Annotated in this window: 47 protein-coding genes (2 of these 47 cut by a window edge); 9 read left to right on the forward strand and 38 right to left on the reverse strand. The window is 63.6% G+C overall.

What is annotated here, in order from left to right; genetic code table 11:
• The 15 genes from ACFY9W_RS11210 to ACFY9W_RS11280 all read right to left on the reverse strand — a co-directional run.
• Positions 1–229: the 5' end (the start) of a LuxR C-terminal-related transcriptional regulator gene (locus ACFY9W_RS11210; RefSeq protein WP_391129755.1), read on the reverse strand. It extends 605 nt beyond the left edge of the window; the window shows 229 of its 834 coding nt (coding positions 1–229); the start codon lies at positions 227–229; its stop codon lies beyond the left edge, outside the window.
• A 53-nt stretch (positions 230–282) separates the two neighbouring features.
• Entirely contained in the window at positions 283–1,695 is a 1,413-nt protein-coding gene (locus ACFY9W_RS11215; protein WP_391129758.1) for an aminotransferase, read from the reverse strand.
• Between the two features lie 34 nt (positions 1,696–1,729).
• Positions 1,730–2,833 carry an extracellular solute-binding protein gene (locus tag ACFY9W_RS11220; RefSeq protein WP_391129761.1) on the reverse strand — a complete coding sequence of 368 codons (1,104 nt, stop codon included), beginning with the start codon at positions 2,831–2,833 and terminating at the stop codon, positions 1,730–1,732.
• A gap of 344 nt (positions 2,834–3,177) precedes the next feature.
• Positions 3,178–3,879 (reverse strand): NAD(P)H-dependent oxidoreductase, encoded by a 702-nt coding sequence (locus tag ACFY9W_RS11225; RefSeq protein ID WP_391129764.1) that lies wholly within the window; start codon positions 3,877–3,879, stop codon positions 3,178–3,180.
• Between the two features lie 43 nt (positions 3,880–3,922).
• The gene (locus ACFY9W_RS11230) at positions 3,923–5,101 is read right to left on the reverse strand and encodes an aminotransferase class I/II-fold pyridoxal phosphate-dependent enzyme (RefSeq protein WP_391129767.1); all 1,179 of its coding nucleotides are present in this window, start codon (positions 5,099–5,101) and stop codon (positions 3,923–3,925) included.
• Between the two features lie 24 nt (positions 5,102–5,125).
• The gene (alr, locus tag ACFY9W_RS11235; protein WP_391129770.1) at positions 5,126–6,355 is read right to left on the reverse strand and encodes an alanine racemase; all 1,230 of its coding nucleotides are present in this window, start codon (positions 6,353–6,355) and stop codon (positions 5,126–5,128) included.
• Positions 6,356–6,389: 34 nt separating this feature from the next.
• A complete protein-coding gene (locus tag ACFY9W_RS11240; RefSeq protein ID WP_391129773.1) occupies positions 6,390–7,997 on the reverse strand; it encodes a 5-guanidino-2-oxopentanoate decarboxylase in 1,608 nt (535 codons plus the stop codon).
• A complete protein-coding gene (locus ACFY9W_RS11245; protein WP_391129776.1) occupies positions 7,990–10,107 on the reverse strand; it encodes an acetate--CoA ligase family protein in 2,118 nt (705 codons plus the stop codon). Before ACFY9W_RS11245 ends, ACFY9W_RS11240 begins: the two co-directional genes overlap by 8 nt.
• Positions 10,108–10,124: 17 nt before the next feature.
• Positions 10,125–11,285 (reverse strand): acyl-CoA dehydrogenase family protein, encoded by a 1,161-nt coding sequence (locus tag ACFY9W_RS11250; RefSeq protein ID WP_391129779.1) that lies wholly within the window; start codon positions 11,283–11,285, stop codon positions 10,125–10,127.
• Between the two features lie 32 nt (positions 11,286–11,317).
• Positions 11,318–12,112, reverse strand: coding sequence for an enoyl-CoA hydratase-related protein (locus tag ACFY9W_RS11255; RefSeq protein ID WP_391129782.1), 795 nt, complete (start codon positions 12,110–12,112; stop codon positions 11,318–11,320).
• 342 nt (positions 12,113–12,454) lie between these two features.
• The gene (locus tag ACFY9W_RS11260; RefSeq protein ID WP_391129785.1) at positions 12,455–13,861 is read right to left on the reverse strand and encodes an amino acid permease; all 1,407 of its coding nucleotides are present in this window, start codon (positions 13,859–13,861) and stop codon (positions 12,455–12,457) included.
• Between the two features lie 196 nt (positions 13,862–14,057).
• Positions 14,058–16,310: an ATP-binding protein gene (locus ACFY9W_RS11265; RefSeq protein WP_391129788.1), complete on the reverse strand. Its 2,253-nt coding sequence runs from the start codon at positions 16,308–16,310 to the stop codon at positions 14,058–14,060.
• Complete coding sequence (locus tag ACFY9W_RS11270; protein ID WP_391129791.1) at positions 16,307–17,083, reverse strand: transporter substrate-binding domain-containing protein; 777 nt, start codon at positions 17,081–17,083, stop codon at positions 16,307–16,309. The genes ACFY9W_RS11265 and ACFY9W_RS11270 overlap by 4 nt, the downstream gene beginning before the upstream one ends.
• Complete coding sequence (locus ACFY9W_RS11275; RefSeq protein WP_391129794.1) at positions 17,080–17,796, reverse strand: response regulator; 717 nt, start codon at positions 17,794–17,796, stop codon at positions 17,080–17,082. Before ACFY9W_RS11275 ends, ACFY9W_RS11270 begins: the two co-directional genes overlap by 4 nt.
• Positions 17,797–17,869: 73 nt before the next feature.
• Complete coding sequence (locus tag ACFY9W_RS11280; RefSeq protein WP_391129797.1) at positions 17,870–18,514, reverse strand: TetR family transcriptional regulator C-terminal domain-containing protein; 645 nt, start codon at positions 18,512–18,514, stop codon at positions 17,870–17,872.
• Positions 18,515–18,611: 97 nt separating this feature from the next.
• Between ACFY9W_RS11280 and ACFY9W_RS11285 the strand changes: the two genes are divergently transcribed.
• Positions 18,612–19,358 (forward strand): enoyl-CoA hydratase-related protein, encoded by a 747-nt coding sequence (locus ACFY9W_RS11285; protein ID WP_391129800.1) that lies wholly within the window; start codon positions 18,612–18,614, stop codon positions 19,356–19,358.
• 452 nt (positions 19,359–19,810) lie between these two features.
• On the opposite strand, the gene ACFY9W_RS11290 is transcribed toward ACFY9W_RS11285, so the two are convergent.
• The 4 genes from ACFY9W_RS11290 to ACFY9W_RS11305 form a co-directional block, all read right to left on the reverse strand.
• Complete coding sequence (locus tag ACFY9W_RS11290) at positions 19,811–20,866, reverse strand: lipocalin-like domain-containing protein (RefSeq protein ID WP_391129803.1); 1,056 nt, start codon at positions 20,864–20,866, stop codon at positions 19,811–19,813.
• A complete protein-coding gene (locus ACFY9W_RS11295; protein WP_391129806.1) occupies positions 20,856–23,300 on the reverse strand; it encodes an FtsX-like permease family protein in 2,445 nt (814 codons plus the stop codon). The genes ACFY9W_RS11290 and ACFY9W_RS11295 overlap by 11 nt, the downstream gene beginning before the upstream one ends.
• On the reverse strand, positions 23,300–23,965 hold the full coding sequence (locus ACFY9W_RS11300; protein ID WP_391129809.1) for an ATP-binding cassette domain-containing protein: 666 nt from the start codon (positions 23,963–23,965) through the stop codon (positions 23,300–23,302). The genes ACFY9W_RS11295 and ACFY9W_RS11300 overlap by 1 nt, the downstream gene beginning before the upstream one ends.
• Positions 23,966–24,091: 126 nt before the next feature.
• Positions 24,092–24,940 (reverse strand): EamA family transporter, encoded by an 849-nt coding sequence (locus ACFY9W_RS11305; RefSeq protein ID WP_391129812.1) that lies wholly within the window; start codon positions 24,938–24,940, stop codon positions 24,092–24,094.
• A 490-nt stretch (positions 24,941–25,430) separates the two neighbouring features.
• Here ACFY9W_RS11305 and ACFY9W_RS11310 point away from each other — a divergent pair, with 490 nt between their 5' ends.
• Complete coding sequence (locus tag ACFY9W_RS11310) at positions 25,431–26,498, forward strand: Rieske 2Fe-2S domain-containing protein (protein WP_391129815.1); 1,068 nt, start codon at positions 25,431–25,433, stop codon at positions 26,496–26,498.
• A 12-nt stretch (positions 26,499–26,510) separates the two neighbouring features.
• A complete protein-coding gene (locus tag ACFY9W_RS11315; RefSeq protein WP_391129818.1) occupies positions 26,511–27,461 on the forward strand; it encodes a 2Fe-2S iron-sulfur cluster-binding protein in 951 nt (316 codons plus the stop codon).
• A gap of 6 nt (positions 27,462–27,467) precedes the next feature.
• On the opposite strand, the gene ACFY9W_RS11320 is transcribed toward ACFY9W_RS11315, so the two are convergent.
• The 3 genes from ACFY9W_RS11320 to ACFY9W_RS11330 all read right to left on the reverse strand — a co-directional run bounded on the left by ACFY9W_RS11320 (position 27,468) and on the right by ACFY9W_RS11330 (position 31,069).
• Entirely contained in the window at positions 27,468–28,181 is a 714-nt protein-coding gene (locus tag ACFY9W_RS11320) for an FCD domain-containing protein (RefSeq protein WP_391130059.1), read from the reverse strand.
• Between the two features lie 190 nt (positions 28,182–28,371).
• Complete coding sequence (locus ACFY9W_RS11325) at positions 28,372–29,625, reverse strand: OprD family outer membrane porin (protein ID WP_391129821.1); 1,254 nt, start codon at positions 29,623–29,625, stop codon at positions 28,372–28,374.
• Between the two features lie 103 nt (positions 29,626–29,728).
• Positions 29,729–31,069 (reverse strand): MFS transporter, encoded by a 1,341-nt coding sequence (locus tag ACFY9W_RS11330; RefSeq protein WP_391129824.1) that lies wholly within the window; start codon positions 31,067–31,069, stop codon positions 29,729–29,731.
• 570 nt (positions 31,070–31,639) lie between these two features.
• On the opposite strand from ACFY9W_RS11330, the gene mrdA reads away from it, so the two are divergent.
• Positions 31,640–33,535 carry a penicillin-binding protein 2 gene (mrdA, locus tag ACFY9W_RS11335; RefSeq protein WP_391129827.1) on the forward strand — a complete coding sequence of 632 codons (1,896 nt, stop codon included), beginning with the start codon at positions 31,640–31,642 and terminating at the stop codon, positions 33,533–33,535.
• 183 nt (positions 33,536–33,718) lie between these two features.
• On the opposite strand, the gene ACFY9W_RS11340 is transcribed toward mrdA, so the two are convergent.
• The 7 genes from ACFY9W_RS11340 to ACFY9W_RS11370 form a co-directional block, all read right to left on the reverse strand.
• On the reverse strand, positions 33,719–35,110 hold the full coding sequence (locus ACFY9W_RS11340) for an amino acid permease (RefSeq protein WP_391129830.1): 1,392 nt from the start codon (positions 35,108–35,110) through the stop codon (positions 33,719–33,721).
• A 122-nt stretch (positions 35,111–35,232) separates the two neighbouring features.
• The gene (locus ACFY9W_RS11345) at positions 35,233–35,580 is read right to left on the reverse strand and encodes a RidA family protein (protein ID WP_300022126.1); all 348 of its coding nucleotides are present in this window, start codon (positions 35,578–35,580) and stop codon (positions 35,233–35,235) included.
• A 51-nt stretch (positions 35,581–35,631) separates the two neighbouring features.
• Complete coding sequence (locus tag ACFY9W_RS11350; RefSeq protein ID WP_391129834.1) at positions 35,632–36,348, reverse strand: ATP-binding cassette domain-containing protein; 717 nt, start codon at positions 36,346–36,348, stop codon at positions 35,632–35,634.
• Positions 36,345–37,118, reverse strand: a complete 774-nt coding sequence (locus ACFY9W_RS11355; RefSeq protein WP_391129837.1) for an ATP-binding cassette domain-containing protein — start codon at positions 37,116–37,118, stop codon at positions 36,345–36,347. The genes ACFY9W_RS11350 and ACFY9W_RS11355 overlap by 4 nt, the downstream gene beginning before the upstream one ends.
• On the reverse strand, positions 37,115–38,362 hold the full coding sequence (locus ACFY9W_RS11360; protein WP_391129840.1) for an ABC transporter ATP-binding protein: 1,248 nt from the start codon (positions 38,360–38,362) through the stop codon (positions 37,115–37,117). The genes ACFY9W_RS11355 and ACFY9W_RS11360 overlap by 4 nt, the downstream gene beginning before the upstream one ends.
• 10 nt (positions 38,363–38,372) lie before the next feature.
• The gene (locus tag ACFY9W_RS11365) at positions 38,373–39,311 is read right to left on the reverse strand and encodes a branched-chain amino acid ABC transporter permease (protein WP_201205212.1); all 939 of its coding nucleotides are present in this window, start codon (positions 39,309–39,311) and stop codon (positions 38,373–38,375) included.
• A 130-nt stretch (positions 39,312–39,441) separates the two neighbouring features.
• Complete coding sequence (locus ACFY9W_RS11370) at positions 39,442–40,590, reverse strand: ABC transporter substrate-binding protein (protein WP_391129844.1); 1,149 nt, start codon at positions 40,588–40,590, stop codon at positions 39,442–39,444.
• A 324-nt stretch (positions 40,591–40,914) separates the two neighbouring features.
• Here ACFY9W_RS11370 and ACFY9W_RS11375 point away from each other — a divergent pair, with 324 nt between their 5' ends.
• Entirely contained in the window at positions 40,915–41,640 is a 726-nt protein-coding gene (locus ACFY9W_RS11375) for an FCD domain-containing protein (protein ID WP_391129847.1), read from the forward strand.
• 124 nt (positions 41,641–41,764) lie between these two features.
• Here ACFY9W_RS11375 and ACFY9W_RS11380 read toward each other — a convergent pair whose 3' ends face one another.
• The 9 genes from ACFY9W_RS11380 to ACFY9W_RS11420 form a co-directional block, all read right to left on the reverse strand.
• On the reverse strand, positions 41,765–43,213 hold the full coding sequence (locus ACFY9W_RS11380; protein ID WP_391129850.1) for a succinate-semialdehyde dehydrogenase: 1,449 nt from the start codon (positions 43,211–43,213) through the stop codon (positions 41,765–41,767).
• 65 nt (positions 43,214–43,278) lie between these two features.
• The gene (locus ACFY9W_RS11385; RefSeq protein WP_391129852.1) at positions 43,279–44,964 is read right to left on the reverse strand and encodes a thiamine pyrophosphate-dependent enzyme; all 1,686 of its coding nucleotides are present in this window, start codon (positions 44,962–44,964) and stop codon (positions 43,279–43,281) included.
• A 24-nt stretch (positions 44,965–44,988) separates the two neighbouring features.
• Positions 44,989–46,185: an FAD-dependent oxidoreductase gene (locus ACFY9W_RS11390; RefSeq protein ID WP_391129855.1), complete on the reverse strand. Its 1,197-nt coding sequence runs from the start codon at positions 46,183–46,185 to the stop codon at positions 44,989–44,991.
• A gap of 158 nt (positions 46,186–46,343) precedes the next feature.
• On the reverse strand, positions 46,344–47,156 hold the full coding sequence (locus ACFY9W_RS11395) for an NAD-dependent epimerase/dehydratase family protein (protein WP_391129858.1): 813 nt from the start codon (positions 47,154–47,156) through the stop codon (positions 46,344–46,346).
• 26 nt (positions 47,157–47,182) lie between these two features.
• Entirely contained in the window at positions 47,183–48,385 is a 1,203-nt protein-coding gene (locus ACFY9W_RS11400) for an aminotransferase class I/II-fold pyridoxal phosphate-dependent enzyme (protein ID WP_391129860.1), read from the reverse strand.
• A 3-nt stretch (positions 48,386–48,388) separates the two neighbouring features.
• Positions 48,389–50,053 (reverse strand): hydantoinase B/oxoprolinase family protein, encoded by a 1,665-nt coding sequence (locus ACFY9W_RS11405; protein WP_391129863.1) that lies wholly within the window; start codon positions 50,051–50,053, stop codon positions 48,389–48,391.
• Positions 50,054–50,077: 24 nt separating this feature from the next.
• Complete coding sequence (locus ACFY9W_RS11410; protein WP_391129866.1) at positions 50,078–52,153, reverse strand: hydantoinase/oxoprolinase family protein; 2,076 nt, start codon at positions 52,151–52,153, stop codon at positions 50,078–50,080.
• A gap of 230 nt (positions 52,154–52,383) precedes the next feature.
• The gene (locus ACFY9W_RS11415; RefSeq protein ID WP_391129869.1) at positions 52,384–53,139 is read right to left on the reverse strand and encodes an SDR family NAD(P)-dependent oxidoreductase; all 756 of its coding nucleotides are present in this window, start codon (positions 53,137–53,139) and stop codon (positions 52,384–52,386) included.
• Entirely contained in the window at positions 53,132–53,881 is a 750-nt protein-coding gene (locus ACFY9W_RS11420; protein ID WP_391129872.1) for an SDR family oxidoreductase, read from the reverse strand. The genes ACFY9W_RS11415 and ACFY9W_RS11420 overlap by 8 nt, the downstream gene beginning before the upstream one ends.
• Before the next feature lie 84 nt (positions 53,882–53,965).
• Here ACFY9W_RS11420 and ACFY9W_RS11425 point away from each other — a divergent pair, with 84 nt between their 5' ends.
• The 4 genes from ACFY9W_RS11425 to sfnR all read left to right on the forward strand — a co-directional run.
• Positions 53,966–54,556 carry a TetR family transcriptional regulator gene (locus ACFY9W_RS11425; RefSeq protein ID WP_391129875.1) on the forward strand — a complete coding sequence of 197 codons (591 nt, stop codon included), beginning with the start codon at positions 53,966–53,968 and terminating at the stop codon, positions 54,554–54,556.
• 252 nt (positions 54,557–54,808) lie between these two features.
• A complete protein-coding gene (gene msuE / locus ACFY9W_RS11430) occupies positions 54,809–55,369 on the forward strand; it encodes an FMN reductase (RefSeq protein ID WP_016711107.1) in 561 nt (186 codons plus the stop codon).
• Positions 55,370–55,378: 9 nt separating this feature from the next.
• Positions 55,379–56,566 (forward strand): acyl-CoA dehydrogenase family protein, encoded by a 1,188-nt coding sequence (locus ACFY9W_RS11435; RefSeq protein ID WP_086975140.1) that lies wholly within the window; start codon positions 55,379–55,381, stop codon positions 56,564–56,566.
• Between the two features lie 9 nt (positions 56,567–56,575).
• A protein-coding gene (gene sfnR / locus ACFY9W_RS11440) for a sigma54-dependent transcriptional activator SfnR (RefSeq protein ID WP_391129879.1) crosses the window boundary here: on the forward strand, positions 56,576–57,671 show its 5' portion. Its footprint extends 5 nt past the window's final position; 1,096 of the gene's 1,101 nt are visible here — the first part of the coding sequence; the start codon lies at positions 56,576–56,578; its stop codon lies beyond the right edge, outside the window.

The following is a 57,671-nucleotide window of genomic DNA, read 5'->3' on the forward strand; positions in this document are numbered from 1 at the left end:
GGTGCAGTTCGGGAATGCCTTGCTGGTACAACAGCTGCGGCGCCCGCCCCTGGCACTCCAGGCTGATCATCATCGATTCCACCTGCACCAGCTGGCCGATGGCAGCGGCAACATACGCCAGCGCGTCGGGGGTTTCGCTATTGGCCAATGCACGCTGCAACGCAGCATGCCATTGCTGCAGCGCGCCCATGGTGAGGGTAAGCGGAGTTTCGGGAGTGGCCTGGGTCATGCCCGGCAGTCTAGCCTGCCGGGCACGCCCTCGCACAGCCCTTTGCGCCAGGTTCATCGGCCCTGGTACAGGCCAAGCGCGGTCAGTTCCCGCGCGGTTTCGATGATGCACTGGCGCAGGGTCTCGACGATCTCGTCCACCTGCGCATGGGTAACGATCAACGGCGGCGACATCACGTTCAGGTGCATGATCGGGCGCACCAGCAGCCCTTTTGCCTGGGCCTTGCTGTGGATGCGTTCGCCAATGTTCACCTCGTCCGGGAACAGCGCCTTGCTGGCCTTGTCGGCCACAAACTCGACACAGGCCATCAGCTTCATACAGCGCACATTACCCACCAGCGGCAACTCGCGCAGGCTTTGCAGGCGTTGCTCCAGGTAGCCGCCAACGTCCTTCACATGGTCCAGCAAGCGCTCGCGCTCGATGATCTCGATGTTCTTCAGCGCCGCCGTGCAGCACACCGGGTGACCGCTGTAGGTAAAACCATGGGTGAAGCAGCGGCCCTTGCCCGGCTCGGCAATGACCTTCCAGATACGTTCGGAGAAGATGCACGCGCCCAGCGGCAGGTAGGCCGAGGTCAGGCCCTTGGCGGTGGTGATGATGTCGGGGGTAACGCCAAACAGCTCCTCGCTGGCGAAGAACGTGCCAAGGCGCCCGAACGAGGTCACCACTTCATCGGCGACGAACAGGATGTCGTAGGTCTGGCACAGCTGCCACATGCGCTGGAAGTAACCCTTGGGCGGAATGATCACCCCGCCCGACCCCATGATCGGCTCGGCGAAGAATGCCGCCACGTTGTCGGCGCCTAGCGAAAGGATCTTGTCCTCGAACTCGGCCACCAGAAAGTCGAGGAACTCGGCCTCGTCCATGTCATGTGGGGCGCGGTACGGGTTGGGGTTGGAGACGTGGTGGATCAGGTCGTGGTGGTAGTCGAACTCCGGTACCCGGTCGGCGGCCTTGTTGCCAATCGACATGGTCAGCGTGGTGGAGCCGTGATAGGCGTTGTAGCGGGCGATGATGTGTTTCTTGTGCGGCTTGCCGCGGCAGTTCTGGTAGTACTGGATCAGCCGGTAGGCGGTGTCGACAGCGGTCGAGCCACCGGTGGTGAGGAACACATGGTCCAGATCGCCCGGTGCCAGCTGCGCAAGCTTCTGGCACAGCTCGATGGCCACGTCGTTGGCCATGTCGGAAAACGGGTTGGAATACGCCAGCTGCCGGACCTGGTCGGCGATGGCCAGGGCCATCTCCTCGCGGCCCAGGCCGATGTTGGTGCACCACATGCCGCCGACGGCATCGAGAAAGCGGTTGCCGTGGGTGTCACGGATATAAGCGCCTTCACCGGCGACAATGTTCAGCGCACCTTGCTCGCGGTGTTCGTCGAACACGTGGTAACCGTGCATGTAGTGGGCCTTGTCGGCTTCCACCAGTGGGTCGTGGGCAATGGCGAATGCTTTGCTTGGGGTGGCCATGGGCAGCTCCTTGGCGGGAATCGTTGGGCAGTGTTCAGAACCCGGTCTTGACCGTGCTCCAGACCCGGGTAATGGCGCGCGTGTCTTTCGGGCTCTGGGTTTTCTGCGCGAACAGGCGCTCACGGGTTTGTGCGTCGGGGTAGATGGCCGGGTCCTGGCGGATGTCGTCACTCACCAGTGCGGTGGCGGCGGCGTTGCTGTTGGCGTAGTGGATGTAGTCGGTGACCTTGGCCATGGTCGGCGGCTGCAGCAGGAACTCGATGAAGCGGTGAGCGTTGGCCGCGTGCGGGGCATCCTTGGGGATGTACAGGTTGTCGAACCAGATCAGCGAACCTTCCTGGGGGATGAAGAACGACAGCTTGATGTCCTTCTTCGCCTCCACCGCACGGGCCTGGGCGGTGGCGTAGTCGCCGGACCAGGTCAGGGCCAGGCAGACATCGCCGTTGGGCAGGCTGGTGAGGTAGTTGACCGAGTCGAACTTGCGAATGTAAGGGCGGATGCTTAGCAGCAGTTTTTCGGCGGCCTTGAGGTCGGCTGCGGATGCGCTGCGCGGGTCTTTGCCCAGGTATTGCAGGGCCAGCGGGATCACCTCGGTGGGTGCGTCCATCAGGGTTACGCCGCAATCGGCAAAGCGCGAGACGATCTTGGGGTCGAACAGCATGGCCAACGAACCGATGGGGGCGTCGGGCATGCGTGCGGTGATCTTGTCGACGTTGTAGGTGACCCCCGAGCTACCCCAGGTGTAGGGCGCCGAATACTTCAGGCCTGGGTCGTAGCCTTGCAGGTTGTTGACGACTTGCTGGTCGAGGTTGTGCCAGCTGGGCAGTTGCTGCTTGTCCAGCGCCTGGAACACCCCGGCGCTGATCAGCGGCGGCACCAGGGAGGCGTTGAGCATGACCAGGTCGTAGCCGGAACGGCCGGTGAGCAGTTTGGTCTGCACCGTTTCGTAGCCATCGAAGGTGTCGTAGATGACCTTGATGCCGGTGGCCTTCTCGAAGTCGGCCAAGGTGGTTTCGCCGATGTAGTCGGTCCAGTTGTACAACCGCAACGTGTTACCGCTGTCCACCTCTGCCGCCTGGGCCAGGCTGACGCCCGACGCCAGCAGCAGGCCACCCATCACCTTCAGTACCTTGCGCATGGCAACTCCATCGTGTGAATGCTCCGGTTCGAGCCGATGGGTTCACTATCGGGGGATTTGCCGAAGGGGGACATACCCCGAATGTGTGGGTGGTCGTTTTCAGACACCGTCTGCATGTTTTCAAGGCCCACGCGGTCCCATAGAACTGCGCATAACTTACTGATTTAGCGAGGACCCTGTGGGAGCGGGCATGCCCGCGAACACCGGCGCAGCCGGTGCCATGCATCGCGTTGGATTCTTCGCGGGCACGCCCGCTCCCACAGGGTACGCGGAGCGCCCAGCATCAGTTCTCTGCGCGACAGCGCAGCCCAATGGGCTGGGCTCCCACAGGAACTGCGTTCGGCTCAGGGGAGTGGGTACAGCGCCTCATCGAACTGCGCCAGCTTTGGAAACACCAGCGGCTGGTCATCGCTGAGCTGCTCCAGCCGCTGCCGGTACTGCTGCAGGAAGCCCTGCCGCGCCTCATCGCTGATATACGGCACATGCCAGGCCACGAACGGCGCCAGTACGTCAAAGCCGACATAGGCCAGGGTGCCACGCAAGATCGGCCGTAACATATCCTCCAGCGGGCCATGGATCGCCCCCTCGCCAAACATGTGCTCGCGCCCGCCCAGGGTCACGGTCACCAGCGCCCGCTTGCCCGCCAACCCGCCCTGGTCGTAGAAGCGCTTGCCGCCATAGCACACCCCCGACACCAGCACCCGGTCGATCCAGCCCTTGAGCATGGCCGGTGCCGAGAACCAGAAGATCGGGAAGTTCAGCACCAGCAGGTCAGCCCACAGCAGCTTGTCCAGCTCCTGCTGGATGTCCTCGGCAATGGCACCGCGCTTTACCCCCTGGCGTTGCTCCAGCGCATACACCAGGTACTGCGGGTTCTCACGCTGGGTAAAGTCTTCAGCACTGGCCACCGGGTTCCAGCCCATGGCGTAAAGGTCGCTCACCTGCACCTGGTGGCCCTGGGCGCGGAAGGTTTCCACGGCCTGGTCGCGCAATGCGGCGGTAAACGATTGTGGCTCGGGGTGAGCGTGGACGATCAGTACATTCACTCGTGTTCTCCTTGCACAAAACAGGTTGTTTTGCCGCTGTGGCCTAGCCTTGCATCAATTCGCCGGCACAGCAGGCGATGCGCTGGCAGGCATCGACCAGCGCCTCATTACCGAGCACCAGGCCCAGGCGGATATGCCCGGCGGCGCTGGGGCCAAAGGCTTCGCCGGCAAGTACCGATACCCCCTGGCTGTCCAGCAGGCGGTCGGCGAAGGCCTGGGCGCTGAGGCCGGTTTCGCGGATATCCACCATCACGAACATGCCACCATCGGGCTTCAGCGCCTTCAGGCCCGGGCAGCCGGCCAACTGCTCGCACACCAGGTCACGGCGCTGGCGGTAGGCCTCGCGCATGGCATCCAGTTCAGGCAACTGCTGCTCCAGCGCCACCACGGCAGCGTCCTGGATGAAGTCCGGCGAGCCGTACAGCATGCACAGGGCGAGGTTTTCCAGGTGGGTGGCCAGGTCCGTCGAGCCGACCACCCAGCCCATCCGCCAGCCGGTCATGGCGTGCGACTTCGACAGGCTGTTGAGGGTGGCCGTGCGCTCGGCCATGCCCGGCAGGCTGGCGGGGCTTACATGTTCGCCTTCGTACAGCAACTCGCTGTACACCTCATCAGAGATCAACCACAGGTCATGGGCGATGCACAGTTCGGCCAAGGCTTCCCAGGTGGCGCGAGGCAGGCTCGCCCCCGAGGGGTTGTGCGGGCTGTTCAAGGCCAGGGCGCGGGTACGCGGGGTAATGCGCGCCGCTACATCACGCGGGCACACACGGAAGCCGTTCTCCGGCTTGACCGGCACCGGCACCACCTTGGCACCACAGGCACCGAACACCGCCTCATAGGTGACGTACATGGGTTCGGCAACGAGCACCTCGTCACCGGGGTCCAGCACACACTGGGCGACGCAGTACAGCGCACACTGGGCCCCAGCCAGCACCGTCACCTGGTCGGCGTTGACGGCCTGGCCACTGCGCTGGCGGTGGCGGTTGGCAATGGCCTGGCGCAGGGCCAGCTTGCCGCGCACATCGGCGTAATGGGTGTGGCCCGCACGCAGGCTGTCGATGGCCGCCTCGACGATCGGCGCAGGTGTGTCGAAGTCCGGGTCACCTACCGACAGCAACAGGATGTCCTTGCCCTCGGCCTGCAACGCCAGGGCGCGGTAGTGGATGTCCCAGGCCGCAGCCCCGTCGCCGGCGATGCGTTGGGTAAGCTTGGCGTAGCGCATGGCAATCTCCCTTCTTTGGCGGTTTCAGTCGACGAGGATCTTCGGGTTGGAACTGCCCCACACGGTGTACAAGTCGGCGAGCAACGCGCCGTTGATTTCTTCCATCTCGGCCTGGGTGATTTCAGCCCCGGCCTGCTTGCCGAACAGCACCACTTCGTTGCCACCCTTCACGTCAGGGAAGTCGGTGACATCCACCATCAGCGTGTTCATCGACACCTTGCCCACCACCGGCACGCGGTGGCCGTTGATCAACACATGGCCCTTGTTGGTGAACACCCGGCGATAGCCGTCGGAATAGCCGACCGTGATATTGGCCAGGCGCGAATCACGGGCCAGGGTGAAGGTGCGGTCGTAGCCGACGGTGTTGCCGGCCGGGTAGCTGTGCACCGCCGCCACGTGCGATTTGAACTGCATGGCGCGTTTGTATTCGGTGCGCTCCGGCACAGTGTCACCAAACAGCGCGCCACCGGTGCGCACCATGTCCAGGCGCGCTTCCGGCACCTCCAGCGTAGCGAACGAGTTGGCGGCATGCAGGGTGAGCTTGCTGCGGTCGAGTTTGGCGTGCTTGATCAGCCAGTCGGTTTGCTCGTTGAACGCTGCCAGGCCCTTGCGTACATCGTCCTTGTCTTCCACGGCGAAGTGGGTCATCAGCGCGACCAGCTTGAGGTGCTTCTGGTCGGTGATCTGCAACGCTTCGCCGCGGCCGGACCACGTGGCCATTTCAACGCCGTTGCGGCTCATGCCGCTGGAGTTGAGCGCCATGTGGATCCGCAAGGTCTTGCCATGGCGTGCGGCGATTGCATCAACCTGGCGTGCGAAGTCGGCGCTGCCGACCAGCTCTTCCATATCGTACTGCAAGGCATCTTCCAGCTCGCTCAGGCTGGCCAGGCGTACCCGCACCAGTTGCCCGGTAAAGCCGCTGGCGCGAACTACTCTAGCCTCCTCGTTGCTGGCCACCGCCACGCAAGGCACGCCTTGGGCGATGATCGACGGCATTACCAGGCCGATACCGTGGCCATAGGCATCGGCCTTGAGCACTGCGCACAGCTTTGATTTGCCGGCCAGTTCGGCCTGCAGGGTACGGATGTTGTGTTGCAGCGCGCTGGCGCTGACTTCGACCCAGGCGTTGCTGTTTTGCACGGTCAGGGCGTTGGTGCCGTTGTCCATCGACAGTGGCGGCGCGGCATACAGCGGGGCTTGACCGGTGATCAGCAGGGCCAGGGATGCGGCCAGAAGGGTGCGGCGAAATGGCATGTTGGTTTCTCTTGTTCTTGTCGTTGTGCGCGCTTTAACAGACGCAGGTGTGTTTGAGTTCGATAAAGGTCACGCCGGGTGTGGCAAAACCGCTGGCCAAGTCGGCCTGCAACGCGTCCAGATCACGCGGCTGGCGCACTGCGCAACCAAAGGCACGGGCCAGGCCGGTGAAGTCCGGGTTACGCGGCAGCACGCCGACCGGCTCGATGTCCAGGCCGATCATGTCATCGCGGATCTGGCCGAGGGCGTCGTTGTTCCACAGCAGCACCACCAAGGGCCGGTCCAGCTCTTCTACGGCCGTGGCGAGTTCCTGGGCGGTATAAAGGAAACCACCGTCGCCCACCAGTACCAGGCCGGGGCGGTGGTCGGTGGCGAGCATGCCGCCAATGCCGGCCGGCAAGCCGTAGCCGAGGGTGCCGTAGCCGTTGGGATGCAGCCAGCTGCGCGGCGCCCGGCTGGCGAAGGCGTAGTTGCCGGTGTAGGCCAACTGGGTCATGTCGCTGCTGATGAATGCGTCGTCGGGCAGCACGGCGGCAATGCGGTCAAGAATGGCCTGGTGCGTAGCCTGCAAAGGCGCATGCCCATTACGGATGGCCCGACGCAGGCTGGCCACCGCTTCACTGGCCTGGGCCGGCTCGCGGTCGAGTGCCGGCAAGTGATCGAGCAAGCCGGCCACGGTTTGCCGGGCATCGCCGTACAGGGCAATGGCACAAGGGTAGAAATCGTTGAACTTGCGTGGGTCGATGTCCACGCGCAACAGCTCGCCAGTGATCGGCAGGCGCTCGCGCCAGAAGTCGGTATCGGCCATTTCGGTGCCCACTGCCAGCACCACATCGGCCTGGCTGATCAGTTGCCAGCCAGGTTCCACGCACAGGCTTGAACCGGCATTCAGTGGTGCGTCAGGCGGCAGCAGGCCCTTGCCAGCCACGCTGGTGAACAGCGGTGCCGCCAGCCGGGTGCTCAACCGGGCCAGTTGTTCGGCCGCATGCAACGCCCCTCCTCCGGCAATGATCATCGGCCGCTTGGCTGCTGCCAGCTTGAGGGCAGCCTGGTCGAGGGTTTCACGGCACGGCTGGCCACGCCCAGGGCGGCGCACCACTTCATCGCTCCAGTCGCGGCTCACCGGCGCAGCCAGCACGTCCAGTGGTACCGAGATATGCACCGGGCGCGGCCGTTCACTGTCGAACACGGCCCAGGCGCGGGCAACCAGCTCGGGCAGGTCTTCGCCCCGCAGGGCCACGGCAGAAAACGCCGTGATCGGCGCAGTCATGGCGCGTTGGTCCTGGGTTTCGTGCAGGCAACCCCAGCCCTTGCCCAGGCTGGCGGTGTGGTTGACGCTGGAAATCACCAGCATCGGCACCGAGTCGGCATAGGCCTGGCCGATGGCGGTGGCGGCGTTGGTCACCCCGGGGCCGGTGATGACAAAGCAGACCCCTGGCTTGCCGCTGACCCGGGCGTAGCCATCGGCCATGAAACCGGCGCCCTGCTCGTGCCGGGTCAGCACATGGCGAATACCGCTGCCCGGCAGGCCGCGGTACAGCTCCAGGGTGTGCACCCCGGGGATACCGAACACCGTCTCTACGCCATAGTTGGCCAACAGGCGCACCAGCGCCTGGCCGGCAGTCAGGGTCAGGTCATTCATGTCGTTCTCCTTGCGCCTGGCCGAGGCGGATCAGCGCATCGACCGCAGTGGTGCCGTGGGCACCGACCATCAATGGGTTCACATCCAGTTCCAGCAGTTGCCCGGCGTTTTCACAGGCATAGTCGGCCACTGCACGGATGGCTGCGACCAAGGCGTCGAGGTCGGCGGCCGGGCGGCCGCGGAAGCCTTGCAGCAGGCTGGCACTGCGCAGGTTCAGCAATGCCGCACGAATGGCGCTGTCGGTGGTGGGCAGCAACAGGCTGACGCTGTCCTTGAGCAGCTCCACCAGCACGCCACCGGCGCCAATCACCAGGGCCAGGGCGAAGTCCTGTTCGCGCTTGATGCCGACGATCAGTTCGGCCAGCGGCGGCTCAGCCATGGGTTCGAGCAGCACCTGGTCGAACGCTGCTTGCGGGGCGTAGGCCGCGATGCGTTGGCGCATCTGCACCAGTGCAACCTCCAGGGCGGCGGCATCGCGCAGGTTTAGCGCCACCGCGCCCGCTTCGGTCTTGTGCGGCAGCTGTGCGCTGACGGCCTTGAGCACCAGCGGGTAACCCACGCGAACGGCGTCTGTCACGGCGCGCTCGGGCGTGCTCAGCACCCCTGCTGGTACCGGCAGGCCGAAAGCGCGCAGGGCCTGTTTGGATTGCCATTCGTCCAGCAGCCGGCTCTCGTCGGTAAGGGCCTGCGGGCACAGCGGTACCCTTGCTGCCTCGCCCTGCTCCAGCAACCTTTGCCGGTTACGTTGGTAGGCGACGATTCGGCCCCAGGCCGCCAGGCCGTCCTCGACGCCCTGCAAAGCAGCGATGCCGCGTGAATGCAGGCGCTCACGTGCGCTGGCGGGTAGCAGTTCCGGGAAGGCCGAGGTCACGAAGCCGATTTTGCCGTGGCGCTCCAGCGCATCGCAGTACAGCGCCAGCAGCAGGTCGCACTCCTTGCGTTCGCCAGTAAATTCCGCCGGGTAGTCGAGCACCAGCATGGCCGCGTCGGCAGCGCCGCTGAGCGTGCTGTCGAGCATGCGTTGCAGGGCGGCTGCATCGCCCCAGATGGCCGTGGTGAAATCCAGCGGGTTGACCAGGTTGGCATAGGCCGGCAACACGTCGGCCAGTTGCGCCACCTGCGTGTGTTCCAGCTTGGGCAGGTTCAACTGGTTGCGCTCGGCATAGTCGGCAATCAGGCCGGCATCCCCCCCTGAACAAGCCAATGCAATCAGCTCGCCGTCGGCCGGCAAGCGCCCGCAAGCGGCGGCCTTGAGCGTTTCGACAAAGCTCACCGGGCCACTGACGCGGATTACCCCCAGGCGCTGGAACAGGCTGTCGTACAAGGCATCGGGACCGGACAGCGAACTGGTGTGGCTAAGTGCCAGTTCCGCACCGATCTGCGACACGCCTGTCTTCAGGGCAATGATTGGCGTGCCCTGTTGCAGCGCCTTGTAGGCGGCGCGGGCAAAGCCCGGCACGTTCTTCAGGCCTTCCAGGTGCAGGCCGATGGCAGTGACCCGAGGATCGTCGAGCAGAACGTCCATCAACTCGGCCACGCCCAGCTGCGCCTGGTTGCCGACAGAGGCCATGTAGGCCACCGGCAACGAGCGGTCACTCATGGACAGGTTGTAGGCGAAGTTGCCGCTCTGGGTAAGGATCGCCACGCCCTTCTCCACCTGTTTACCGCCATGAGCCACTGGCCACAGCGCGGCGCCGTGCAGGTAGTCGAGCAGGCCGTAGCAGTTGGGGCCGAGCAAGGCCATGTCGCCAGCAGCGTCAAGCAGGCGCTGTTGCAACAGTCGGCCCTCCTCACCGCTTTCGGCAAAGCCGGAGGCATAGCAGATGGCACCACCGGCACCCCGTGCGGCCAACTCGGCCACACATTGCAAGGTCAGTTCACGGTTGGTGGCGATGAACACCGCGTCCGGTGCATAAGGCAAGTCTGCCACCTGCGCCACACAGGGGATGCCTTCGAGGCTTTCATGCTGCGGGTTGACCAGCCACAGCTCGCCGCCAAAGCCCCCTTCGGCGCAGCGCTTGAGAGCCCGCGCCATGCTGCGCCCGCCAACGAAGGCCAGGTGCCGGGGCGCCAGCAGGCGCTTGAGGTTGTCACGAATCGAATGCGACATGGGTGTTCTCCTGGCGCTCAACGCAGCAGCGGGCGCAGCAATTCGCGGGCGATGATGTGCCGCTGGATCTCCGAGGTGCCTTCCCAGATGCGCTCAATGCGCGCGTTACGCCAGATGCGTTCGACGGGGCCTTCGTCCATCAGGCCCATGCCGCCGAAAATCTGTACGGCTTCGTCGGCGACCTTGCCCAGCGTTTCGCTGGCAAAGAGCTTGGCCATGCCGGCCTCGCCATCGGTCATGCTGCCCTGGTCCATCTTCCAGGCGGTGTGCAGGGTGAGCATTTCAGCGGCACGAATCTGCGTGGCCATGTCGGCCAGCTTGAACGACACGCCCTGGTAGCTGCCGATGGCCTGGCCAAACTGCTTGCGGTCAGCAGCCCATTGCAGCGACAGGTCGAGGGCGCGCTGGGCCTGGCCGACGCAGTTGGCGGCGACCATCACCCGGCCGGCGGTGAGCCAGGCATTGGCCACCTCCCAACCCTTGTCGACTTCACCCAGCACCTTGCAGGCCGGCACCCGGCAGTCGTCGAAGAACAGTTCGTAGGTGTGGTATCCGCGGTTGCTCACGCACTTGGGGCCACGGCGGATGGTCATGCCCGGCGTGCCACGGTCCACCAGGAAGGCCGTGACGGCGTTGCGCTTGCGCCCGTTGTGCTCGTAGGTGTCGGTGACGGCGAAGACGATGGCGAAGTCGGCATGCCCGGCGTGGCTGATGAAGTGCTTGCTGCCGTTGATGACAAACTCATCGCCCTGGCGCACGGCGCGTGTCTTGATGGCATTGGCATCAGAGCCGGCGCCCGGTTCGGTCAGGGCGAAGCAGTCGGTTTTCTCACCCTGCACGCAGGGCAGCAGGTAGTCGTTGATCTGCTCATCCTTGCAGGCCATGAGAATTTTCGAAGGCCGGGCAACGAACACGTGCAGCGCCCAGGACACCTTGGACAGCTCGCGTTCGATCAGCGCCTGGGACAGGTAGTCCAGGCCACCGCCGCCGACTTCCTCGGGCATGTTGAAGGCGTAGAACCCGGCGGCGATGGCCTTGCCGCGAATCTGCGCGGCAAGCTCGGGCGACACGGCATCAGCGCGGTCCACCGCTTCTTCATGGGGCAGCAGCTCCTTGGCAACAAAGCTGCGTACCGCTTCCACCAACATTTCTTGTTCTTGGGTCAGTTGGAAATTCATCTGCGAAGGTCCTGGTCAGGGTCGGTATCGGGTTACTGGCCGGTGAAACGCGGGGCGCGGCGCTCAACCGAGGCTTGCAGCGCCTCGGCGCCATCCTGGCTGCGGCCGCACAGCAGGCCGGCGTGGCGTTCGGCCTCCAGCTGTTCGGCCAGCTCGCGCCGGGCGCCGTCGCGGATCAGCCGCTTGGTTTGCGCGTAGGCGAAGGTCGGGCCGTTGGCCAGGCGCCCGGCCAGTTCGGCGGTTACTGCCGGCAGTTGTTCGTCAGGGCACACGTCGCTGACCAGCCCGGCTGCCAGGGCGCGTTCGGCGCCCCACAGTTCATCAAGGAACAACAGGCGCTTGGCCTGTTCGCTGCCGATCAGCCGCGGCAAGTGCCAGCTGGCGCCGGCATCGGGGCTGTAGCCCATGCTGGTGTAGCCAGCCTTGAAACGCGCCGAGGCGGCGGCGATGCGCAGGTCGCAGCACAAGCTGAGGTCCATGCCACCGCCCACGGCGGTGCCGTTGATGGCGGCGATGGTCGGTTTGTCCAGGCTGTGCAGGCGCAGCATCAGGGCGTGGGCGGTTTCGGTCCAGCCGTAGGTTTCCAGGGTGCCTGCGGCTTCGGCGGCGGCCCACTCGGCCAGGTCGGCACCGGCGCAAAAGCTGCGGCCGCTGCCGGTCAGCACCACCACGCGTACGGCAGGGTCGCCGTTGTGGCTGTCGAGTAAGGCGTGCAACTGCTTGAGGGTGGGGATGTCCAGCGCGTTGCGCTGCTCGGGGCGGTTGAGGGTGATCCAGGCAACGCCGGCTTCGACCTTGCTCAACAGTGACGATGACGGGGTGGTCATGGGGGGCCTCGGTGTTGTTGTGATGGTTTTGAGAGGGCTTGATGAGGGAGATACTAAACGAGTGTTCAGCAAGGCGGCAATTGCTGGGGAATGAGTCTGCAATAGCGCTTTAAATTCATTTAACTAATTGTTTTCTAACGATTTTATTGACTTTAAAAGCGCTGAACCTCAGGTGATTGTTACAACTTTGTACAACTGTGAGATTGCTGGGGGCGCGTTGCGCCCCTTTCGCGACACAAGGCCGCTCCCACATGTCATCTCGCAGCCTTCCGGCTTGCGCTGTACCTGTGGGAGCGGCCTTGTGTCGCGAAAGGGCCGCAACGCGGCCCCGGCAATATTCAATCAAACCCCCGGCGCACTCGGCTCGAAGGCCCCCTGCCGACGGCGATTGACGAAGTAATACGCCGCATAGCACAGGGCAATGAAGCCAAAGCCCCAATACAGCGACGGCCGCTGGGTTTCATCCAGCGCCAGGAACACGAACAGCGAGCTGCACAGGGTGATGCACAGCAGCGGCACCAGCGGGTACAGCGGTGCCTTGTACTTCAAGTCCTGCAATTGCCCGCCCTCACGCAGGTACACCTTGCGAAAGCGATACTGCGCAAGGGCAATGACGATCCAGGTCACGGTGCCGGACATGCCGCTCACCGCCATCAGCACCATGAACAGGGTGTCGGCGGCAATGAAACTGGTCATCAACGAGATCAAGGCAAAGCACAGGGTGATGCTCAGCGCCCGCAGCGGCACGCCGCGTTTGCTCAGCGGCGACAGGCTCTTCGGTGCCATGCCGCTCTTGGACATGGCCCACAGGATACGCGTGGACGCATACAGCCCGGAGTTGCCCACCGACAGGATGGCGGTCAGGATGACGAAGTTCATCAGGTCGGCGGCGTAAGGGATGCCGACCATGTCGAACACCTGCACGAACGGGCTTTCCATCAACCCGGCCTGCTCGAACGGCACGATGGCCGACAACACGGCAATGGCCAGCACGTAGAAGATCAGCACACGGAACACCACGTTGCGCACCGCCCGCGGGATGCTCTTTTCCGGGTGCTCGGTCTCACCGGCCGCCACCCCCATGATTTCGCAGCCCTGGAAGGCATAGACCACCGTCATCATCACCGCGAACACCGCCGACAGGCCGTGTGGGAACAGCGACTCGCCCACCAGGTTGTCCAGCATCGGTGCCGGTGCCCCGCTGCTCAGCGGGATGGCGCCGAAAATAACCAACAGCCCGATGACGATGAAGCCGAGGATGGTTGCCACCTTGATGCCCGAGAACCAGTACTCCGCCTCGCCAAAAGCACGGGTGGCCAAGGCATTGAGGCCGAACAGCACGACCACGAACAACGCCGACCAGTACCAGATCGGCACCTCGGGGAACCAGCGGGTCATCAGCATGCCGGCGGCGGTGAACTCCAGGCCCACCGTGGTCGCCCAGCTCATCCAGTAAACCCAGCCGATCATGAAGCCGGTGGCCGGGCCGATGAATTTGGTGGCATGAGCCTGGAACGAGCCGGACACCGGCATCTGCACCGACAGTTCACCCAGGCAGACCATCACCAGGTACATCAGCAAACCCGCCACCAGGTAGGCCAGGATGGCGCCCACCGGGCCGCCCTGGTTGATGGTGACGCCCGAGCCCATGAACAGGCCGGTGCCAATCACTCCGCCCAGCGACAGCATGAAGATGTGCCGGCTTTTCAGTGCGCGGGTGAGCTGGATTTTCTCGTGGGTATCAGTCATGGCACACCTCGCCATTGTGGCAAGTGCGCGGGGTGGTGCGAGGAAGGGGCTGAGTGCCAGAGCATGTCATTATTCTTGTCTCCAATAAGCCTCATGGACCGCGTGCAACACGGTTGCCATGGATTATTGGAAGCAGATGTAAGGTGCTGTTGTACGAACGGATCGAAGATGTAAAAAGTCGTAAGTTTTTTGTACGTCAGCTCTGGATCAACTGTTCCAGGGTGGCACGGGCCTGGCCGAACTGGCTTGCCAGTGGCTCGGCGAGGGCGTCCAGGGCCTTTTGGTCATGCTCGCGCGCCGCGTCTTCCAGGCGTCGCAACAGCCCAGCAAGGCCAGAGAACCCAAGGGAGTCGCAGCTGCCGGCCAGGCGGTGGGCCAAGTGCTGCACATCGGTATGGTCCTGGGCCGACAGCGCCTCGGCCAACGTTGTGGTGTGTTGTTCCAGCGATTGGCGCAACACATTCAAAAGGCCTTGCAGCTTTTCTTCGCCCAGCAGTGAGCGGTGCGTGGCCAGCAGCGACCAGTCCATGTTCGGGTCTACAGGGGCCTGTTCAGCGGGCGCCGCTTCGGCCAGTGCCTGGCGAAGGTTGACCAACCGTAGCGGCTTGGCCAGCACACCCTGCATACCGGCCTCCAGGTAACCCGACACCTGCCCCGGTTGCACGCCAGCGGTCAGCGCCACTATCCGGCTATGGCGGTTTGGCCCCGGGTTGGCGCGAAGCTGCCGGCACAGTTCCACCCCGCTCATGCCGGGCAGGTGGACATCGAGCAGGATCAGGTCGAAACGCCGCTGTGCGCACACCTGCAAGGCCTGCGCGGCATCGTCGGCAAAGCTCACCCGGTGGCCATCAGACACCAGCAAGCCACCCGCCACTTCACGGTTCAGCGCCACATCCTCGACCACCAGGATATCCAGGCTGGCCGTGGCCGTGGGGGCTGAAGCACCGCTTGCAGCTTGCTGCCCATGTGCAATGTCGAGTTCGAACCAGAAGTTGCTGCCCTGCCCTTGCACGCTGTCCAGGCCAATGCAGCCGCCCAGTTTTTCCACCAGGTGCTTGCAGATCGCCAGGCCCAGGCCCGTGCCGCCATAGCGCCGGGCCACGGCCTCGCTGGCCTGCACGAAGCGGTCGAAGATTTTCGCCTGGACGGCCGGCTCGATGCCAATCCCGTTGTCACTGACCGACAGCCGCACACGCTGCGCAGCCCCGTCGCTGGCCAGCACCTGGACCTTGAGCCGCACCTGACCGTGTTCGGTGAACTTGATGGCATTGGCCAAGAGGTTGCTGAGCACCTGGCGCAGGTATTGCTCGGCGCCATGCTGATACCCAGCCAGCTGTTCATCAATGTCCAGTTGCAGCGTGTCGCCGTTCGCCACGGCCATGGGCTCGAGCAGCGCCAGCACTTCCCGGCACAACTGGCGCAGCGAGAAACCGACCAGCTCGGCCCGGCTTTCCCCCTCCTCCAGCCGGGCGAAGTACAGCACTTCGTTGAGGATCGCCAACAGGCCCTCGCCAGCTTTGTACAACGCCTCGACGCGCTGGCGGTCGGGCGCTTCCAGGCGGCCACCGCGCAGCAGTTCGGCCATGCCCAGGATGCCGTTGAGCGGGGTGCGCAGCTCATGGCTCATGGTTGCCAGGAAACGCGACTTGGCCAGGTTGGCGGCCTCGGCGTCATCCTTGGCCCGGGCCAGGCTGGCTGTGCGGCGTTCGACCATGGCTTGCAGTTCGTCGCGCTTGTCCTGCAACGCCAGGCGATCTCGCTCGCGGCGCTCGATGTCGCTGAGGATGGCGCGGCGCATGTCGTCCAGGGCGTGGGCGACGGTGTCGATTTCATCCGGGCGCGCCGAGCGACGGCGGCCCAGGCGCAACGGTTCTTGCCACTGCCCGGCACCGATCCGCCGGGCAAACTCGGCCATCACTTGCAGATGGCGGGTGACCAGGCGATAGAACAGCCCCGACAATGCCACCGCCAGGCCGCACAGGAACACGCCCATCCACAGCAGGCTGGCCAGGCCCGTGGCGTACAGCCGACGGTGCACGGCGCCAAGGTCAATACTGACTTCCAGCTCTCCCAGGTGCCTGGGTGGCCCTGAGGGGGGCTGATAATCAAGGGGGAAGCGCTCGATGCGCAGCGGCCCTTTGGGCTCGGCTTCACCCCGTAATAGCTGGAAGTCTTCGCTGACCAGGCGCACCCGGGCCACGTCGGAAAAGTCCACCAGGCCACGCAGTTGGGTATCCAGCTGCGCCTCGTCCAGGTCCCACAGGCTGCGCTCCAGGCTGGCCAGGTAGCCAGCGCGGATCAACGCCATGCGCGCCTCGATGTCACGCATCTCGCGGCGGTATTCGAAGTACAGCTGCACACCGCTGGCCAACACGGTGAAACACAAGCTGAACAGCAGGATGAACACCAGCAGGCGGCGCAGCAGGCCATCAGTGTGCAGGCGGATCATCGGGCGTCCGCCGGCAGCTTGATCATGTCGCGGTAAGTCACTTCGCTCTGCTCCAGCCAGCGCTCGATCTCACCGGCCTGGTTCATGCGCCGCAGTTGCTCGTCGATCTCGTCCATATGCTGGCTCAGGGGTGATTGCCGCGAAACCGCAACGCGCAGGTAGTCCACGCTAAGTGCCGTGGGTAATACGCGGATGTCCTGCGCCCCGGGCAGGTGCTCGATGAACAGCTCGCCGGTACGCCGCTCCTGGATCACGTAGTCGATGCGCCCGCGGATCAGCTTGCCAAAATTCTGCTGGCTGGCAGACACCCGCTCAATGTTCTGGTGGCGGGCGACGAACTGGTCGAACTCTGCGCCATAGCTTTCACCGTACAGCAACCCACCGCGGTAGCCAGCCAGGTCTTCCAGGCGTGCGAACCGAACCGGCCGAAGGCGGTTGTAGAAAACGGCCACCTCTTCGCGCACCACCGGCTCGGTGGAAAAGCGCATGCGCTGGTCACGCTGGTCGCTGTTGTAGGCCAGCACCACATCCACCCGGCCGGCTGCGGCATCCATCAGGCAGCGCTTCCAGTTGCCCAGCACCACGGTCTGTACCTGGTAGCCCATGCGTGCGAACAGCTCGCGCACCACGGTCGGCGCCAGGCCACGCACCTGGTGGCCGTCGCTCCAGGAAATCGGCGGATACACCGGATAATCGCAATAGCGCACCGTCTGCGCCGCGCCGGCCTGCACGCTGAGCAACGCCAGCGCCATCCCCCAGGCGCGGTGGGTCATGCCGCCACGCTGGCAGTGAACAGGTAACCGGTGCCGTGAATGGTGATGATCAACTGCGGTTCGGCCGGGTCGTCGTGCAGTTTGCGCCGCAGGCGGCCGACCAGCACGTCGATGGAGCGGTCGTTGGGCACCCACTCGCGGTTGCGAATCTGGTCCATCAGTTGGTCGCGGCTCAGGGTATGGCCGCTGTTGCGCAGGAATACGCTGAGTAACTGGAACTCGCCATGGGTCAGCAGGGTTTGCCCGCCGCGCGCGTCGATCAGGCGGCGGCGGTCGGTGTCCAGCGCCCAGTCGGCAAACTGCTTCAGCGACTGTGCACAGGCCGGTGCCGGGTGCTGCTCGCGGGCATGGCGCACGCGGCGGATCAGGTTCTTGGCGCGGGACACCAGTTCACGGGGGTTGAGCGGCTTGATCACGTAATCGTCGGCGCCGCATTCCAGGCCGACGATGCGGTCGATGTCGTCATTGCGGCCGGTGATGAGGATGATGCCCACCTCCGAGCGCACCCGCAGCTCGCGGGTCAGGGTGAGGCCGTCCTTCCCCGGCAGGCGGATATCCAGCAGCACCAGGTCGACTGGCTGGCTGCCGAGCAGGGCTTCGGCCTTTTCTGCCGTGTCGGCGCAGTGCACGTCATAGCCTTCCTGGGACAGATAGGCCTGCAGCAAGTCACGAATAAGCGGATCGTCATCAACGATCAATACCCGAGGCGTCATTGCGTGTTGTCTCTTTATTATTGGTGTTGTTTACACACTCGCGCCAGCAGCGTACTCGTTACTGAACAGGCGATCAACAGCCCTCGGGCAGGCTGAAGCGGCGCCGACCGCCGGCTTGCAGGCCATCGACCCAGGCCTCGCAGATAATCACGCCCTGCTCGGGGGTGAAGGTGCCGGGGTTGAGCCCCGACTCCAGCCACAGGCCGTCGAGCAAGGCGCTGAGGCTGATGGCGGCGAGATCGGCGTCGAAGCCCTGCCAGCCCTCATCCGTGGCCAGTTCGGCCAGCAACTGGCTGAGTTCCTTGCGGTACTCGCCATAGGAATGGTCATGCACCTGGTTGATGGCATCGGCGGTTTTCACAGCCCCCCAGAACGCCAGCCAGGCGTCGAGCAGTTGCGGGTCGAGCAACTCTGCGCAGAAGGACGCGCGAAAAAACGCCGACAACCGCTCGCGGGCATTGGGCGCAGCCTGGGCCATGGCCTCGCGCAGCAGGCCCATCACCCGGCCGGTAACGGCCAGGTAGGCCTCGGCCACCAGTTCGTCCTTGCCGGCGTAGTGGTGGCTGATCAGCCCGACCGAAACCCCCGCCTCGGCCGAGATCTTGCGAATCGAAGCGCCCTGAAAGCCATGGCGCTTGAGGCACACCAGGGTCGCTTCGACCAGGTTGGCTTTGCGCAATTGCGGCAGCATACGGTGGTAGCGGGCTTCCTGGTTCATCGACGGCTCTCGGTTCAGGGCTGGACTGAACGACTGTACAACAAGCAGGACTGCGTGATAAACCCATGCCCTGCCCACAACAATAAAAGCGGCTGCCATGAACGACCTGATCACACGCGAACTGGACCAAGGCCTGCTGACCCTGGTTTTCAACCGCCCCGACAAGCTCAATGCCCTGAACACGGCCATGTACCAGCAACTGGGCGACCTGCTGTTGGGGGCCAGTGAAGACCCGAGCGTAGAGGCCATCATCATCACCGGTGGGCCGCAGTGCTTCACTGCCGGCAACGACCTGCGCGACTTTCTCGACAACCCGCCCGGCGACCTGGACAGCCCGGTGTTTCGCCTGATGCGGGTGGTCATGGGGCTGGACAAGCCGCTGATCGCGGCAGTCAGTGGCGCGGCCATCGGCATTGGTGCCACCTTGTTGTTGCATTGCGACCAGGTGCTGGTCAGCCGCTCAACCAGGTTGCGCATGCCTTTCGCACCGCTGGGTGTGTGCCCGGAGTTCGGCTCCAGCCTGCTGCTGCCACGCATGCTCGGCCAGGCCCGGGCGGCCCGCTTGCTGCTGGGCAACGAGCTGCTGAATGGCGAACAGATGGTGGCCTGGGGCTTGGCCAATGAACTGCATGAGGATGGCGAACAGTGTCTGGCTGCTGCACAGCGGGTGGCGCGGCAGCTGCAAAGTTACCCGCAGACGGCGCTGCGCATCAGCAAGCGGTTGCTCAAGGACAGCCAGCGGGCCGAGCTGGAGGCGACGGTGGCGCGGGAAAGCCGGTTGTTTATCGAGTGCTTGCGCACAGAGGCGGCTCGGACGGTGCTGCGGGGGTTGGTCAAGGACTGAATGTGGGTTGCCGGGTGCTCGCCATGGCATCTTCAGCGCCTGTGAGATCGAGCGCCGCCCGCGCGGCGCTCGATCTCGCAGGCGCTGCATATCTTGTGGCCAACACCTGTCAGCCCTGATGCGATCTCTGTGTGGGTTCACCCGCGAACACCGGTGCAGCCCGTGCCATGCACCGCGTTGCTTGCTTCGCGGGTAAACCCGCTCTCATAGAACTGCGCATCACTTACTGATCTAGCAGGGACTCTGTGGGAGCGGGCGTGCCCGCGAAGCAAGCAACGCGGTGCATGGCACCGGCTGCGCCGGTGTTCGCGGGCGCGCCCGCTCCCACAGGGTACGCGATGTGCCCGGCATCAGTTCTCTGCGCGACAGCGCAGCCCAATGGGCTGGGCAATCTCCCACAGCATGTACGACTCGCTGAAGAGATGTGTTTCCAGCAGGAGACAGGGGCAAGGTCAATACCCCGTCATTTCCAGATACCCGCGCCCACCCGTATTCCCTGTCAACCGCACCGGCCCTTCCCAGTACGGAAATCGCGTATCCATCCATGCCTGCGGTTGCACTGCGTCAACCTGCAAATCCACACCATGCTCCGGTACCTGTACCCGCCAACGTGTCGGCACCCGCTTGCCATTTTTCTGAGCTGCCCAGGCCAGCGCGTGCATCTGGATCTGCTCCGCTTCAAGCGCTACAACCTCACCCTGCGGCCCCACCCAGGTACCCGCCCGATACGCCTCACCCTGCGCCTCGCGCACCTGGAACAGCATCAACTTTGCCCCACTGCCCAGGTGAAGCGAAAACCAGTCCCAACCCGTTTGCCCGGCCGCCAGCGGCTGGCTGCTCCATTCTCGGTCGAGCCAGGCCTGGCCCGTGACCGCGATGCACATGCCATCACGCTCCACTTCCCCGCGCACACGGTAAAACGGCTGGCTGTAATAGTAAGAGGCCTGCCCCTTGCCGGACTTCTCGCTGTAGCCCTGATCGCCATGCAGCACCAAGGGCCGATCACTGCCCAGCCGCAAGTCGTAGCGAAAACCTGCGCCCCCGGCGACCATGTGCAAACGCTCGATGCCAGCCCCGCCCTGCAACGCCCAATCATTGATCCACGCCCGGAACGGCTGGGCCTGCACACCGGCCTGGCCGATACCACCGCGCGCCAGGGTTTCGCCAGACTGGTGCCCACCCGGGCCGGTCAAGGCCGCGTGCCCCATCCACACGTTCGGGCTGTTCCAGTCGGCGGTTTCCGGGCCTGGGCGCAGGGCCGAACGGAACAGCGTCCACTGCGCGCCCCAGTCACGCCCTTGGGCATCCTTGAGGTTGGCGGTGACGTACCACCACTCGATGCGAAAACCCTCATGAGGGCCGTGGTCACGCGGGAACGCCAGGCGATGCTCGCGGGTGACCTGGCTGAACCCGCCTGCCTGCTGCCCAAGCCCGGCATAGCCTTGTGGTGCCGGTTGGTCACAGGCACTGAGCAGGCCGCACAGTAACCACCACGCACTACGCTTCATCGGCAAACGGCCTCAACAGTTCGCGGGGCTGGCGGCGCGCCAGTTGCCACAACGGCCAGGCGCTGGCCAGCAGGCTGGTAAACAGGCCCAGCACAGCCAGCTGCACCAGTTGCGCAGGGAACATGTAGAGCGGCAAGCGCCAGCCGAACGCCTGCACATTGACCACCGCCACCAGGCACCAGGCCAGCAACACCCCCAACGGGATGGCCAGCAATACCGTGAAGCTGCTTAGCATCAGCGTTTGCCCCAGGCTCAGCCACACCAGCCGCCTGCGCGGCACGCCCAGCGCCCACAGTGGTGCCAGCTGGTTCAGCCGGGTCTGGCCCAACGTCAGCAGGTTGATGAACAGCGCCACGCCGGCCACGCCAAGCGTGAGGCTGTTGAGCGCGGCGGTGGCGGCGAAGGTACGGTTGAACACGTCGGTAGACCAACTTTTCAGGCGTGCCTGCTCTACCACGCGGCTGTCGTCCAGGCCGAAGTGCTGCTGCAATGCAGCCTCGGTGACGGCCACCTGGTCGGCGGGCAGATCAACGCTCAACCCGGTCAGCATCGCCTTTGGCCAGTGCGCACGCAACCAACCGGCATTCACCAGCACATGGCCCTTGGGGTTGCCGTAGTCGGCATAGATCCCGACCACCGTCATGGCCTGCGAAGGCAACGTCAGGCGGTCGCCCAGGTGCAGCTTCAAGCGCCTGGCCAATTGTTCACTGAGCATCACGGCCTGCCCGCTGGCCAGTTGCTCCCAGGCGTGAGACTGCTGCTCAAGCAACGGCCAACGTTTGAGGTAGATGGGGTGATCGACGATGCCCTGGAACTGCACCGGCCAACCCTGCAATCGGGTTTCAACACGCCAGCCAGGCAACACCGTGCTCACGGCAGGTTGCTGGCCGAGCCATTCGGCAATCTGCAAACCTTGGGCGGTATCCCGAGGGGTGACATACAGGTCGGCAGACAGGCGCGTGTCCAGCCAGCCGATGAACGTCTTGCGAAAGCCCTCGGTCATGCTGCCCACACCAACACTGGCCGCCAGTGCCAGCAACAGGGCCATCAGCGCCAGGCTCAGGGCCGGCAGTTGCTGGCGGCAATCGGCGACAAACCATTGTGCCAAGGGGCGCTGGCAATACCGCGTCAAAACACCCAGCACCCAGTCGAGCAACGCCGGCAACAACAGCGCCGCCGCCAGCAATAGCCCAGCCAGCATGGCAAACGCGCTGGTCAGGCTGTTACCCAGCACGCCACAGGCCAACGCCAGCAACAATAGAAAGCCCGCCACGCTGGCCTGGCGCCTTGACCACGGCCCTTGCGCCAGCCGCCAGGCCTGAGGTTGTGCCAACGCCAATAATGGCAACCGGGCCGCACGCAACACGCTGCCAAAGCCTGCCAGCAATGCACCCAGCACACTCACCAGTACTCCCGTCAGCCACCACCCTGCGGGCAAGCTCAGTGTGCCGGCAACCTGGGCGCCATAAAGGCCACGCAAGCTGGCGGCCACATCAGGCAACAACCACGCGGCCAGCCCATACCCACTGACCACACCGGCCAACCCACCCAGCACGGCGAACAGGCCCAGCTCCAGCATCAAGGCACACAGCAGGGTGTTCAAGCTCACCCCACAGGCACGCAGGTTGCGGATCAGGCCACGGCGCTGTTCCAGTGCCAGGCCGATGGCGGCATGAGCGATGAACAGGCCAACAACGAACGCCAGCAGGCCAAGGGCGGTCAGGTTGAGGTGAAAACTGTCGGTCAGCCGCTGCAAGCCACCGTCGTCCTGCGGCGGCTGCAATTCGAGCAAGGGCGCGATCGCGGCAGGCAGCGGCCCCGGCTCGCCGGCCAGCAACAACCGCGACAACTGCCCTGGCGCGTGCAGCAAGCGCTGGGCCTGGCCGATGTCGACAATCATTACACCGGGCGCCAGCGCAGGTTGAAGCACCAAGGGTGGAAGCTGTTGCCCTTCGCTGTCGCGCGGTGGACCTACGCCCAGTTGGCGCCAGGTATCCGGCCCTACCCAGGCTTGCCCGGGTGAGCCGATGAATGCCTGCAAATCGAATGCTTGCGGCTGCACGCCCGCGATACTGCTGGCCGGCGGCAGGCTCAAGGGCTCGATGCCGATCAGCCGAATGCTACGTGCCGGCGCCCCCGGCAAGCGCAGGCGCCCTTCCAGTACCGGTGTCACAGCCCATCCCTGCCTGCGCAGCTGCACATACAACCCCTGGTCGAACCGCTCGCCATTGCGCGGCACCAGTTGCGCCTGCAACGGCCCGGCCAGTACGGCACTGGCCCGGGCATAGTCACTGCGTGCCTGGCTGTTCAGCGCCTGTACACCCGTCCACAGCGCCGTCGCCAGCCACAGCCCGGTCAATATGCTGACAAACTGCACCCGATGGCGCCGCCAATGGCTGAGCAACGCCAACACCGCCAGCGACAAAAGCCTCATCAGCCCTGCCCTGGCTGAACGCGGCCGGCTTGCAGGTAGCAACGCTGCTGCAAACGTGCCGCCAGCCGTGGGCTATGGGTCACCATCAGCACACCACTGCCGGCCTCGGCGACCAGTTGCAGCAGCAGGCTCAGCACCTCGTCACTGCTGGCTTCGTCAAGGCTGCCGGTCGGCTCATCGGCCAGCAGCCACGCCGGGCGCCCGGCCAACGCACGGCCAATGGCGACCCGCTGCTGCTGGCCGCCGGACAACTGTTCCGGGTAGCGCCCCAGCAAATCCGCCAGGCCCAGGCGTTCTGCCAGGTAGGCCACCCATTGCCGGTCATGCCGGCCGGCCAGCCTTGCCTGAAATGCGAGGTTTGCCGCCACGTCCAGGCTGCTGATCAGGTTGTATTGCTGGAACACCAGGCCAATGCCCTCCCGCCGCCACTGCGCCAACGCTGCTTCCGAGCGGCTGTCGAGCGGCGAGTCGTCGATCAGGATGCGGCCACTGTCGGCACGGTCCAGGCCGGCGACCAGGTGCAGCAAGGTGCTCTTGCCGCTGCCCGACTCGCCCATCAGCGCCAGGCTGCTGCCGCGGGCCAGGTGCAGGTTGACGCCCTGTAGGACCGGGAGCGGGCCTTGGGGGGTGGGGAATGATTTGTGGAGGTTTTCGATGGCGAGCATCGATGGGCCTTGGTGGGTTGGCTGTATGTCTAGTAATAGCAGCTTCAGCTCAGCACAGACATGCAGGTACCCCCGTGAGGGTCACGCCTACCGCCCCATGGGTCCATGCTGATGTCCAGGCAGGAACTACAATAGATGCAGAACTATGGCACCAAGTAACACCAAGGCCACCCCCAGAAGTTGCCTTGGCATCAAACGTTCCCTGTAGACCACGTACCCGAGCATCGCCGCCACCCCGCCAGAAAGCGTACTGATAACAGTAACAATTGACACTGCCCCCTCAAGCACCCCAAAAGAAAACGCTGCAAAGCCTCCCAGGTTGAATAGGCTGGCCGCGCTGAGCATGGCACAATCCTTGACCGTCAAACTTGTGCGCCCCCAAAAGCGGCGCAGTGTAAGCGAAAGGAAGATCGCACCTACACAATAGTTCAACCACAGCATGTTGACTGGACCAATCGCAGGCAATGTATATTTACCTTGAACCCAGAAGCTGCCCCCGTAGAACCCGGCGGCTAAAAGCGCAAAAACAATCGCAGGCCCATCGCGACGTTTTGATTGAGGGAGCAGGTTGCTGTGCCCTAAGCCCACAAGCATCACTCCAAACGCGCAGGTAGCAATGCCGGCAAACTGATAGGCCGTAAGCTGCTCGCCCCCAACCCAGGCCAACAGGGTTGTGACAATACCGTACGAAGTGACTAGCGGCGCAACGACTGCAGTACGCCCCTGGGTCAACGCTTTTGTCAGGCAGAGGGCACCGAGCAAAGTCAAGACTGCTGCGACAAGGCAGATGATCAAGAGTGTACTGTCGGCGGTCTGAATCGAACTGAGGCTACTTGATTGCAGCGCAATGACGCTGAGTATGACCAGACCAATTATTTGACCGTAGAACACTGAGCGCGTGACCCCCAGCGACCTGCCATTCACGCTTACCAGATAATCTGTAACACCCCAGCATATGGCTGCGACCAGCCCCATTAGTACATCCACCCCAACCCCCTCTACTCAGTACGACTCACCTCGCTCACACAACTTAGTTGGCGAATAAAACATTAAAGAAAACTGACATTAGTTCCGTCAATCGCCTGATTACGACTGAACATTACTAAAATTTAATATAGGAAAACTCTGACAGCAAATAGGACATTCCCCCTACAGCATAAGTAACTGATTCAGACTTCCGCGGTATCACCAACATAATTCGCAATCTAACTGGCGCGGGTCTCGCCCGTGTTCACGGGCACGCCCCAATGCCAGTCGGTTCAGCAATTTTGGGCTGCTTTGCAGCCCGATCGCGACACAAGGCCGCTCCTGTACAGGTGAACACCACGGCCTCTCCAGTGGATCCAAGATAAGTCCGATAATCGCACGAAAGCCTCACAAAACAAGGTAAACGTGTTGACCTCAGGCACGATCGACAGCTCTAATGGATCCATTAAATAAAAACAAAACCCCGGAGAGCCTCCCCATGTACCCCAAAAACACCTGGTACGTAGCCTGCACCCCCGACGAAATCGCCACCAAGCCTCTGGGCCGGCAGATATGCGGCGAGAAGATCGTGTTCTACCGCAGCCACGAGAACCGCGTAGCCGCCGTAGAGGACTTCTGCCCACACCGGGGTGCGCCGTTGTCGCTGGGCTATGTTGAAGACGGCAACCTGGTGTGTGGCTACCACGGCTTGGTGATGGGCTGCGATGGCAAGACCGTGTCGATGCCGGGCCAGCGGGTTCGGGGCTTCCCCTGCAACAAAACCTTCGCTGCGGTGGAGCGCTATGGCTTCATCTGGGTCTGGCCCGGCGACCAGGCGCAGGCCGACCCGGCGCTGATCCCGCATCTGGAATGGGCAGTCAACGATGAGTGGGCCTACGGCGGTGGGCTGTTCCACATTGGTTGCGACTACCGCCTGATGATCGACAACCTGATGGACCTGACCCACGAAACCTACGTGCACGCCTCCAGCATCGGCCAGAAGGAAATCGACGAAGCGCCGCCAGTCACCACCGTTACCGGCGACGAGGTGGTGACTGCCCGGCACATGGAAAACATCATGGCCCCGCCCTTCTGGCGCATGGCGTTGCGTGGCAACGGGCTGGCCGACGATGTGCCGGTGGACCGCTGGCAGATCTGCCGCTTCACCCCGCCCAGCCACGTGCTGATCGAGGTAGGCGTGGCGCATGCCGGCAAGGGTGGCTACCACGCGGATGCGCAGCACAAGGCGTCGAGCATCGTGGTCGACTTCATCACGCCGGAAAGCGACACCTCGATCTGGTATTTCTGGGGCATGGCGCGCAACTTCGCCGCGCAAGACCAGGCGTTGACCGACAACATCCGTGAAGGCCAGGGCAAGATTTTCAGCGAAGACCTGGAGATGCTGGAGCTTCAGCAAAAGAACCTGCTGGCCTACCCCGAACGCAACCTGCTGAAGCTGAACATCGATGCCGGTGGCGTGCAGTCGCGCAAGATCCTGGAGCGGATCATCGCCAAAGAGCGTGCGCCGCAACCGCAACTGATCGCCACCAGCGCCACCCCTGCCTGAGGAGAAACCGACATGATCGATGCCGTAGTGGTTTCCCGTAACGATGAGGCGCAGGGCATTTGCAGCTTCGAACTGGCGGCAGCGGATGGCAGCCTGTTGCCGGCGTTCAGCGCGGGGGCGCATATCGATGTGCACCTGCCTGACGGGCTGGTGCGCCAGTATTCCTTGTGCAACCACCCCGAAGAGCGCCACCGCTACCTGATCGGCGTACTCAACGACCCGGCCTCGCGGGGTGGCTCACGCAGCTTGCACGAGCAGGTGCAGGCCGGCACGCGCCTGCGTATCAGCGCACCACGCAACCTGTTCCCGCTGGCGGAAGGGGCGCGGCGCAGCGTGCTGTTTGCCGGAGGCATCGGGATTACCCCGATCCTGTGCATGGCCGAGCACCTGGCACAAAGCGGTGGGGATTTCGAACTGCACTACTGCGCCCGCTCAAGTGAGCGTGCTGCATTTGTCGAGCGCATTCGCAAGGCACCTTTCGCCGACCGCCTGTTCGTGCATTTTGACGAGCAGCCGGAAACGGCCCTAGACATTTCACGGGTACTGGCTGACCCGCAGCCGGACGTACACCTGTACGTGTGCGGGCCGGGTGGCTTCATGCAGCATGTGCTGGACAGTGCCAGAGGCCTGGGCTGGCAGGAGGCTTGCCTGCACCGGGAGTACTTTGCCGCAGCCCCCGTGGATGCCAGCAACGATGGCAGCTTCTCGGTACAGGTCGCCAGCACCGGCCAGGTGTTCGAGGTGCCGGCCGACCAAACGGTGGTGCAGGTGCTGGAACAGAACGGTATCGAGATCGCCATGTCATGCGAACAGGGCATTTGCGGCACTTGCCTGACGCGCGTGCTGCAAGGCACGCCGGATCATCGCGACATGTTCCTGACCGAAGAGGAACAAGCGCTGAACGATCAGTTCACGCCCTGCTGCTCGCGCTCCAGAACACCCCTGTTGGTGCTGGACATCTGAACCGGCCTACGCCGAGGGCAGGATGACCTTCATGCCCTCTTCCACCGTTGCCCCACCAAAGGTTTCGGCATAGCGCAAGGTGGCGTTGGCGTGCTCGCGCATGATGGCTTCGGCGCGGGCGCCCTGACGGTTGACCAGGGCATCGAATGCCGCGTGATGCTGCATGTGCGCAAAGTTGAAACGCCGGTATTCGCGGGCCAGGTTGTGGCGGTCCACTGCCAGGGCGGTGACCGAAGCGAATGGCAGGTGGTCGTTACGCGCCAAGGCGTCGGCAATGGCCGGGTTGCGGCTGGCCTCGATGATGACCTGGTGAAAGCGCATGTTGAGGTCGTGGTAGGCCTGCAGGTCTTCTTCGGTGACAAAGCCTTTGTCGAACAGGTGGTCGCCTTCGACCAGGCAACGTTGCAACGCTTCGCGGGCCTGGGCTGACAGGCCACGTTCTGCGGCCTGGCGGGCAGCCAGGCCTTCCAGCACGCCGCGCACCTCGACTGCACCGGCGATGTCATCGGCACTGACCGAGCGCACCTGGAAGCCCCGGCCACCAAAGCGTACCAGCAGGCCTTCCTGCTCAAGGGTGCGAAACGCCATGCGCACGGGCATGCGTGACACACCGAACAGTTCAGCAGTGGGGACTTCCATCAAGCGCTCGCCGGCCGCCAGCTCGCCCGAGGCGATCATCTTGCGCAACGCGACCAGCACCATTTGACCAGGCTTGCTCATCCGGGCTACTTCCAGGGACATGAGCGGGCATCTTAGCGTATGGCGGGGTGCATGGCACCGGCTGCGCCGGTGTTCGCGGCGGTTCGACGCCTCGACAAGCCCGCTCCCACAGGATCGCGGGTAACCCAGGGTAAGCCTGGACCCTGTGGGAGCGGGCGCGCCCGCGAAGAAGGCGACGCGGTGCAAGCTTTTATAGAGACAGCGGGTAGCTCACAATCAACCGGGTCTGATCAAAATCGCTGTTGAAACTGCGCCGGTTGGTCGCGTTGTTCAGGCGGATGTTAAGGTCCTTCAACACCCCACTCTGGAAGGTGTAGTTCACCTCGGTATCGCGCTCCCATTCCTTGCCATTGCGGCCTGCCGCGGTGGTGGCATTCTCCCCATGCCCATAACGCACCATGGCCAGCAGCCCTGGTATACCCAGCGCAGCAAAGTTGTAGTCGTAACGCACTTGCCACGAACGCTCGTCGGCGTTGCTGAAATTGCCGTTGAACATGTCGTTGCCCAATGTCCGGCCGCTGCTGCCGTACACCGACATCCACTGGCTGTCGCCACTCACCTTCTGCAACCCCAGGTACAGCGTGTGGCCGCTGTGCGAGGCCGAGAGCAATGCGTAGCCGGTGCGGCTCTGGATATGGCCGATGCGGGCCTGGCCGTCGTCCCGGTCGATGAAATAGCCCAGGTTGGCGCCTAGCGTCCACCCACCTACCCGCTGGCTATGCAGCACGTTGAAGTAGCTTTGCTGGTAGATATCTTCAAGCTGCGAATGCCAGGCGCCGATCAGCGTGCGCTGCTGGTTGAAGCGGTATTCGGCGCCGGCATAGGTGAAACCGTCCGAGGTCACACCGGGCGCAGCCCAGGCAGAAAGGTCCTGCATGTCGGACGAATTGCGCAAGCTTACCTCGCGGTATTGGCCGGCTTGCAGGCTCAGGCCTTCAATCTCCCGCGAGTCCAGCATCGCGCCACGGAATGTCTGCGGCAACAGGCGGCCATCGTCGTAACGCAGCAATGGAATGTCTGGCAGCAGTTCACCCACCTTCAGCTCAGTGGCCGAAATGCGTACCTTCGCCGCCAGCCCGGCACGCCCATAATCGTCGGTCGCACCCCCGTCATCGTGCACCGGCAGCAGTTCGGAACCACTGGTGCCACGGCCGCTGTCCAGCTTCACGCCGAACATGGCGATGCCGTCCAGGCCGAAACCGACCAGCCCAGGGGTATAGCCAGAACTGAACTTGAAAATGAAACCCTGGGCCCACTCTTCGACCTTGCCCTTGGCCGCCCCCGGGTCGCGGAAATCGCGGTTGAAGTAGTAGTTGCGCAGGGTCAGCCCGGCCTTGGCATCGTCCAGGAAGCCGCCCTCCCCGGCCCAGGCAGGCAAGCCCAGGCCAAGCGCCAGCGATACCGCCAGGGCCGAACGGGCCGGTGTGCAGGTTGTATGCAGCATTATTATTGTTCTCCGCTTTTCATAGGCGCAGCCGACCGCCGCAGGCCAACATGGGCCTGCGCCGGCAAGCTGCATTCAGGTACCCGGCCAGGCCGGGCGGCACTTACTGGCTCAGTGCTTCGGCAGGTGCAACGGGTGTTGGCCTGGCCATTGGCCGAAGCAGCAGCAAGCAGCCTGCGGCCAGCACGAAGACAATGGCGAACACCCCGTACAGGTGCAGGGGTTGCCAGCCGCCATCCAGCAACACACCGGCCACGGTCGGCGAAAGGATGGCGCCCATGCGGCCGATGCCGATGCCCCAGCCCACGCCGGTGGCGCGTACCGAGGCGTCATAGACCACAGGCGACAGTGCGTACAGGCCGGCCACGCAACCGTTGGAGAACAACCCGATCAGCAGCCCCAGTGCCAGCGCGGCACTGACCGAAGCGCCATTGGCCACGAACAGCACCAGCAACGCCGCCGTGATCAGCATGAACAAGGCCAGCACACGCGTGAGTGGCCAGCGCGAGGACAGGCCACCGATCAACGCCGCGCCAAGGATGCCGCCGACACTCAACAGCACCCCGCCGGTGATGCCCTGCTGGGCCGACAGGCCGGCGGCCACCAGCAGCTTGGGCGTCCAGCTCATGACAAAGTAGAAGCCGAACATGACCAGGAAGAACAGCAGCCAGATCACCAGCGTGGTACGGCGCATGGCCGGTGCCAGCAGTTGCCGGAAGCCGCTGGCAGCGCCCTGCGCCCTGGCAGTGGGTGCAGGCAGCTGCGCGAGGGCCGGCTGACCGAGGCGTATAGCCAGGCGGTTGACCCGCGCCAGTGCATTGGCCGGGCGGCGCGCCAGCAGGAAGTCCAGCGACTCCGGCAACCACAGCAGTACCAGCGGGATCACCAGCACCGTGACAACGCCGCCAAACAGGAACACCGAGCGCCAGCCCCAATGCCCCAGCAACCACACCGCCAGCAAACCGCCCAGCGTCGCGCCCAGGGCATAACCGGTTGATTGCAGGCTTACCGCCAGGCCACGCCAGCGCTTGCTGGCATATTCACTGGCAATCACGTTGCTGCTGGCCAGGATGCCGCCGATGCCCAGCCCGGTCAGGCCACGCAGCAGCGCCAGTTGCAACGGGGTCTGGCTCATGGCCGAGAGCAACATGCCGATGCCGGAAAGCGCCAGGCACAGCAGGATCAGCGGGCGGCGACCAAAGCGGTCGGCCCACGGCGCAATGAACAACGACCCGGCCGCCATGCCGAACAGGCCGGCGCTAAGCAGCAGCCCCACCTGCGCGCCGTTCAGGCCCCACTCGGCAGACACAGAGGCAGCGGTGAAGGCCATCACCAGTACGTCGAAGCCGTCGATCATGTTGAGGACAATGCAAATACCAATGGCCAGGCACTGGAAGCGGCCCATCGGGTCGTTGTCCAGGCGTTGCTTGAGATCGGTATTCATGGGGTCACCTGCTGGCCCAGGCTGGCCGAAGGTGGAAGGACAGATGCGCACGCGCAGGCAAAGCGGAGGGAACGTCGACGGTTCCGTGCCCCTGGATAGCCATTCATGACTTGGACCCTTTTTGTAATTGTTATCGCATACGGCTGGAGGGCTCCGGCCGTTGTCAGGCGCTAATCAACCAGATAATGGATCCACAAACAACAAGGGACGCTTATCCGAGCGGCAAGGAACACGCATCCAAGATGTGATAAATCAAAGATAATAAGTATTTATTGATAATTTTCAGCTAGTTACAAAATTATCACCTCATTCAACTTCTGTTCGTTTATCGAACACTTACATTTCATGGATCCACAAAAACACAATGGATCAGGCCTTGCGCTCCATGACAGCGCCGCCATGAACAAATCTTCATGTTCGCCGCCAGCGCCCTGAATACGCGGCAGACAGCCACTGCCGCCCCACCGGCAACCATCACCCGCCTTGAGGCTGCGGTAGGTGTTGCGTAGCATCCCCGGCCCGATCGCGCGCCCGTACAGCCACCGCGATAGCTGCAGAAAAGAGCTACCAATGCCACAACCCATCCCCCTCAAGGACCACGAAAAGGAAAAGCACCTGGTCAACCGCCGGCTCCTGGCCTGCGCCGCCCTGGTGTTCAGCCTGTGTGCCGTGCTGGTGGGGCGGCTGTATGTATTGCAGGTGCTGCAGCACGACCAGCAAACCGCGGTATCGGAAAACAACCGCGTACACGTGCTGCCCATCGCCCCCGAACGCGGGCTGATCTACGACCGCAACGGCGTGGTGCTGGCCGACAACAAACCCAGCTTCGACCTGACCATGACACGCGAGCGGGCCGGCGGTGATTCGGCCAAGGTGCTCGACACCCTGGCCCAGGTACTGGGCCTGACCGAGGACGACCGCAAGCAGTTCGACAAGGACCTGCGCCGTGGCCGCAAGCCCTTCGAACCGGTAACCCTGATGGTGGGCCTGAGCGAAGAGCAGATTGCCCTGGTGGCGGTGAACCAGTTCCGCCTGCCGGGCCTGGAAGTGGAGCCGCAGTTCATCCGTGAGTACCCGCTGGCCGGGCATTTCGCCCACTCGGTGGGCTATGTGGGGCGCATCAACGAGAAAGAGGCCAAGGTCCTCGACAGCACCGAGTACCGCGGCACCCAGTCGATCGGCAAGACCGGTATCGAGCACTTCTACGAAAGCCAGCTGCACGGCCACGTAGGCTATGAGGAGGTCGAGACCAACGCCCAGGGCCGGGTGATGCGCGTGCTCAACCACAAAGACCCGACACCCGGGCAAGACATTGTCCTGACCCTGGACGCGCGCTTGCAGGTAGCCGCCGAAAAGGCACTGGGCGACCGCCGTGGCTCGGTGGTGGTGCTGGACCCGGCCAATGGCGATGTACTGGCGATGGTCAGCAACCCCAGCTTCGACCCCAACCTGTTCGTCAAGGGCATCAGCTTCAAGCAATACGCCGAGCTGCGCGACTCCATCGACCGCCCGCTGTTCAACCGCGTACTGCGCGGCCTGTATGCCCCAGGCTCGACGGTAAAGCCGGAAGTGGCCATTGCCGGTCTCGACAGCGGCGTGATTACCCCGGGCAGCCGGGTGTTCGACCCGGGCTATTACGAGCTGCCCAACTATGACCACAAGTACCGCAACTGGAACCGCAGCGGCGATGGCTGGGTGGACATGTACACCGCCATCATGCGTTCCAATGACACCTACTTCTACGACCTGGCACACAAGCTGGGCATCGACCGCCTGCACGACTACATGGCCGAGTTCGGCCTGGGCCAGAAGGTGTCGCTGGACATGTTCGAAGAAGCGTCCGGGCTGATGCCGTCAGCCCAGTGGAAGCGCGCCACCCGGCGCCAGGCCTGGTTCCCGGGGGAGACACTGATCCTGGGCATCGGCCAGGGCTACATGCAGGTCACCCCGCTGCAACTGGCCCAGGCCACCAGCCTGCTGGCAAGCAAAGGTGTGTGGCACCGCCCGCACCTGGCCATGACCGTGGGCGGCGCTACGCCAGTCGACCCCAACCCGATGCCTAACATCGTGCTGCACGACAAACACGCCTGGGACCAGGTCAGCCAAGGCATGCAGATGGTCATGCACGACCCGCGCGGTATCGCCCGTGCGGCGGCGGCAGGTGCGCAGTACCGGATTGCCGGCAAGAGTGGTACCGCGCAGGTGGTGGCGATCAAGCAGGGTGAGCGTTACAACCGCAACAAGACCCTGGAACGGCACCGCGACAACGCCCTGTTTGTGGGCTTTGCCCCGGCTGACCACCCGAGTGTGGTGGTGGCGGTGATGATCGAGAACGGTGAGGCTGGGGGCCGGGTGGCGGGGCCGGTGGTGCGGGAGGTGATGGATGCTTATCTGCTGGATGAGCAAGGGCATTTGAAGCCTGAGTATGCGGGCGGTGCAAGTGCCCGGAGCGTGCCACACACTTAGGTTTTTTGGGGCCGCTTCGCGCCCCATCGCCGGCAAGCCAGCTCCCACAGGGATCGCATACAGTTTGGGAGACCCGCTTTCGAAGTGAGAGCCTCCCACATGGATCGCATACAGCTTGGGAGAGCCGCTTTCGATGTGGGAGCCTGGCTTGCTGGCGATGGGCCGCAGAGCGGCCCCAGGGTCTCAATCCCCGTACACCACCCTGCCCGCCATGCCCAGCTGCCGCCGGGTCACGCACACCAGCAGGATGAACCCGGTCACCCCCGCCGTCATCAATGCTTCATAACGGTAGGCATCACTGACCAGCATGTACCCCAGCACCAGCAAGATGGCACCAATGACCAGCCAGGTCAGCCATGGGAACAGCCACATCTTGAAGGCCAGCTCGGTACCTTCACGCTCGGCACGTGCGCGCATGCGCAGTTGGGACACGGCAATCACCAGGTAAACCAGCAAGGCAATGGAGCCTGTGGTCGACAGCAAGAAGCTGAACACCTTCCCCGGGAACACATAGTTCACCAGGCAACCCGCAAACCCCGCCAGCGTCGACAACAGCACCGCCGCCACCGGCACACCGCTGCCCGATACCCGCCGGGTAATCGGCAACGCTTCACCGCGCGCGCCCAGCGAATACAGCATGCGTGAAGCGGTATACAGCCCGGAGTTCATGCAACTGGTTACCGCCACCAGCACCACCAGGTCGACCATCAGTTTGGCGCCGGGCACGTTGAGCACTTCCAGCACCCGCTGGAACGACCCCACCGTTTTCAACGCCGGGTCATTCCAGGCAACCAGCGACACCACCAGGAAGATCGACGCCAGGTAGAAGATGGCAATGCGGTACACAACCAGGTTGGTGGCGCGGCGAATCTTCTCCTTCGGGTTGGACGTTTCGCCGGCAGCAATGGTGACCACCTCGGCGCCGAAGAAGCAGAAGATGGTGATCAGCACGCCGCCAAGCACCGCCCCCCAACCATTGGGCACAAAGCCGCCATTGGCCCACAGCTGGCTGACGCCGGACACCTTGGCCAGCGGCCAGACACCGATCACAGCCATGCCGCCCACCACGATGAAACCGATGATCGCCAGCACCTTGACCAGGGCGAACCAGAACTCGAACTCACCGAAGTTTTTCACGCTGACCAGGTTGCTGCATGCCAGCACAGCCATGATCAGGAACGCGAACAGCCAGGAAGGTATCGACGGGAACCAGGCATGCAGGATATCCGCGCCGGCAATGGCCTCGACGGGGATGATCAGCACCCAGAACCACCAGTACAGCCAGCCGATGGTAAACCCGGCCCAAGGCCCGATGGCCTCGCCGGCATAGGTGGAAAAGGACCCGCTGTTGGGGTTGGCCACGGCCATCTCGCCCAGCATGCGCATTACCAGCAGCACCAGCAACCCGGTCATGGCGTAGGAGATGAGGATGGCGGGGCCAGCGGAGGCAATGGCGTTGGAAGAGCCAATGAACAGGCCGGCACCAATGATGCCGGCGATGGAAATCATCGAGACCTGGCGAGAAGTCAGGCCATGCTGGAGGGAACGTTGTTTTTTCGGTTGGGACGACGTCATCTGAAACCTTCGATCAGCTTCGCCGCAGCACGGGCTGCGGCGAGCCTTCTTATCATTGTGTTCGGCGAAACCCGGTGGATCGCAGTGACTGTGAACGTGCGGGGCGCATTGTCAGGCGCGCTTCAAGCTGCGGCGGTGATGATGATTTCAACCAGCATGCCGGGCTTGGCCAGGCGCGCCTGGGCGCTTGAACGTGCAGGCGCGTGCTCTTTCACCAGCCAGGCGTCCCACACCTTGTTCACTTCATCGAAGTCGCGGAAATCGTCCAACAGCAGAATGGCATTGAGGATGCGGGTCTTGTCGCTGCCCGCCTCGGCCAGCAGGCGGTCAATCTTGGCCAGCACTTCACGGGTTTGCGCCGCAGCGGACTCGCCGGGTGTGGCCACCTGGCCGGTCAGGTACACAACACCATTGTGTTTGACGGCATGGTGAATACGGGTGTCGAACCCATAACGCTCGATATCGCTCACTGCATATCTCCAGATAAATATTTCAAATGTGCTTGCTGGGGCCGCTGTGCGTTATTCGCCGAGGTAGGCCTTTTTCACTTGATCGTCATGCAGCAGCGTCTTCGCACACCCTTCCAGGGTGATGCGCCCACCATCGATGACGTAGGCGCGCTGGCAGGTCTGCAGCGCAAGCCGGGCGTTCTGCTCCACCAGCAACAGGGTCACGCCACCCTTGACCACCTCGACGATGGTCTCGAAGATTTTCTGCACGATGATCGGCGCCAGGCCCATGGACGGCTCATCGAGCAGCAACAGCTTGGGCCGGCCCATCAGCGCGCGGGAAATGGCCAGCATCTGCTGCTCCCCGCCCGACATGGTCCCGGCCAGCTGATATGCACGCTCCTTCAACCGCGGGAAGATGCCGTACATGCGCTCGATGTCGGCGCCAATGGCATCCTTGCCGTCGCGCCGGGTAAAGGCGCCCATCTCAAGGTTTTCGTGCACGGTCAGCTTGGGGAAAATGCCCCGCCCTTCTGGCACCAGTGCAAGACCTTCGCGAATCAGGTCATGGCTTTTGATCGCCGCGTGGGCCTTGCCATCGAAGGTGATGCTGCCGTCGCTGGGCTTCAGCAACCCGGCCAGGGTCTTCAGGGTGGTGGTCTTGCCGGCACCGTTGGCACCGATCAGCGCCACCATCTCGCCCTGGCCCACTTTGAGATCGATGCCCTTGATCGCCTGGATCGCGCCATAGGACACCTTCAGATCATTCACTTCCAGGATGTTGCTCATGCCACAGCCTCCGCGCCCAGGTACGCCTCGATCACTTTGGGGTCCTTGCGCACATCCGCCGGCAAGCCGTCGGCGATCTTGCGGCCGAATTCCAGCACGGTGATGTGGTCGCACAGGCCCATCACCAGCTTCACGTCGTGCTCGATCAACAGCACCGTCTTGCCATCTGCCTGCATCTTGCACATCAGTTGGCGCAGGCCTTCGGTTTCCGAGGCATTCATGCCCGCTGCCGGCTCGTCCAGGGCAATCAGCTTGGGCTCGGTTGCCAGGGCCCGGGCGATTTCCAGGCGGCGCTGGTCACCGTAGGACAGGCTCTTGGCCAGCTCACCGGCCAAGTGGCCGATGCCAACGTAGTTCAGCCAGTAACGGGCGGCCTGGCGGATCTCGCGCTCTTCACGCACGCAAGCCGGGGTGCGCAGGATGGCGCCGAACACACCACTGCGGGTGCGCACGTGGCGGCCGATCATCACGTTTTCCAGGGCGGTCATGTTGTGGAACAGGCGGATGTTCTGGAAGGTGCGGGAAATGCCGGCCTCCACCACCTTGTGCGGCTTGCTGATGCGCAGCGGTTTGCCGTCGAACATCACCCGCCCCTGCTCGGCCTTGTACAAGCCTGTGAGCACGTTGAACAAGGTAGTCTTGCCCGCGCCGTTGGGGCCGAGCAGGCCGCGGATCTCACCGCGACGAATGCTCAGGTCGATGCCGTGCAGCGCCTGCAGGCCACCAAAGAACTTGCTCACCTGATGCAGCTCAAGAAGTACGTCGCTCATGCTTTGTCCGCCTGTTTGGCCGGGTATTCGAAGGAGGCCTCGGTGGCCGGCGCCTGCACCGTAGTGCTGAGTGCTGCGGGCACCGGCGCAAGCTCCGGGTCGCTATCGTGCAGTTCGGCACGGCGGCGGTCTGACGGCCACAGGCCTTCTGGGCGAAAACGCATGACCAGGATCAGCGCCAGGCCGAACACCAGCATGCGCAGGGTCGAGGCATCCAGCACGTTGCGCAGGATGTCGCGACTGATGAACGTGACATTGTCCATCACCCAAGGCTGAATCCAGTTGACCAGGTCGCGGAACAGCTCTGGCATCACCGACAGGATCAGCGCCCCCAGCACCACGCCGCGGATTGAGCCCATGCCGCCGAGCACCACCATGGCCAGGACCATGATCGATTCCATCAGGGTGAACGACTCAGGGCTGACGAAGCCCTGGTAGCTGGAGAACAGCACACCGGATACGCCACCGAAGGTTGCGCCCATGGCAAACGCCAGCAGCTTGTGGTTGCGCTTGTTCAGGCCCATGGCCTCGGCCGCCACTTCGTCCTCGCGCAGGGCCATCCAGGCGCGGCCGATACGCGACACTTCCAGGCGTTTGGACAAAACGATGCAGAGGATGACGATGAACAGGAAGAACAGGTAATAGCTGATGACCGGCGAAACCTGCAGGCCGAACAGGCTCCAGCTTTGCTGCAAGGACCGCAGCGGCGCCGCGCCCTCGCCCGGCAGATGCATCCATGCCCCGCCGTCCACATGCAGCGGTGCGATGCTGCTGATGCCCTGGGGGCCATTGGTGATGTTCACCGGCTGATCCAGGTTGTTCATGAAAATGCGGATAATCTCGCCGAAGCCCAGGGTAACGATGGCCAGGTAGTCACCGCGCAGCTTGAGCACGGGCGCCCCGATCAACACCCCGCAGATGGCCGCAGCAATCGCCGCCAGCGGTATGATCACCCACAGCGGCCAGTCCATCACCATTTGCGTCAGCCCCGCCAGTTGCAGGTGCGGCGAGGCCAGCAACGCATACAGGTAGGCACCAATGGCATAGAAGCCGATGTAGCCCATGTCGAGCAGGCCGGCATAACCGATGACAATGTTCAGGCCCAGCGCCAACAACACGTAAAGCATGGCAAAGCCAAGAATGCGCACCCAGGTAGGGCCCAGCATCGGGATGGCTTCGATGATGAACGGCAAGGCAATGAAGCCGAGGATCAACAGCAGGTATTGGGTCTTGAGGTTTTTCATCGCGGGCTCCTCAGGCACGGTCGGCCTGGCGTTCGCCAAGCAGGCCGTTTGGCCGGAACAGCAAGACCAGGATCAACACCGCAAAGGCAAAGATGTCCTGGTAGTTGGCACCCAGGAAGCCACCGGTGAGCTGCCCGGTATACCCCGCTGCCAGCGACTCGATCAGCCCCAGCAACAGGCCACCGGCCATGGCGCCAAACAGGTTGCCGATGCCACCCAGCACCGCGGCCGAAAACGCCTTCAGGCCCAGCAACAGGCCCATGTAGGCATCCGCCTGGCCGTAGTTGACTGCGCGCATGACGCCGGCAATGGCACCCAGGCTGGCGCCGATGAGGAAGGTGGCGCTGATCACCCGGTTGATGTTGATACCCATCAACCCGGCCACTTCCTGGTTTTGCGCGGTGGCGCGCATGGCCTTGCCAAGGCGGGTCTTGTCCACCAGCAGCCACAGGCCGAGCATGATCACCACGGCAATCAGCATGATCGACAGCTGCACATTGGTGATGGTGGCGCCGAACACATCCACCGGCTGGGTTTCGACCACCTCGGGGAAGGTTTTGTAGCCGCGCCCCCAGATCATCATCGCCAGGTTCTGCAGGGCAATTGAAATGCCGATGGCAAGAATCAGCGGGGTCAGCCGCGGGGCTTTGCGCAAGGGCCGGTAGGCGTACTTCTCCATGCCCTGAGCCAGCAGCATGCACACCACCACGGCAGCCATGATCGCCAGCAGCAAGGTGATGATGCCAGGCGCAAAGCCTGCGCCGGCGAGCATCGTCAGTACGGAAATGGTCACCATGGCGCCGACCATCACCACCTCGCCGTGGGCGAAGTTGATCAGGCCGATGATGCCGTAGACCATGGTGTAGCCCAGGGCTACCAGGGCATAGATACTGCCCAGCACCAGGCCGTTGAGGACCTGTTGCAACAAGATATCGAAATTACCGTCCACGCGCTGAATCCTCGAAACTGCGTTGTCGTCGACGCGCGGCGTTGCAGCGCCACGCGACCGACAGGCCTGGCAGGTGGGAAAAGTCTTCTTGTTATGTTGCGGGCTTGCGCCCGCTTGTTATGGGTAGAACTCAGTCGCGCTCGACCGACAGGGTTTTCCAGCCACCGTCGGCAAACTGGAACACGGTCGCCGCCGGGTTTTTCAGGTTGCCCTGGTCATCAAAGGCAATGGTGCCGGTGACACCGTCGTAGCTCTGGCCCTTGAGCACCGGCAGGTAGACTTTGGGGTCGTCGGAACCGGCCTTGACCATGGCGTTGATCGCCGCCCAGGTGGCGTCATAGGCAGCCGGTGAAGACTGCACCACGCCTACGCCGAACTTGTCCTTGAGCTTCTGCTCGAACGCAGCGCCCTTCGGCATGTCCTGCAGCGGCGTGCCGTAGTTCCAGGCGTAGGTGCCTTCGGCGGCGCTGCCGGCCATTTGCTTGAACGAGTCGTTGGGCAGGTTGCCGATGTTCATGAAGCGCGCCTTCAGGCCCAGGTTCTTCATCTGCTTGGCCATTGGCGCGGCCTGGTAGTCGAGCGCAGCGAAGAACACCGCGTCGGCCTTTTGCGCCTTGGCAGTGGTGAGGATGGCGTTGAAGTCGGTGGACTTGTCGTTGGTGTACTCGCGCACCACGACGTTGCCGCCTGCCGCCTTGACCGCCTTGGTCACTTCATCGGCCAGGCCCTGGCCGTAGGCGGTACGGTCGTCGAAGATGGCAATGCGCTGGGCCTTGAGCTGGCTGACCAGGTAGTTGCCGGCATAGCGGCCAAGGGTGGCATCGTCGTTGACGGTACGGAACACCGAAGTGATGCCCTGGCGAGTCAGCGTCGGGTTAGTGGCCGACGGTGAGATCTGCGGGATGCCGGCGGCGGCGTAGATCTTCGAAGCTGGGATGCTGGTACCGGAGTTGTAATGGCCGATCACCACCGCCACTTTCGAGTCCACCAGCCGTTGCGCGACCGCAGTGCCGGTGCGCGGGTCGGCGACATCGTCTTCGGACACCAGCTTGAACTGGGCCACCTTGTCACCGATTTTCAGTTGCTGCTGGTTAGCCTCTTCGACGGCAATCTGAATGCCATGCTCGACGTCCTGTCCCTGGTGTGCCGATGGGCCGGTCAGGGGCCCGGCAAAGCCGATCCTGACAATTTCACTGTCCGCTGCGTGCGCCGCCCCCATGGCTATCAGCAAACCTACCGCGGTCGCGAGGGCTGCACGCCCTCCCTTATTGTTATTCATGCTCAGCTCCCAGTAGTAATTGGACGAACCTCGACATCGCTTACCGCATGCGAATTGGCCGGAACGCCATCGCACTTGTAAGATAACAGTCAGCAGGCAACTGTCAATGGGTGTATGCTGAAGGCGTTGTTAAATTTTTTGTAAGCACGCGTGGAGGCCCGTTCGTGGGCAAGCCCGCTCCCACAGGTCAGATGTTTGATAACATATGCCGACAACATCACCGCTGGTTGGCTACGGATCCCGCCGCAAGGGGCACGAGGGCTGCGCGCAACCTGCCGGAGAATCAACCGTGATGAGCCAATCAGTTTCAGGAGCAACTTTTCTATGAATGCGTCGTTAGGCACGCGTCGCGCCAACCTGGCGGAAACCGTGATCCAGGAGCTTTCCAGCCGCATCGACAACGGCACCTACGGCCCGGGCGACAAGCTGCCGTCCGAACAAGAGCTGTGCAAGGAATTCAACGTCAGCCGACCGGTCATCCGCGAGGCCGTTGCCTCGCTGCGCCTGGGCGGGCGCCTGATCGCCCGCCAGGGCGTGGGTGTATTCGTGGTCGAGCAAGACGTCAAACGCATCGGTTTTGCCATCGACAGCGTGGTGGATGACGTGCGCGCCGCTGCGCAGATCCTGGAGCTGCGTCTGGGTATCGAGGCCGAGTCGGTGGCGCGCGCCGCCGAGCGGCGCAGCCCGGCCAGCATGGCGGCGATCACCGAGGCGTTCGACCGGTTCAACTCGCTGGACGGCGCTTCGCAAGAGGAAGAAGCCAAGGCCGACTTCGAGTTCCACCTGGCCATTGCCCGCGCCACCAACAACCCGCACTTCACCCAACTGCTGGAAGCACTGGGGCCGGACATCATCCTCGACCTCAACCTCAAGCATGGCCAGGTGACCGGCAAGAACCGCCAGGCGCACATCAAGAAGATCGGCCGTGAGCACGGGGCGATCCTGTCGGCGATCAGCATGGGTGATGTGAACAGTGCACGCACGGCGCTGCGCAAGCACCTGGAAGAAAGCCTGTCGCGTTACCAGCGGTTGCTCGACAGCAAGGCCTGATCGTTATGCCTGCACTGGCCCCTTCGCGGGCACGCCCGCTCCCACAGGTGTCATGCATACCCTGTGGGAGCGGGCGCGCCCGCGAAGAGGCCTGCCAAGCCAACATCAGTGGTTCAGATGTACATCAAAGCCCCACGCACACGTACTTGATCTCCAGGTAATCCTCGATCCCGTAACGCGACCCTTCCCTGCCCAGCCCGGATGCCTTCACGCCACCAAACGGCGCAACCTCGGTAGCAACCACCCCGACGTTGATACCCACCATCCCGTACTCCAGCGCCTCGGACACCCGCCACACGCGCCCGACATCCTGGGTATACGCATAGCAGGCCAGGCCGAACTCGGTATCGTTGGCCTGGGCGATCACTTCCTGTTCGGTGCTAAAGCGGAAGATCGGCGCCACCGGCCCGAAGATTTCCTCACGGGCCACGCGCATACCCGGGGTAACATCGGCCAGCAAGGTGGGCTCGAAGAACGCCTCGCCCAGCGCATGCCGACGCCCACCCGTCACTACCCGCGCACCCGCCTCGACCGCCTCACCCACCAGCTGCTCCACACCACTGGCCGCACGCCCGTCGATCATCGGCCCTACCTGCGTCCCCACGGCATCGCCCTGCCCTACCACCAGTTCACCGACACGCTCGGCAAACCGCGCCACAAAGCGCTCGTAGATACCGTCCTGGATATAGAAACGGTTGGCACATACACAGGTCTGCCCGCTGTTGCGGAACTTGGCGATCAGCGCGCCTTCCACGGCCTTTTCCAGGTCGGCATCGTCGAACACGATAAACGGGGCATTACCACCCAGTTCCATGGTGACCTTCTTCACCGTCGCCGCCGATTGCTGCAGCAGCTGGATGCCGATAGGCGTCGAGCCCGTGAACGACAGCTTGCGCACCACCGGGCTGGCGGTCAGTTCGCCACCAATGGCCGCAGAATCGCCGGTAACCACGCTGAGCACGCCCGGCGGAATGCCAGCGCGCTCAGCCAGCACACACAAAGCCAAGGCGCTGAACGGCGTTTGCGATGCCGGCTTGAGCACCAGCGTGCAGCCAGCGGCCAGTGCCGGCGCAGCCTTGCGGGTAATCATCGCCGCCGGGAAGTTCCACGGCGTGATCGCCGCACACACGCCAATCGGCTCTTTGGTGACGATCAGTCGGCGGTCGGCATTGGGCGATGGAATCACATCGCCGTAGATACGCTTGCCCTCCTCGGCATAGAACTCCACGTAGGCGGCAGCAAAGGCGATTTCACCGCGGGACTCGGCCAGCGGCTTGCCCTGCTCGGCGGTCATGATGCGCGCCAGGTCTTCCTGATGGGCAAGGATTTCGCGGAACCAGGCCTGCAACCTTGCAGCGCGTTCCTTGGCCGTCAGCGCACGCCAGGCCGGCAAGGCACGCTCGGCAGCGGCGATGGCGCGGCGGGTTTCTTCGGCGCCCATGCGTGGCACGTGGCCCAGCACAACGCCCGTGGCCGGGTTGGTCACGGCAATGCGCTGACCACTGTCGGCCGGCTGCCATTTTCCGTCGATGTAGCAAACTTCACGCAGCAGATCGTGATCGGCAAGATTCATGTCGATTGGCTCGTTCGAAGACAGTAAAAAAGGTGGGGCCAGACCGCGCCCCACCTGAGGTGAAATCAGCGCTTGGCCTGCAGGGCCTTGTCGCGGATCTGGCTGAGGGTCATGCGCGGGGTCAGGGCCTCGGGGTCAACCTGGATTTCGATCAGCGCCGGCTTGCCGGACGCCTGGCAGCGTTCGAAGGCGGCGACGAAATCTTCGGTACGGGTCACCGTTTCACCATGCAACCCGTAGGCCCGCGCCAGGGCAGCGAAGTCCGGGTTGTGCAGTTCGGTACCCGAAACACGGCCTGGGTAGGTCTTCTCCTGGTGCATACGGATGGTGCCGTACATACCGTTGTTGACCACGATGGTGATGACCCGCGCATCGTAGTGCGCGGCAGTAGCCAGTTCCTGGCCATTCATCAGGAAGCAACCATCACCCGCAAAGGCCAGTACGGTTCGCTGCGGGTAGGTGAGCTTGGCCGCCACTGCCGCCGGCACGCCATACCCCATCGAGCCGTTGGTAGGCCCGAGCAGCGTGCGGAATACGCGGTGCTGGTAACCACGGTGTACCCAACCGGTGTAGTTGCCCGCACCGCAGGTGAGGATACTGTCGGCCGGCAGGTTGCTGTTCAGCCAGGCGATCACTTCGCTCATCTGCACGTCACCCGGCGAGCGCGGGGTGTCGAAGTTGCCGCGGTAGCCGCTGTTCAGGCTGGCAGTCCAGTCCTCGAAAGCCTGCGGGCGCACCGGGCCGAGGATGTTGGCCTGGCACAGGAAGCTACCAGGGCCTGCGTTGATGCCCAGGGTCGGCTGATAGACCCGGCCGATTTCTTCGGCACTGGCATGCACATGCACCAGCGCCTGCTTCGGCGTCGGGATGTCGACCAGGGCGTAACCACCGGTGGTCATCTCGCCAAGGCGTGCGCCAACCACGATCAGCAGGTCGGACTGCTTCACTGCCTCCACCAGTACCGGGCCGGCTGCGAGACCCAGGTCACCGGCGTAGTGCGGGTCGGTGTTGTCGAACAGGTCCTGGCAGCGGAACGAGGCGGCCAGCGGCAGGTTCTGGGTGTGCACGAACGCCTTCAGGTCGGCCACGGCCTCGGCCGTCCAGCCGCCACCACCGGCAACCACCAGCGGCCGCTCGGCCTTGGCCAGCAATTGCTGCAGCTCGCCCAGGGCTTCAGGCGCCGGCGCCGCCTCGACGCGCTTGGCCGGGCGGGCATCAGGCACCTGCACCAGGTCGGTCAGCATGTCTTCAGGCAGCGCCACCACCACCGGCCCCGGGCGGCCGCTGATGGCGCGCTGGAAGGCCTGGTTGACCAGCTCTGGAATGCGCGCGGCATCGTCGATCTGCACCACCCATTTGGCCATCTGGCCGAACATGCGGCGGTAGTCCACCTCCTGGAAGGCTTCGCGCTCGATCTGGTCGCGGGCCACCTGGCCGATGAACAGGATCATCGGCGTGGAGTCCTGGAACGCCGTGTGCACGCCCACCGAGGCGTTGGTCGCACCCGGGCCGCGGGTGACCATGCAGATACCCGGCTTGCCGGTCAGCTTGCCGTAGGCCTCGGCCATGTACGCTGCACCACCTTCCTGGCGGCAGACGATCAGGTCGATCTCATCCTGCACGTCGTGCAGCGCATCGAGCACCGCCAGGTAGCTTTCGCCCGGCACGCAGAAGGCACGCTCTACACCGTTGACCCGCAAAGCATCGACCAGGACCTGCCCGCCGCTGCGTACCACTGTGTTGTTGCTCATTGTTATTCTCCTTCAGGCGCGCGGTCAGATGACCGAGTCTTCCAGGAACGGCTTGTTGTCGATGACTCGCTGATAGGACAGCGCACCCAGGTCCAGCGAACGGTAGCCACCGTAGGTAATCAGCTCGGACAGGCCACGGCCGATGGCCGGCGCCTGCTGCAGGCCATGGCCACTGAAGCCGTTGCAGAACAGGAAGTTGCCGACTTCGTTGTGCGGGCCGACGATGGCGTTGTGGTCCAGCACGCAGAAGTCGTAATGCCCGGCCCAGAAGTTGACCACCTTGATGCCTTCGAATGCCGGTACGCGCTCGGCCAGGATCGGCCAGACTTCTTCGTCGAACTCGTCGTGCATCACGTCGAAGTCCTCGAAGTCCACTTCCGGGTCATGCTTGGGATAGGTGCCACCCAGGTAGAACTTGCCCTCTGGGCGGAAGAACACGCCGGTCGGGTCGATGGTCAGCGGCACGGTGCCTTCCAGCGGGGTACGGCAGTCGAACACGAACAGCGAACGGCGGCGCGGCTCGACCGGGATATCCAGGCCAGCCATGCGTGCGACCTTGGTGCCACGGGTGCCGGCGCAGTTCACCAGCATGCCGCAGCCGATGCGTTCACCACTGGCCAGTTGCACGCCAGTGATGCGGTCGCCTTCACGCTGGATGGCGACCACTTCGTTTTCGATGTACTCGATGCCCATCGAACGCGCCTTGCGGCGGAAGCCGTTGAGCATGCCGAGGCTGTCGAACCAGCCTTCGCCGGTCTGGCCGTAGCTGGCGCCAGCCAACGTGTCGATGTTCACCCAAGGGAACTTGCGCTTGAGCTGCTCGGGGTCCAGCAGGTGCACATCGGCGCCATGCGACACCTGGGTGTCGTGCAGGCGGCGCAGCACTTCGTAACCCTTGTTGTCGCCCAGGAACAGGTAGCCGTTCTCGTGGAAGGCCAGGTCCGGGCGGTCACCCTCCACTTCCATGAGGTCGGGGAAGTTGCGCACGAATTCGGCGCCGAACTTCGAGATTTCGATGTTGATCGGGTTGGAGAACTGCTGGCGGATCGAGCTGCTTGAAAGCGCGGTGGCCGACTTGTTGTAGGTCCAGTCGCGCTCGATGACCAACAGCGAGCCTTTGAAGTCCGGGTTGTTGGCCAGGAAGTAGGCGGTGGCGCTGCCGTTGACGGCGCCGCCGACGATCACCACATCGTAATTCTGTTGTTTTGCGGTGGAAGCCATGGAGTTAGCTCTCTTCTGATGTTGCGCTGATCACAAAATGCAGATCTGCCTGTACCGGCCTCATCGCCGGCAAGCCAGCTCCCACAGGTATTGCACACAGCTCAGGCTCCGCGCCGTACCTGTGGGAGCTGGCTTGCCGGCGATAGGGCCGGTACAGGTCATTTCGGGTCTTCGAAGTGGCCGGCGCCGGCGAAGTTGCCGCCGTGGTAGCGGGCCGCCGGCTCATTCGGGTCAAGCGGCGGATGTTCGGCCAGCACTTTCTCGCGGTAGTCGTCGGCACTGTCCTGCGGCACATAGCCAATCGACGAAGCCAGGCGGTTGTCCCACAGGCTTTCGCGGTTATCGGACATGCCGTAGACGATCATGTGGCCGACCCGCGGCGCCAGCAGCGAGCGCTCGGTAAGCTGAGCGAAGTCGTCGAACGACAGCCAGGTGGCGAGCATGCGACGGTCCAGCGGCTCGGGGAACGACGAACCGATGCGCAGGTTCACCGACTCGATGGCGAACTTGTCCCAGTAGTAACGGCCCAGGTCCTCGGCAAAGCACTTGCTGACGCCGTACAGGCTGTCTGGCCGATGCGCAGCGGTGGCATCGATGGTTTCGGTGCGGTCGTAAAAGCCGATGGCGTGGTTGGAGCTGGTGTACACCACCCGCTTCACACCATTGCGACGGGCCGCTTCGTAGATGTTGTAGGTGCCGACGATGTTGCCGTTGAGGATCTTCTCGAAGGTGTCTTCAACCGGCACCCCACCGGCATGCACGATGGCATCCACGCCTTCGGTCAACGGCAGCACGTCCGCGAAGTTGCCCAGGTCGCAACGGATCAATTCTTCGTGCGACGCAGCGTGGCCCAGGTCGGCGATGTCGGTCAGGCGCAGTTCGTCGGCGAACTGGGCCAGGTGCTTGCGCAGCACGCTGCCCAGGCGCCCGGCGGCGCCGGTGATCAGCAGGCGTTTGAATGGCTTGCTCATGGTCTACCTCTATTCAATTCGTTTGATCAGGCCAGCGCTGCGAAGGCTTCGCGCAGCTGGCCCAGTGCCTGCTCCAGTTCCTGGCGCGAGGTGGCGAAGGACAGGCGCACGTAAGGCTCCACACCGAACGCCGAACCTGGCACGGTGGCTACCTTGCCCACCCGCAACAGGTAGGCCGACAGCTCGGTGTCATTGCTGATCACCTGCCCGTCTGGCGTGCGCTTGCCAATGAAGGCACTGACCTCAGGGAAGGCGTAGAACGCACCCTGCGGCATCTGCAGCTTCAGGCCCGGGATCTGCGCCAGGCCGTCCACCACCAGCGCGCCACGCGCCTGGTACTCACGGTTGGCATCGCGCACGAAGTCCTGCGGGCCGTTCAGTGCCGCCACCGCCGCCAACTGCGAGATGCTCGACGGGCAAGTGGTGGTCTGCGACTGGGTCTTGTTCATGGCCACGATCAGGTCTTTAGGCCCTGCTGCGTAACCCAGGCGGTAGCCGGTCATGGCGTAGGCCTTGGACACCCCGTTGATCAGCAGCGTGCGCTCGCGCAATTGCGGGCACGCCGTGACGAACGACACGAACGGCTGGTCGCCAAGCACGATGTGCTCGTAGATCTCGTCCGAGATCACCAGCACGTTGGGGTGGCGCTCCAGCACCTTGCCCAGTGCTGCAAACTCTTCACGGGTGAAGATCGCCCCGCTCGGGTTGTTCGGCGAGTTCAGCATCACCCAGCGCGTACGCGGGGTGATGGCGGCCTCCAGTTGCTCCGGGGTAACCTTGAAACCCTGCTCGGCACCGCACGGGATAACCACCGGCACACCGCCGTTGAGCATCGCCATGTCGGTGTACGACACCCAGTACGGCGCCGGGGTGACGACTTCATCACCTTCTTCCAGCGTGGCCAGGAAGGCGTTGAACAGCAGTTGCTTGGCGCCGTTGCCTACGCAGATTTCGTCCAGGCCATAGGCCAGGTCGTTTTCCCGGGCGAACTTGTCGACGATGGCCTGGCGCAGGCTCTCCATGCCGTTGGGCGCGGTGTAGTGGTTGTTGCCCGCCAGCATGGCCTGGTACGCAGCCTCGATCACGTGGGCCGGAACGTTGTAGTCCGGCTCGCCCAGCGCGAGGTTGATGACTGGCTCACCTTTGGCCAGCATTTGCTTGGCCAGCACCGACACGGCCATGCTCGGCGAGCTTTTTACCGCTTTGACGCGGCTGCTTTGCACGTCCATCGCTCAACGCTCCTTGGCGGCTTCGAAGCCGTAGTCGTCACGCGCCTGTTCGGCGCTGATGTAGCCGTAGCGCAGGTCGCGCTCGACCAACTGGCGCTCACGCTGACGCGGGTCGCCATAACCACCGCCACCCGGCAGGCGCAGCACCAGGCGACGCTCGGCGGGCACGAATTGCTGGCCCTTGCCGCGCAGCACGCTGCCGTCGTCCAGGCCGACAAAGCCTTCGGCACCCTCCTGGCCGCCTTCCAGGCCACGGGCCGGGTACTGGATACGGTCGAACATGGCGCTGAAGCGGAAGCTGTAGCCCTCACTGGCCGATACTTCGATTTCCTGGCCCAGGCCGCCGCGCAGCTGGCCGGCACCACCGGAACCTTCACGCAGCTCCTTGCGCCAGACCACCACGGGGCCGGCGTGCTCGGTCGCTTCCACCGGCATGGTGTGCACCCCGCTCGGGAACGCAGTAGCGCTCAGGCCGTCCATCGCCGAACGCGCGCCCATGCCGCCGCTGTTGAACATCAGCATTTCGGCGTTGCGGCCATTCGGGTTGCTTTCCAGCGGGCGCACGCTCAGGTGCAGGTTCCACAGGGCACTGGCGCCCTCGGCTGGCACCTTGCCTGGCAGGCACTTGTGCAGCGCACCGAGTACCAGGTCAGGCACGAAGTGACCGAGCACATGGCGCACAGACACCGGCGCCGGGTGCTTGGCATTGAGGATGCAGCCTTCGGGTGCCGTCACCTCGAACGGTGCCAAGGATGCAGTGTTGTTCGGGATCTCTGGCGCAACGATGCACTTGAGGCCGTAGCAGGCATAGGCCTTAGCGTAGCCCAACGGCACGTTGATGCCGAACTGGCTCATGCCCGACGTACCGGTGAAGTCGCTCTGGATGCCATCCGGGCCAACGGTGATGGTCACCGCCAAGGTAACCGGCACGTCATAGCCGTCGAGGGTCATGCTGTTGCTGTAGGTGCCGTGCGGCAGCGACTTGAAGCATTCCAGGGTGGCACGGCGGCTGTGTTCGAGGATGAACCCGCCGATGTGCTCCAGGTCGTCCAGCTGGAACTCTTCAAGCATGTCCAGCAGGCGCTTGTGGCCGGTTTCGTTACAGGCCGACAGGGCATAGAAGTCACCCACTACCCGGTCATTCTCACGCACGTTGTTGCGCAGGATGTTGATCAGGTCGCGGTTGACGTTGCCACGCTCGAACAGCTTCATGATCGGGATGAACAGGCCTTCTTCGTAGACCTCACGGGCATCCGGGCCAAAGCCACGGCCACCGATGTCGACCACGTGGGCGGTACTGGCGAAGTAGCCGATCAGCTTGCCCTTGTAGAAAGACGGCGAAACGATGGTGATGTCGTGCAAGTGGCCGGTACCCTTCCACGGGTCGTTGGTCACGTACACGTCACCTTCGAAGATGTTGTCTTCGCCGATGTCCTTGATGAAGTGCACCACCGCCTCGGCCATGGTGTTGACGTGGCCCGGGGTGCCGGTGACCGCTTGGGCCAGCATGTTGCCGGCGCGGTCGAAGACACCGGCCGACAAGTCGCCAGCCTCGCGCACACTGGTGGAGAAGGCAGTGCGGATCAGGGTCAGGGCCTGTTCTTCGACCACCGAGACCAGGCGGTTCCACATCACCTGCATTTGAATGTCGATCAACGTATCGCTCATGTTCAGCTCTTCCGAATTCAGGCGTTAGCGGCGCACAACCAGCAGGCAGCCGTCTGGCTGGACCGTGGCGGTGAAGTTGGAGGTGACGAAGGTCGAGGTTTCGCGCTCGACGATGATCGCCGGGCCGTCGACACGGGCACCGACCTGCAGCTCTTCGCGCGAGTGGATACCGGCGTCGACGAAACCGCCGGCAGCCACGTCGAACACCTGGCGGCGGGCAACTTCCTGCGAGCGGTACACAGCGCCGACAGTTTCGATATGCTCCACCGGCGGCAGCGGCGAACTGGCGCGCACCGACCAGCTGACGATCTCGATGTCCGGGCCTTCGATCGGGCGGCCAAAGAAGCGGGTGTAGGCCTCTTCGAACAAAGCCTTGAACTGCACGATATCGGCAGCGGTGAAGGCCTTGAACGGCAGCGCCACGGGGATTTCCCAACCCTGCCCCACATAACGCATGAATGCGGTGCAGTCCATTTCTGGCTCACCTTCAGGCATGCCCTGGCGCAGGAAGCCCAGCGACTCTGCTTTCATCTCTTCGATCAGCGCGTTCACCGCCGCGGCATCGAACTCCGACAGGCGTACAAAGGCGCTGCGCACGGCTTCGTAACCAAACGGTGCACGCAGGAAGCCGATGGCCGAACCCACACCGGCACCGGCCGGAACGATGAACCGCGAAACACCCATCTTTTCGCACAGCCGTGCGGCATGCAGCGGGCCGCCACCCCCGAAGGTGATCATGGTGTAGTCGGCGATGTCCTTGCCGCTTTCCACTGCGTGCACGCGGCCGGCGTTGGCCATGTTCTCGTCGACCACTTCGCACACGCCGAACGCGGCGGTGTCAGCCTGCAGGCCCAGTGGCTGGCCAATGACCCGGGCCATGGCGCTGGCACCATTTTCCGTGGACAGGCGCAGCGCACCACCGGCGAAGTTGTCGGCATCGAGGCGGCCGAGCAGCAGGTTGGCGTCGGTGATGGTCGGCTCCAGGCCGCCACGGCCGTAGCACGCAGGGCCTGGCTCGGAGGCGGCACTGTGCGGGCCGACACGAATCTGGCGCATGCTGTCGATGCTGGCAATCGAACCGCCACCGGCGCCGATTTCGACCATTTCCACCACCGGGATGGAAATTGGCATGCCGCTGCCCTTCTTGAAGCGGTAGGTACGGGCCACCTCGAAGGTTTTCGCGGTTTTCGGCACCTGGTCTTCGATCAGGCAGATTTTTGCCGTGGTGCCACCCATGTCGAACGACAGCACGTTTTCCAGCTGGTAACGGCGGGCGATATCGGCGGCGAAGATCGCGCCACCGGCCGGGCCGGACTCAACCAGGCGCACCGGGAACTCGGCAGCGCTCTGCACCGAGATGATGCCGCCGCCGGAGTGGATCATGAACACCGGGCAATCGGCGCCTTCTTGCTTCAAGGTCACCACCAGGCGGTCCAGGTAGGACTTGATCAGCGGTTTGACGTAGGCGTTGGCGCATACGGTGTTGAAGCGCTCGAACTCGCGCATCTGCGGCGAGACTTCGCTGGAAATCGAGATCGACAGGTTTGGCAGGCGCGCCTGCAGGGCATCACGCAACTGGCGCTCATGGGCACCGTTGACGTAGCTGTGGATGAAGCCGATGGCGACGCTCTCGTAGTTACCTTCGGCGATGCGCTCGACCAGGGCATCGATCTCGGCCTGCGCAGGGGCGATCAGTACACGGCCTTTGACGTCCAGGCGCTCACGCAGGGTGAAGCGGTTTTCGCGGTCGATCAGCGGCGGAGGCAGGACGATATTGATGTCGTACTGCTCGAAACGGTTCTCGGTGCGCATTTCGAGGGTGTCACGGAAACCCTCGGTAGTAATGAAGGCGGTGCGTGCGCCACGGCGCTCGATCAGGGCGTTGGTGGCCAGGGTGGTGCCATGGATCAGCTGATCGATGTCGGAAAGCGCCAGGCCGGCCTGCTCTACCACCTGGCGTACGCCGGTGAGGATGGCCCGCTCAGGCAGCTCGTAGTCGGTCAGGATTTTGGTGGAGTGCAGCACGCCGTCCACGTCCAGCGCGATATCGGTGAAAGTGCCGCCTATGTCCACGCCGACCCGGCATGATGTCGCAGTCATCGTCATATCCCCTGCAATGCTTTGTAGTTGTTTCGACCTACGGAAACGGTCTTCATGTAAGTTATATGTTGTCTTACAGGTGGTCAAGCACCTATTTACTGATATTGGCGTTTCCCGTGCTGGCCCTTTCGCGGGCTCGCCCGCTCCCACAGGTACAGCGCAACGCTCAGGACCTGCGCTGACCCTGTGGGAGCGGGTTTACCCGCGAAAGGGCCAGCGCAGGCAACCGATCAACCGGCGGTCTTGACCATCCGCCCGCCACCTACCGCCTGCGCCGTGGGGAACACTTCCAGTCGCGACACATCCACCTGCCGCGGCATCTTCAAGGCCGCCAGCAACAGCTCGGCAATATCCTCCGGCTGGATGGACTCATAGCCGTCATACAGTTCGCTACCCGCCGCCTGCATGCCCATCGCACTCTTGTAGAGCTGGGTCTGCACCCGGCCAGGGGCAATTTCGGTTACCCGCACGCCGCTGCCCAGCAGGTCACAGCGCAACGCATCACAGAACAGGCTCACACCAGCCTTGGAGGCGCCATACACCGCAGCCCCCGGGTGCGGCGCACGGCCGGCGCTGGAGCCGATGAAAAACAAGTGCCCCCTGCCCCGGCCGACCATGCCCGGCAATACTTGCCGCGCTAGGTGCAGCGGCGCCTTGAGGTTGATGTCGAGCATGTTGTCGATCTCGGCCTCGTCAATGTCCTGGAACGCTGCACGGGTCGAAAGGATGCCCGCGTTGTTGACCAGCACATCAATCGTCTGCCCTTCCAGCGCGGCGCTCAACGACCGGTAGTCACGCACATCCGCCTGCAAGGTGGTCACGCCCGGCTCACTGGCAAGCTCGGCCAGGGCTTCGGGGCTGCGCCCCACGGCAATCACCTGCAGGCCGGCATTGCGCAGCGCCAGCACGATGGCCTTGCCGATACCGCTGGTAGCCCCGGTCACCAGCGCGCGCTGGTAGCCCTCGGGGAATGCGACTTCAGGCATAGATGTAACCCCCGCTGACAATCACGTTTTCACCCGTGGCGTAGCTGTTGCGGCTGCTGCCCATCATCACGATCCATTCGGCAATTTCCGCAGGCTCTGCCGCGCGACCCAGTGGGTTGGCCGCTGCCAGCTCGCCCAGGAAGCCAAGCTGCTTGGCGCGCTCGGTGGCGAAACCGGCCGGTGCCACCGAGTTGACCAGGATCTGGTCCTTGGCGCAGGCCTGGGCGAAGGATTTGGTCAGGCTGACCACCGCCGCCTTGGTCGCTGCATAGTGGGCGTTTTGCGGGTGGGCCTTGAATGCATCCACCGACGTGACGTTCACGATCCGCCCGGTTACCGCAGGGGCGGCGACGTACTGCTGCATGTGGCGCACCGCAGCAACCATCATGTGGTAAGTGCCCTTGATGTTGACGGCGTTTTCCAGGTCCCACTCTTCGTCGCTGATCTCGAAGATGTCCTGGCGCGGGTAGATGGCCGCACTGTTGACCAGGCAATGCACCCGACCCAGGCCTTCGACGATCTGGGCGAAGGCTGCGTGAGCGGTATCCCTGCGGGCAATGTCACCCACCGCGATCGCCACCTCAGCGCCCTGCCCGCGCAGCTCTTCTGCCGCTTGTACCAACAATTGCTCGTTACGGTCGATCAGGCCGATCTTGCCGGCGCCACGCTTCACCATCAGCCGGGCTGTTTCCAGGCCCAGACCCGAGGCACCACCTACGATCACCACCGTTTGATTATCCACAAAACACCTCCGCGATTGAGTCTTTACGTAAGATGCCTGTTGTCTTACATTTGGTCAAATATCAATTCGCCGACAGGTGCTTCCATGCCCGCCTCCAGCCTTTCGCCCGTACCCACCCCGCATGCCCGGGACCGCTTGCTGGATGCGGCCAGTGCGTTGTTTGCCAGCCATGGCTACCAGGCTATCGGGTTGCGCGACCTGGCCAGCCACCTGGGCCTGCGCGCCGGCTCGCTGTATCACCACATCGAGAGCAAACAGGGGCTGCTGTTCGAACTGATCGAGTCGAGCCTGACCGACCTGCTGTATGAAACCCGACAATGCCTCAAAGGCGCCCGAGCCACCAGTGAACGCTTGCCCTGTTTTGTGCAGGCCTTTGTGACTTATAGCCAGGCCAACCCGGACAAACTGGTGTTGCTGACACGCGAGGCCATGAACCTGAACGAAGACCAACTGTTGCAGGTGGAACAGTTGAAAGCGGAATACAGTGGGCTACTCAGCGACATCGTCGCCGCCGAGTGCGGCCTGACAGCACCGCGTGCGCGATCGATTGCCCACGCGGTGCTGGGCTTGCTGTGCGGCCAGGCCCAATGGGGAACCGTCATGACCGCCAGGGAGCAACTGGTAACCTTCGTACAGGGCATTGTCGGCACCGGTAAAACGGTTGCACATCAGTAAAATGGAATAACAATATGAATTCTTATTCTTTTTTCAATGAAGATAAATCCTCTATAAATCTCCCCACTGCACAGCCGCCAACACTTGGCCAACTGTTTGCAGCGCAACACCCAATCAACACGAAACGCCCTACCGGCAACAGCAGCGAATCTTCGCAAAACTGCTAACTTGTTGATTTAAAGGATAATTAAAACCCGGCACGACGATTGCTCAAGCAAAGTCCCCCGCTCACCCGAACCGGAGACTCTGCCCATGAGCACCCCACTGAACGTCGTAGCCCTGTCTGGCGGCACCTCCCGCCCATCGCGCACCCTGGCCCTGACCGAAGCGATCCTCGCCGAACTGGCCGAGCACCTGCACATCAAGCCGCACCTGATCGAACTGGGTGACATCGCCCGCCCACTGGGCAGCGCCCTGTGGCGCAGCGAACTGCCCGACACCGTCGAACAGCAACTGCGCCTGGTGGAAAAGGCCGACCTGCTGGTGGTCACCACGCCCGTGTACCGCGGCAGCTTTACCGGCCACTTCAAGCACCTGTTCGACCTCATCGGCCAGGACGCCCTGGTCGACACCCCGGTATTGCTCGCCGCCACCGGTGGCAGCGAACGCCACGCACTGGTCCTCGACCATCAACTGCGCCCGCTGTTCAGCTTCCTGCAAGCCCTGACCCTGCCCATCGGCGTGTTCGCCAGCCAGGCAGAGTTGGCCGACTACCGCGTGTCCAGCGATGCGCTCGCTGCCCGTATCCGCCTGGCCGCAGAACGTGCCGTGCCACTGTTCGGCGCCCACCACGCGCTGCGTAAAAGCGCCTGAGGAGCGGCCATGAATGCACCTGTGAATACTCCCCTGCGCCCGGCCCTGGCCATCGCCCGTGAACTGGCCGGGCAGTTTGCCCAGACTGCCGTCGAGCGCGATGAACGCGGCGGCACGCCGAAAGCCGAGCGTGATGCCCTGCGTGACAGCGGTCTGCTGTCGCTGGTGATCCCGCAGGCCTTCGGCGGCCAGGGCGCCAACTGGCACGACACCTTCGCAGTGGTGCGCGAATTCGCCCGGGTCGACAGTTCCATTGCCCATGTCTTCGGCTTCCACCACCTGATGCTGGCCACCGTGCGCCTGTTCTCGCGCCCGGACCAGTGGCAACCGTGGTTCGAACAGACCGCCCGCAAACAGTGGTTCTGGGGCAATGCCCTGAACCCGCTGGACACCCGCACCGTGGTCAAGCACTTCGACGGCTGGTGCGAGTTTTCGGGCAAGAAAAGCTTCTGCTCCGGCGCCAGCGACTCGGAAATGCTCATCGCCTCGGCGGTGGACGAACGTGCCGGCGGCAAGCTGCTGATTGCCGCCATCCCCAGTGGCCGCACCGGCATAAGCCTGCACCGCGACTGGAACAACATCGGCCAACGCCAGACCGACAGTGGCAGCGCCACCTTCGAACGGGTACGGGTAGAGCACAATGAACTGCTGCTCGACCCGGGCCCCCTGAGCACACCGTTCGCCGCGCTGCGCCCGCTGATTGCCCAGTTGCACTTCGCCAACCTGTTCCTCGGCATTGCCGAGGGCGCCTTCGACGAGGCCCGCCAGTACACCCTCAAGGAAAGCCGGCCGTGGTTCCGCTCAAGCGCTGCCAGCAGTGCCGAAGACCCTTACGTGCTGCGCCATTACGGCGAGTTCTGGGTCGGCCTGGAAAGCGTACGCCTGCTGATCGAACGGGCCGCGCGTCAGCTGGATGCCGCCTGGGCCAAGGAACACGCCCTCACGGCTGAAGAGCGTGGCGACCTGGCCCTGGCCATCGGTACCGCCAAGGTCGCTGCCAGCCGCCACGGCCTGGACATCTGCAACCGCCTGTTCGAGGTCACCGGCGCTCGCGCCACCCATGCTTCGCTGCGCTTCGACCGCCATTGGCGCAACCTGCGCACGCAAACCCTGCACGACCCGGTGGACTACCGCATCCACGAACTTGGCGAGTGGGCCCTCAACGACAAGCGCCCTGCCCCATCCTTCTATTCCTGAGGATTGCCCATGCAACTGCTGACCCTCCCCCCGTCACCGACACTGGCTACCTCGATCAGGGCGACCGCACAGGTCTTCGAAGACCCCAGGTCGCAGGCGCTGCTCGCCCACTTGCAACAGGTCGCCCCCAGCGAGGCCAGCGTCCTGATCATTGGCGAAACCGGCACGGGCAAGGAGCTGGTCGCACGCCACATCCACAACCTCAGCGGCCGGCGCAACGGCCCGTTCGTGGCGGTCAACTGCGGGGCGTTTTCCGAGTCGCTGGTAGAAGCCGAGCTGTTCGGCCATGAAAAAGGCGCCTTCACCGGCGCCCTGGCGGCCAAGGCCGGATGGTTCGAGGAGGCCAACGGCGGCACGCTGTTCCTCGACGAAATCGGCGACCTGCCCCTGCCGATCCAGGTCAAGCTGCTACGCGTGCTGCAAGAGCGCGAAGTGGTGCGGCTTGGCTCGCGCAAGAGCATCCCGATCAATGTGCGGGTACTGGCGGCAACCAACGTACAGCTGGAAAAGGCCATCAACGCCGGGCATTTCCGTGAAGACCTGTACTACCGGCTGAACGTGGTGACGTTGCAGTTGCACCCGCTGCGTGACCGCCCGGGCGATATCCTGCCGCTGGCCCGGCACTTCATCCGCAGCTACAGCGACCGGCTGGGCTATGGGCCGGTGGAGCTGAGCCCCAAGGCCCAGGCCAAACTGGTGGAGTACAGCTGGCCGGGCAATATCCGCGAACTGGAGAACGTGATTCACCACAGCTTGCTCACCTGCGGCGACGGCACGGTGCAGGCGCAGGACCTGCGCTTGTCCAACCTGCGCATCGAGCGACCAGAGGAAGAACACGCGGGCAATGGTGTGGACGACTTGTTGCAGCGGGCGTTCAGCCGGCTGTACGAAGAGCAGCCGGGCGACCTGTACGAGAAGGTGGAAAATGCCCTGCTACGCTCGGCCTACCGGTTCTGCCACTACAACCAGGTGCATACCGCGCAGTTGCTGGGGTTGTCGCGCAACATCACACGCACACGGCTGATTGCCATTGGCGAACTGGTGGTGAACAAGCGGCGCGGGCAGGAACAGCAGGGACTGGATAACCGGGTGGTGCGGTTGTCGA

Origin of the sequence: Pseudomonas sp. NPDC008258 (assembly GCF_042956345.1) — a bacterium.
GTDB lineage: Bacteria > Pseudomonadota > Gammaproteobacteria > Pseudomonadales > Pseudomonadaceae > Aquipseudomonas.

What these genes read in the sequence shown, in the direction of transcription:
- ACFY9W_RS11240 (WP_391129773.1), bottom strand. Translation starts at nt 7,997, where the DNA reads ATGAATGACCTGACCCTGACTGCCGGCCAGGCGCTGGTGCGCCTGTTG.
- ACFY9W_RS11260 (WP_391129785.1), bottom strand. Translation starts at nt 13,861, where the DNA reads ATGACTGATACCCACGAGAAAATCCAGCTCACCCGCGCACTGAAAAGC.
- ACFY9W_RS11355 (WP_391129837.1), bottom strand. Translation starts at nt 37,118, where the DNA reads ATGAGCGACGTACTTCTTGAGCTGCATCAGGTGAGCAAGTTCTTTGGT.
- ACFY9W_RS11435 (WP_086975140.1), top strand. Translation starts at nt 55,379, where the DNA reads ATGAATGCACCTGTGAATACTCCCCTGCGCCCGGCCCTGGCCATCGCC.
- ACFY9W_RS11295 (WP_391129806.1), bottom strand. Translation starts at nt 23,300, where the DNA reads ATGAGGCTTTTGTCGCTGGCGGTGTTGGCGTTGCTCAGCCATTGGCGG.
- ACFY9W_RS11290 (WP_391129803.1), bottom strand. Translation starts at nt 20,866, where the DNA reads ATGAAGCGTAGTGCGTGGTGGTTACTGTGCGGCCTGCTCAGTGCCTGT.
- ACFY9W_RS11300 (WP_391129809.1), bottom strand. Translation starts at nt 23,965, where the DNA reads ATGCTCGCCATCGAAAACCTCCACAAATCATTCCCCACCCCCCAAGGC.
- ACFY9W_RS11415 (WP_391129869.1), bottom strand. Translation starts at nt 53,139, where the DNA reads ATGCCTGAAGTCGCATTCCCCGAGGGCTACCAGCGCGCGCTGGTGACC.
- msuE (WP_016711107.1), top strand. Translation starts at nt 54,809, where the DNA reads ATGAGCACCCCACTGAACGTCGTAGCCCTGTCTGGCGGCACCTCCCGC.
- ACFY9W_RS11340 (WP_391129830.1), bottom strand. Translation starts at nt 35,110, where the DNA reads ATGACGTCGTCCCAACCGAAAAAACAACGTTCCCTCCAGCATGGCCTG.
- ACFY9W_RS11380 (WP_391129850.1), bottom strand. Translation starts at nt 43,213, where the DNA reads ATGAATCTTGCCGATCACGATCTGCTGCGTGAAGTTTGCTACATCGAC.
- ACFY9W_RS11215 (WP_391129758.1), bottom strand. Translation starts at nt 1,695, where the DNA reads ATGGCCACCCCAAGCAAAGCATTCGCCATTGCCCACGACCCACTGGTG.
- ACFY9W_RS11350 (WP_391129834.1), bottom strand. Translation starts at nt 36,348, where the DNA reads ATGAGCAACATCCTGGAAGTGAATGATCTGAAGGTGTCCTATGGCGCG.
- ACFY9W_RS11310 (WP_391129815.1), top strand. Translation starts at nt 25,431, where the DNA reads ATGTACCCCAAAAACACCTGGTACGTAGCCTGCACCCCCGACGAAATC.
- ACFY9W_RS11400 (WP_391129860.1), bottom strand. Translation starts at nt 48,385, where the DNA reads ATGGACGTGCAAAGCAGCCGCGTCAAAGCGGTAAAAAGCTCGCCGAGC.
- ACFY9W_RS11255 (WP_391129782.1), bottom strand. Translation starts at nt 12,112, where the DNA reads ATGACCACCCCGTCATCGTCACTGTTGAGCAAGGTCGAAGCCGGCGTT.
- ACFY9W_RS11425 (WP_391129875.1), top strand. Translation starts at nt 53,966, where the DNA reads ATGCCCGCCTCCAGCCTTTCGCCCGTACCCACCCCGCATGCCCGGGAC.
- ACFY9W_RS11370 (WP_391129844.1), bottom strand. Translation starts at nt 40,590, where the DNA reads ATGAATAACAATAAGGGAGGGCGTGCAGCCCTCGCGACCGCGGTAGGT.
- ACFY9W_RS11305 (WP_391129812.1), bottom strand. Translation starts at nt 24,940, where the DNA reads ATGGGGCTGGTCGCAGCCATATGCTGGGGTGTTACAGATTATCTGGTA.
- ACFY9W_RS11220 (WP_391129761.1), bottom strand. Translation starts at nt 2,833, where the DNA reads ATGCGCAAGGTACTGAAGGTGATGGGTGGCCTGCTGCTGGCGTCGGGC.
- ACFY9W_RS11245 (WP_391129776.1), bottom strand. Translation starts at nt 10,107, where the DNA reads ATGTCGCATTCGATTCGTGACAACCTCAAGCGCCTGCTGGCGCCCCGG.
- ACFY9W_RS11390 (WP_391129855.1), bottom strand. Translation starts at nt 46,185, where the DNA reads ATGGCTTCCACCGCAAAACAACAGAATTACGATGTGGTGATCGTCGGC.
- ACFY9W_RS11320 (WP_391130059.1), bottom strand. Translation starts at nt 28,181, where the DNA reads ATGAGCAAGCCTGGTCAAATGGTGCTGGTCGCGTTGCGCAAGATGATC.
- ACFY9W_RS11375 (WP_391129847.1), top strand. Translation starts at nt 40,915, where the DNA reads ATGAATGCGTCGTTAGGCACGCGTCGCGCCAACCTGGCGGAAACCGTG.
- ACFY9W_RS11280 (WP_391129797.1), bottom strand. Translation starts at nt 18,514, where the DNA reads ATGAACCAGGAAGCCCGCTACCACCGTATGCTGCCGCAATTGCGCAAA.
- ACFY9W_RS11405 (WP_391129863.1), bottom strand. Translation starts at nt 50,053, where the DNA reads ATGAGCGATACGTTGATCGACATTCAAATGCAGGTGATGTGGAACCGC.
- ACFY9W_RS11385 (WP_391129852.1), bottom strand. Translation starts at nt 44,964, where the DNA reads ATGAGCAACAACACAGTGGTACGCAGCGGCGGGCAGGTCCTGGTCGAT.
- ACFY9W_RS11275 (WP_391129794.1), bottom strand. Translation starts at nt 17,796, where the DNA reads ATGACGCCTCGGGTATTGATCGTTGATGACGATCCGCTTATTCGTGAC.
- alr (WP_391129770.1), bottom strand. Translation starts at nt 6,355, where the DNA reads ATGCCATTTCGCCGCACCCTTCTGGCCGCATCCCTGGCCCTGCTGATC.
- ACFY9W_RS11330 (WP_391129824.1), bottom strand. Translation starts at nt 31,069, where the DNA reads ATGAATACCGATCTCAAGCAACGCCTGGACAACGACCCGATGGGCCGC.
- ACFY9W_RS11360 (WP_391129840.1), bottom strand. Translation starts at nt 38,362, where the DNA reads ATGAAAAACCTCAAGACCCAATACCTGCTGTTGATCCTCGGCTTCATT.
- ACFY9W_RS11285 (WP_391129800.1), top strand. Translation starts at nt 18,612, where the DNA reads ATGAACGACCTGATCACACGCGAACTGGACCAAGGCCTGCTGACCCTG.
- mrdA (WP_391129827.1), top strand. Translation starts at nt 31,640, where the DNA reads ATGCCACAACCCATCCCCCTCAAGGACCACGAAAAGGAAAAGCACCTG.
- ACFY9W_RS11395 (WP_391129858.1), bottom strand. Translation starts at nt 47,156, where the DNA reads ATGAGCAAGCCATTCAAACGCCTGCTGATCACCGGCGCCGCCGGGCGC.
- ACFY9W_RS11410 (WP_391129866.1), bottom strand. Translation starts at nt 52,153, where the DNA reads ATGACTGCGACATCATGCCGGGTCGGCGTGGACATAGGCGGCACTTTC.
- ACFY9W_RS11250 (WP_391129779.1), bottom strand. Translation starts at nt 11,285, where the DNA reads ATGAATTTCCAACTGACCCAAGAACAAGAAATGTTGGTGGAAGCGGTA.
- ACFY9W_RS11265 (WP_391129788.1), bottom strand. Translation starts at nt 16,310, where the DNA reads ATGATCCGCCTGCACACTGATGGCCTGCTGCGCCGCCTGCTGGTGTTC.
- ACFY9W_RS11325 (WP_391129821.1), bottom strand. Translation starts at nt 29,625, where the DNA reads ATGCTGCATACAACCTGCACACCGGCCCGTTCGGCCCTGGCGGTATCG.
- ACFY9W_RS11270 (WP_391129791.1), bottom strand. Translation starts at nt 17,083, where the DNA reads ATGACCCACCGCGCCTGGGGGATGGCGCTGGCGTTGCTCAGCGTGCAG.
- ACFY9W_RS11230 (WP_391129767.1), bottom strand. Translation starts at nt 5,101, where the DNA reads ATGCGCTACGCCAAGCTTACCCAACGCATCGCCGGCGACGGGGCTGCG.
- ACFY9W_RS11315 (WP_391129818.1), top strand. Translation starts at nt 26,511, where the DNA reads ATGATCGATGCCGTAGTGGTTTCCCGTAACGATGAGGCGCAGGGCATT.